43 protein-coding genes and 1 pseudogene are annotated in these 47,627 nt (G+C 70.0%); 21 read left to right on the top strand and 23 right to left on the bottom strand.

Features of this window, described 5'->3' with window-relative positions; all coding sequences use genetic code 11:
* Positions 1-294, bottom strand: a 294-nt coding sequence (locus tag ACIQU6_RS36080) for an SDR family NAD(P)-dependent oxidoreductase (RefSeq protein WP_403485957.1), incomplete at its 3' end; no start/stop codon positions are given.
* Positions 295-497: 203 nt separating this feature from the next.
* On the opposite strand from ACIQU6_RS36080, the gene ACIQU6_RS36075 reads away from it, so the two are divergent.
* Positions 498-815: an ArsR/SmtB family transcription factor gene (locus ACIQU6_RS36075; RefSeq protein WP_403485956.1), complete on the top strand. Its 318-nt coding sequence runs from the start codon at positions 498-500 to the stop codon at positions 813-815.
* Positions 816-1,215: 400 nt separating this feature from the next.
* A complete protein-coding gene (locus tag ACIQU6_RS36070) occupies positions 1,216-1,974 on the top strand; it encodes a hypothetical protein (protein WP_403485955.1) in 759 nt (252 codons plus the stop codon).
* Between the two features lie 98 nt (positions 1,975-2,072).
* Here ACIQU6_RS36070 and ACIQU6_RS36065 read toward each other — a convergent pair whose 3' ends face one another.
* The 5 genes from ACIQU6_RS36065 to ACIQU6_RS36045 form a co-directional block, all read right to left on the bottom strand.
* Entirely contained in the window at positions 2,073-2,822 is a 750-nt protein-coding gene (locus ACIQU6_RS36065; RefSeq protein WP_403485954.1) for an alpha-ketoglutarate-dependent dioxygenase AlkB family protein, read from the bottom strand.
* Between the two features lie 452 nt (positions 2,823-3,274).
* Positions 3,275-3,832, bottom strand: coding sequence for a methylated-DNA--[protein]-cysteine S-methyltransferase (locus ACIQU6_RS36060; protein ID WP_403485953.1), 558 nt, complete (start codon positions 3,830-3,832; stop codon positions 3,275-3,277).
* Between the two features lie 363 nt (positions 3,833-4,195).
* A complete protein-coding gene (locus ACIQU6_RS36055; RefSeq protein ID WP_403485952.1) occupies positions 4,196-4,381 on the bottom strand; it encodes a hypothetical protein in 186 nt (61 codons plus the stop codon).
* Positions 4,382-5,069: 688 nt separating this feature from the next.
* A complete protein-coding gene (locus tag ACIQU6_RS36050) occupies positions 5,070-5,552 on the bottom strand; it encodes a nuclear transport factor 2 family protein (RefSeq protein ID WP_403485951.1) in 483 nt (160 codons plus the stop codon).
* A 100-nt stretch (positions 5,553-5,652) separates the two neighbouring features.
* Complete coding sequence (locus tag ACIQU6_RS36045; RefSeq protein WP_403485950.1) at positions 5,653-6,996, bottom strand: serine hydrolase domain-containing protein; 1,344 nt, start codon at positions 6,994-6,996, stop codon at positions 5,653-5,655.
* A gap of 410 nt (positions 6,997-7,406) precedes the next feature.
* On the opposite strand from ACIQU6_RS36045, the gene ACIQU6_RS36040 reads away from it, so the two are divergent.
* Positions 7,407-7,637 (top strand): DUF6296 family protein, encoded by a 231-nt coding sequence (locus ACIQU6_RS36040; protein WP_274910760.1) that lies wholly within the window; start codon positions 7,407-7,409, stop codon positions 7,635-7,637.
* Between the two features lie 120 nt (positions 7,638-7,757).
* Here ACIQU6_RS36040 and ACIQU6_RS36035 read toward each other — a convergent pair whose 3' ends face one another.
* The 3 genes from ACIQU6_RS36035 to ACIQU6_RS36025 form a co-directional block, all read right to left on the bottom strand.
* Positions 7,758-8,009: a hypothetical protein gene (locus ACIQU6_RS36035; RefSeq protein ID WP_403485949.1), complete on the bottom strand. Its 252-nt coding sequence runs from the start codon at positions 8,007-8,009 to the stop codon at positions 7,758-7,760.
* Positions 8,010-8,115: 106 nt separating this feature from the next.
* A complete protein-coding gene (locus ACIQU6_RS36030; protein ID WP_403485948.1) occupies positions 8,116-8,811 on the bottom strand; it encodes an aspartate/glutamate racemase family protein in 696 nt (231 codons plus the stop codon).
* Between the two features lie 106 nt (positions 8,812-8,917).
* Positions 8,918-10,105 carry a cytochrome P450 gene (locus ACIQU6_RS36025; RefSeq protein WP_403485947.1) on the bottom strand — a complete coding sequence of 396 codons (1,188 nt, stop codon included), beginning with the start codon at positions 10,103-10,105 and terminating at the stop codon, positions 8,918-8,920.
* A 562-nt stretch (positions 10,106-10,667) separates the two neighbouring features.
* On the opposite strand from ACIQU6_RS36025, the gene ACIQU6_RS36020 reads away from it, so the two are divergent.
* The gene (locus ACIQU6_RS36020; RefSeq protein ID WP_403485946.1) at positions 10,668-11,393 is read left to right on the top strand and encodes a Mut7-C RNAse domain-containing protein; all 726 of its coding nucleotides are present in this window, start codon (positions 10,668-10,670) and stop codon (positions 11,391-11,393) included.
* 895 nt (positions 11,394-12,288) lie between these two features.
* Here ACIQU6_RS36020 and ACIQU6_RS36015 read toward each other — a convergent pair.
* Complete coding sequence (locus ACIQU6_RS36015) at positions 12,289-13,020, bottom strand: hypothetical protein (protein ID WP_403485945.1); 732 nt, start codon at positions 13,018-13,020, stop codon at positions 12,289-12,291.
* 311 nt (positions 13,021-13,331) lie between these two features.
* On the opposite strand from ACIQU6_RS36015, the gene ACIQU6_RS36010 reads away from it, so the two are divergent.
* The 6 genes and pseudogenes from ACIQU6_RS36010 (at position 13,332) to ACIQU6_RS35985 (ending at position 20,326) form a co-directional block, all read left to right on the top strand.
* Complete coding sequence (locus ACIQU6_RS36010) at positions 13,332-14,030, top strand: class F sortase (protein ID WP_403485944.1); 699 nt, start codon at positions 13,332-13,334, stop codon at positions 14,028-14,030.
* Positions 14,031-14,318: 288 nt separating this feature from the next.
* Positions 14,319-14,654, top strand: a pseudogene (locus ACIQU6_RS36005) (MFS transporter); the annotation flags it as partial.
* A 230-nt stretch (positions 14,655-14,884) separates the two neighbouring features.
* The gene (gene hemC, locus ACIQU6_RS36000) at positions 14,885-15,820 is read left to right on the top strand and encodes a hydroxymethylbilane synthase (protein ID WP_403485943.1); all 936 of its coding nucleotides are present in this window, start codon (positions 14,885-14,887) and stop codon (positions 15,818-15,820) included.
* A gap of 40 nt (positions 15,821-15,860) precedes the next feature.
* Complete coding sequence (locus ACIQU6_RS35995; protein ID WP_403485942.1) at positions 15,861-16,871, top strand: agmatine/peptidylarginine deiminase; 1,011 nt, start codon at positions 15,861-15,863, stop codon at positions 16,869-16,871.
* Between the two features lie 348 nt (positions 16,872-17,219).
* Positions 17,220-17,774: a MarR family winged helix-turn-helix transcriptional regulator gene (locus tag ACIQU6_RS35990; protein ID WP_403485941.1), complete on the top strand. Its 555-nt coding sequence runs from the start codon at positions 17,220-17,222 to the stop codon at positions 17,772-17,774.
* Positions 17,771-20,326, top strand: a complete 2,556-nt coding sequence (locus tag ACIQU6_RS35985; protein ID WP_403485940.1) for an MFS transporter — start codon at positions 17,771-17,773, stop codon at positions 20,324-20,326. Before ACIQU6_RS35990 ends, ACIQU6_RS35985 begins: the two co-directional genes overlap by 4 nt.
* Positions 20,327-20,405: 79 nt before the next feature.
* Here the strand turns inward: ACIQU6_RS35985 and gntA are convergent, their stop codons facing one another.
* Positions 20,406-21,131, bottom strand: a complete 726-nt coding sequence (gene gntA, locus ACIQU6_RS35980; RefSeq protein WP_403485939.1) for a guanitoxin biosynthesis heme-dependent pre-guanitoxin N-hydroxylase GntA — start codon at positions 21,129-21,131, stop codon at positions 20,406-20,408.
* A 301-nt stretch (positions 21,132-21,432) separates the two neighbouring features.
* On the opposite strand from gntA, the gene lpdA reads away from it, so the two are divergent.
* Positions 21,433-22,833, top strand: coding sequence for a dihydrolipoyl dehydrogenase (gene lpdA, locus ACIQU6_RS35975; RefSeq protein WP_403485938.1), 1,401 nt, complete (start codon positions 21,433-21,435; stop codon positions 22,831-22,833).
* A gap of 431 nt (positions 22,834-23,264) precedes the next feature.
* Here the strand turns inward: lpdA and ACIQU6_RS35970 are convergent, their stop codons facing one another.
* The 4 genes from ACIQU6_RS35970 to ACIQU6_RS35955 all read right to left on the bottom strand — a co-directional run bounded on the left by ACIQU6_RS35970 (position 23,265) and on the right by ACIQU6_RS35955 (position 28,665).
* Entirely contained in the window at positions 23,265-23,729 is a 465-nt protein-coding gene (locus ACIQU6_RS35970) for a hypothetical protein (protein WP_403485937.1), read from the bottom strand.
* Positions 23,730-24,917: 1,188 nt separating this feature from the next.
* Positions 24,918-26,579 (bottom strand): GMC oxidoreductase, encoded by a 1,662-nt coding sequence (locus ACIQU6_RS35965; RefSeq protein ID WP_403485936.1) that lies wholly within the window; start codon positions 26,577-26,579, stop codon positions 24,918-24,920.
* 450 nt (positions 26,580-27,029) lie between these two features.
* Positions 27,030-27,683, bottom strand: a complete 654-nt coding sequence (locus tag ACIQU6_RS35960) for a response regulator (RefSeq protein ID WP_403485935.1) — start codon at positions 27,681-27,683, stop codon at positions 27,030-27,032.
* A complete protein-coding gene (locus tag ACIQU6_RS35955; RefSeq protein WP_403485934.1) occupies positions 27,658-28,665 on the bottom strand; it encodes a sensor histidine kinase in 1,008 nt (335 codons plus the stop codon). Before ACIQU6_RS35955 ends, ACIQU6_RS35960 begins: the two co-directional genes overlap by 26 nt.
* Positions 28,666-29,427: 762 nt before the next feature.
* Here ACIQU6_RS35955 and ACIQU6_RS35950 point away from each other — a divergent pair.
* From ACIQU6_RS35950 to ACIQU6_RS35940, 3 genes are all read left to right on the top strand, one after another.
* The gene (locus tag ACIQU6_RS35950) at positions 29,428-29,895 is read left to right on the top strand and encodes an ATP-binding protein (RefSeq protein WP_403485933.1); all 468 of its coding nucleotides are present in this window, start codon (positions 29,428-29,430) and stop codon (positions 29,893-29,895) included.
* 562 nt (positions 29,896-30,457) lie between these two features.
* Positions 30,458-32,014, top strand: a complete 1,557-nt coding sequence (locus tag ACIQU6_RS35945; RefSeq protein WP_403485932.1) for an alanine/glycine:cation symporter family protein — start codon at positions 30,458-30,460, stop codon at positions 32,012-32,014.
* 110 nt (positions 32,015-32,124) lie between these two features.
* On the top strand, positions 32,125-32,781 hold the full coding sequence (locus ACIQU6_RS35940; RefSeq protein ID WP_403485931.1) for a response regulator transcription factor: 657 nt from the start codon (positions 32,125-32,127) through the stop codon (positions 32,779-32,781).
* Between the two features lie 92 nt (positions 32,782-32,873).
* Here ACIQU6_RS35940 and ACIQU6_RS35935 read toward each other — a convergent pair whose 3' ends face one another.
* From ACIQU6_RS35935 to ACIQU6_RS35925, 3 genes are read right to left on the bottom strand one after another with little or no spacing between them, the layout of a single operon-like run.
* On the bottom strand, positions 32,874-33,368 hold the full coding sequence (locus tag ACIQU6_RS35935) for a hypothetical protein (protein WP_403485930.1): 495 nt from the start codon (positions 33,366-33,368) through the stop codon (positions 32,874-32,876).
* Positions 33,365-34,894 (bottom strand): ATP-binding protein, encoded by a 1,530-nt coding sequence (locus ACIQU6_RS35930; RefSeq protein ID WP_403485929.1) that lies wholly within the window; start codon positions 34,892-34,894, stop codon positions 33,365-33,367. The genes ACIQU6_RS35935 and ACIQU6_RS35930 overlap by 4 nt, the downstream gene beginning before the upstream one ends.
* A gap of 7 nt (positions 34,895-34,901) precedes the next feature.
* Positions 34,902-35,588, bottom strand: a complete 687-nt coding sequence (locus ACIQU6_RS35925; RefSeq protein ID WP_403485928.1) for a response regulator — start codon at positions 35,586-35,588, stop codon at positions 34,902-34,904.
* 133 nt (positions 35,589-35,721) lie between these two features.
* Between ACIQU6_RS35925 and ACIQU6_RS35920 the strand changes: the two genes are divergently transcribed.
* The 4 genes from ACIQU6_RS35920 to ACIQU6_RS35905 are packed head-to-tail and all read left to right on the top strand — an operon-like array spanning position 35,722 to position 39,411.
* Positions 35,722-36,354 carry a hypothetical protein gene (locus ACIQU6_RS35920; protein ID WP_403485927.1) on the top strand — a complete coding sequence of 211 codons (633 nt, stop codon included), beginning with the start codon at positions 35,722-35,724 and terminating at the stop codon, positions 36,352-36,354.
* Complete coding sequence (locus tag ACIQU6_RS35915; protein ID WP_403485926.1) at positions 36,351-37,469, top strand: peptidoglycan-binding protein; 1,119 nt, start codon at positions 36,351-36,353, stop codon at positions 37,467-37,469. The genes ACIQU6_RS35920 and ACIQU6_RS35915 overlap by 4 nt, the downstream gene beginning before the upstream one ends.
* On the top strand, positions 37,466-38,218 hold the full coding sequence (locus ACIQU6_RS35910) for an ABC transporter ATP-binding protein (RefSeq protein WP_403485925.1): 753 nt from the start codon (positions 37,466-37,468) through the stop codon (positions 38,216-38,218). Before ACIQU6_RS35915 ends, ACIQU6_RS35910 begins: the two co-directional genes overlap by 4 nt.
* The gene (locus tag ACIQU6_RS35905; RefSeq protein WP_403485924.1) at positions 38,215-39,411 is read left to right on the top strand and encodes an ABC transporter permease; all 1,197 of its coding nucleotides are present in this window, start codon (positions 38,215-38,217) and stop codon (positions 39,409-39,411) included. The genes ACIQU6_RS35910 and ACIQU6_RS35905 overlap by 4 nt, the downstream gene beginning before the upstream one ends.
* Before the next feature lie 142 nt (positions 39,412-39,553).
* Here ACIQU6_RS35905 and ACIQU6_RS35900 read toward each other — a convergent pair whose 3' ends face one another.
* From ACIQU6_RS35900 to ACIQU6_RS35890, 3 genes are all read right to left on the bottom strand, one after another.
* Positions 39,554-40,588, bottom strand: coding sequence for a D-alanyl-D-alanine carboxypeptidase family protein (locus ACIQU6_RS35900; RefSeq protein ID WP_403485923.1), 1,035 nt, complete (start codon positions 40,586-40,588; stop codon positions 39,554-39,556).
* Positions 40,589-40,808: 220 nt separating this feature from the next.
* Positions 40,809-41,369 carry a DinB family protein gene (locus tag ACIQU6_RS35895; RefSeq protein WP_403485922.1) on the bottom strand — a complete coding sequence of 187 codons (561 nt, stop codon included), beginning with the start codon at positions 41,367-41,369 and terminating at the stop codon, positions 40,809-40,811.
* Positions 41,370-41,442: 73 nt separating this feature from the next.
* On the bottom strand, positions 41,443-42,096 hold the full coding sequence (locus tag ACIQU6_RS35890) for a TetR/AcrR family transcriptional regulator C-terminal domain-containing protein (RefSeq protein ID WP_403485921.1): 654 nt from the start codon (positions 42,094-42,096) through the stop codon (positions 41,443-41,445).
* Positions 42,097-42,228: 132 nt separating this feature from the next.
* Here ACIQU6_RS35890 and ACIQU6_RS35885 point away from each other — a divergent pair, with 132 nt between their 5' ends.
* Together ACIQU6_RS35885 and ACIQU6_RS35880 are read left to right on the top strand one after the other, a co-directional pair.
* Positions 42,229-43,221 (top strand): PDR/VanB family oxidoreductase, encoded by a 993-nt coding sequence (locus ACIQU6_RS35885; RefSeq protein WP_403485920.1) that lies wholly within the window; start codon positions 42,229-42,231, stop codon positions 43,219-43,221.
* A 40-nt stretch (positions 43,222-43,261) separates the two neighbouring features.
* Positions 43,262-43,972, top strand: a complete 711-nt coding sequence (locus ACIQU6_RS35880) for an MSMEG_1061 family FMN-dependent PPOX-type flavoprotein (protein ID WP_403485919.1) — start codon at positions 43,262-43,264, stop codon at positions 43,970-43,972.
* A gap of 52 nt (positions 43,973-44,024) precedes the next feature.
* Here ACIQU6_RS35880 and ACIQU6_RS35875 read toward each other — a convergent pair whose 3' ends face one another.
* A complete protein-coding gene (locus ACIQU6_RS35875; RefSeq protein WP_403485918.1) occupies positions 44,025-45,494 on the bottom strand; it encodes a S8 family serine peptidase in 1,470 nt (489 codons plus the stop codon).
* Positions 45,495-45,643: 149 nt separating this feature from the next.
* On the opposite strand from ACIQU6_RS35875, the gene ACIQU6_RS35870 reads away from it, so the two are divergent.
* The gene (locus tag ACIQU6_RS35870; protein ID WP_403485917.1) at positions 45,644-46,420 is read left to right on the top strand and encodes a class I SAM-dependent methyltransferase; all 777 of its coding nucleotides are present in this window, start codon (positions 45,644-45,646) and stop codon (positions 46,418-46,420) included.
* 46 nt (positions 46,421-46,466) lie between these two features.
* On the opposite strand, the gene ACIQU6_RS35865 is transcribed toward ACIQU6_RS35870, so the two are convergent.
* On the bottom strand, positions 46,467-47,477 hold the full coding sequence (locus ACIQU6_RS35865) for a trypsin-like serine peptidase (RefSeq protein ID WP_403485916.1): 1,011 nt from the start codon (positions 47,475-47,477) through the stop codon (positions 46,467-46,469).
* Positions 47,478-47,627 lie beyond the last annotated feature (150 nt).

Here is a 47,627-nt window from a genome sequence, read left to right as displayed (position 1 = left end):
GGCCAGGAAGGTGGCCGGGTGTTCGTTGTCGCCGCCTCCGCCGAGGTTATTGACCAGGAGGTCGATCCCGCCGAGTTCCGCCTGGGCGCGCTCGACGAACAGGGCAGGACCGTCGGCAGTGGCGAGGTCGGCGGCCAGCGCGATCGCGCCGCTGTCCTTCAGCTCCGCGGTGACAGTGCGTGCGCCGGCCACGACCCTCACGCCTTCGGCGATGAGGGTCCTGGCGATGGCCAGGCCGATGCCGCGGCTTGCGCCCGTGACCACGGCGGTCGTTCCGGTCAGCTGGAGATCCATGAAGGGGGTCCGTTCGGTAGAGCGGGGACGGAGGTCGTCGGTGCATACAGAACCCTCCGTACGACAATTCGAACGTACGGGAGATCTCATACATTTGGAAGCCGTGCAACCTCTCCGGAGCGGCTGAATGCGCCCAGCGGGCTCGCGTTTCCCCAGGTCGGAGCCCGTTCGGATCTGTATGAAATTTCCCGTACGATCGCGTCATGGTCAGCTATCACCCCGACCTCGGCCAGATCCCGGTCGAAGACGTCCTGGCAGCCCTGGGCAACCCGGTACGGCTGTTCATCGTGCGCGAACTCGCCTCTTCCGCCCGGCCGCGCACCTGCGGCAGCCTGCCAGTGACCGTCACCAAAGCCACCGCCACCCACCACTGGCGCGTGCTCCGCGAATCAGGAATCACCCGCGAGCGCCGGGAAGGACGCACCAAGGTCGTGGAACTGCGCCGCCACGAACTCGACGAACGCTTCCCCGGCCTGCTCGACGCAGCCCTGACTGCTACCGCACCCTCCCTCCGCACCTGACCACCACTGGGCGCCAGGCAAAGAGCACGGAACGCGTACCGATCCACAAGTATTGACAATTCCTCCAATAATTGTCGGGTCAAGTGGTGGGCGGGGGAGTACCTCGACAACGGACAGAAGAAGTACGAGTCCAAGAGCGGTTTCACTGATGAAGAAGTCGCGTACAACTACGGGCTCGACCGCGAGCACGAGGTGCGGCACGGAACTGCGATTAGGCAACGTGACAGCAGGACGCTCATGAAGGATTACTGCTGGGACTCGTTCGATGCTCAGGAGTTGCGTCCCATGACGCTGACTTCTTGATGCCATCGTCAAGTACAAGCTGCGTAAGGATTCACCGGTCATTCGGCAGAAGCGCCGCGGCAAGTACACGAAGAAGCCGCGTGAAAAGAAGCGGCCGATGGAGATGAAGGTCCTGCATCAACTGGCGAGGAACGCCTACACGGTGTGGGGCTACACCGGATGGACGTACATCTGGACCGCGGCGTTCACGGCCATGCGCCCTGCGGAGATGTACGGGCTGCAACGGTGCTACGTGTCGCCAAACTGGCCCGCCTCCGAGCCGGACATGGATCTGCGGGTCGAGTCGCTGGAGCGTTACGAGAACGTTGCGGTGCTCCGGGTGCAATACCAGCATCAGTGGGTCGACGGGAAGAAGGTTCTGACGGAGCCGAAGTACGAAAGCCAGCGCACGCTGGTCATCCCGCCGTTCCTCCGTGCGATGCACATCGAGCTGCTCGCGTCCCATGCTTCGCCTTGGTTCTTCCCTGCGAAGAACGGAGGGGACCTGCTCGGTGTGCAGTTCCAACGGGACTACTGGCATCCGATCCGTGACGGGGCTCCGGCGCGGACGAGTCGGAGGCATAAGCGGCGTCCGGAGATCTTCGGGGTGAAGGAGATGGCGGGCAAGCGGATTTATCTCCTGCGGCACGGCCACAAGGAGTGGCTCGACGAGGACGGGCACAGTGAGATCGCCTCGGAGTCGCGGATGGGCCACGAGGTAGCTGGAGTGAAGGGTCTCTACAGCAATGTGACCCCAGGGATGGAGTTGCGGATCGTGGAGACTCTGCAGGAACGGTGGGACAGGTTCTGGCAGTCGGGCCCGTGGTGGGCGCCTCCAGTTCCCACTCCTCTCCCAGTTGATCAACAGGTCGCATAGTTCCCGCAGGTCAGGGGTCCTAGCGAGCGCCAAGCGTCTTGATGCTGCGGCACATGTGTCCAGTGTGCGCTTTGTGGCCGGCCTGTGGGTAGGCAGGATCAGGTGAGGCCGGTGACCCGCATGGTGATGTTGAGGCGGCCGGCGGTGATGCCGGTAGCGGGGTCGCCGGTCCCCGGATACACCTTGGGTACGCCGTGGTACACGAACCGCGACGGCCCGCCGAAGACGAAGAGATCTCCCGACACCAACTCGATGTCGGTGTAGGGCTTGGTCCGGGTCTCCGTATTGCCGAACCGGAAGACGCAGGTGTCACCGATGCTGAGGGAGACCACCGGCGCGCCGGAGCGCTCTTCCTTGTCCTGGTGCATGCCCAACTTGGCCGCGCTGTCATAGAAGTTGATCAGCGCGGTGTCCGGGGTGTACTCGTCGCCGGCCGCGGCGTCCTGATACGCGTCGACCAGTGCCCGCCGGCCCAACGCGACCATCCAGTCCGGGAATTCGGCTACCCGGGCACCGTTCACGTCGTCGGCGCTGCGGCTGTACGCATACGGTTGCCAGTGCCATCCGATGCACACGGTTTGCACGGACATCACGCCACCCCGCGGGAGTCTGGTGTGCCGGATGGGTACCGGGCCGCGCGCCCAGTCGCGGCAGGCGGTGACCAGCGCACGCTGTTCCGCGACCGAGAGCCAACCGGGGACGTGCACCGCCCCGGGAGCCAACTCCCGGCGGGCGCGCTCTTCCGACCCGGTCGGTGTCTCGGGCCGACGGAGTCCCCCGGGACTGCTCGGTCCACCGGGCCCGCGGAGCTGCCCGACATCCTCGAAGCCGGGGAGTGGGGTGGTCATGACCGTGGTGACCTGCCTTGACGTGGGTGGGGAGGTGGAGGGGTGGCCCGGAGGCGGTCTGGCGGGAGACGGGCCGCTCATCTGCCCGCTTCCAGGTGTCCGCGTGTTTCAGGTGTCGGCGTGTGTTCGTGGTCCGTACCTTCAGCGTGCCACGGGGCGGATGGGGCGGATGCCGTGGGGCGGAGGGGGGCCGCTGGTGAGGCGGTGCCCGCGGGCCGCGAGCACCGTCCGCACCGGTTCGTGATCATCCGATGACGTGGCGCGCCTATGGCTCATATGCCGCATATGACTCATGGGGCGCGACGGCTCCCGTTCGACGGCCGATGGCGGGTGGTCGAGGGCCGGGCGCGCGGCAGTTCGCTCGACGGCCCGGTATGGCTCCGCGGGCGCATGCGGTGACGGGCGCGCTTCGAGCGCCCGCGCGTGGCGCCCGGATCGTGGCCGGACGGCGGTCAGATGAGGGTGGGCTGGAGGGCGCCTTCGTGGGTGAGCAGCGCGGTCTTGCGCTCCACACCGGCCGCGTAACCCCGCATGGTGCCGTCGGCGCCGACCACCCGGTGGCAGGGGCGTACGAGCAGCAGCGGATTCGCCCCGATCGCGGCCCCCAGGGCGCGCACTTCGGCGCGTGACACGTCGAGGGCCTCGGCGAGACGGCCATAGGTGGTCGTGGTCCCGTACGGAATGTCGTCCAGGGCCCGCCAGACGCGCTCCTGGAAATCCGTACCGGTGGTGCGGAACTCCAGCCCGAACTTGGTCAGTCGCCCGTCGAAGTAGGCCCGGAGCTGCCGGATGACCTCGGCGAACGGGGCGGCGTCGCGCTGCCAGTGCGATGCGACGGTGGGGGCCGTGCGCTGCTCGGGCATGGAGAGCGAGGTGAGGGCGATACCGCCGGGCGCGGTGGGGGAGCCGATGCCGACCAGCAGCAGCTCGCCGACAGGGCTGTCGAGGGTCGTGTAGGAGGTCGTGGTGGGGGTGGTGGAAGTGCTGACGGTGGTGTCGTGAGTGTTCATGGCGCGTCCTTGAGCGTGCTGTTACCTGGGCTTTCTTTGAGTCTGCCGGTTTCCCGGCGCGAAGACTGGCGGAAATCGGACGTGGCGATTCGGGGGGAGAGGAGGAGGACGTCGCGCGGGGGACGGCTGCCTTCCGTGGGGCGTGCATGGCGCAGTAGCGAGGGCGGTGGGCGGCAGAAAGCCCGGCGGCCGCTGTGTGGAGTGCGGGAGGCATGCGCCGAGATGAGCCGGAAGCCAGATGTCCGAGTGGCTACGGCATACGGATAGCTTCGGCTACGGCGATGAGGACGGCCCTGGCGCGGCCCGCCGGAGAGGGTGGCGCCAGGGCCTTCGCACGTGCCTCGTATCCGAGTGGGCGTACGGCTAGGCGGCCTCGACGACCTCCGCGCGCACCGCTAGCGTCCAGATCTCCAGCAGCACCGCATACTCCGCCATGTCCTGCGCCGTCCAGGCCAGACCGTGCCGGGCGCGCACAAAACGCCGGATCGAGTCATTGGCCTCGGACGCAGGAACGGGCGTAGCCGTATGGGCGGAAGGAGTTGGGGACATGTGAGACATGCTAGGGGCAGCCACTGACAACGCATTCCCGCGCGGTTCAGACATGAGGCCCCCGAGCCCGCTCCATTGATCGCCCTGACTCCACCTCAACTCGCTGACCAGTAAAGACCGTCAGCACCTCACCCTCCCCTCGCTGCCTGCATGTGTCCATTCCCACACGCTCCGCGCTCGCCCCACCCTGTCCGTCGGCCCGCGAACCGTCAACAGGGCGTCATGCGATCCGGCCTACGGAAGACCGCTGCCTCTCCGCCCGGTGACAACGGACCCGCGGGGCAGGGCGGATGAGAGGCCCCGCGGCGGCCAGCGGACGCGTGAGTCGTTCTCGGCTGGATTTCTCGTGCCCAGCGACAACGCCGGCGGTCGTGGTGCGTTCCCCGGATCGGGTGGTGTTTGCGGGGCGTGTGCGGAGCGGGGCTGATGGCTGTGCAGGGCGATCCGGGAGTGGGCGGAGGGGCGTTGGCGGTTGCTGTGGGACCGGATCAGGGGGCGTGCGGGCGCGCCGGTGTGGTGTCTCCGTGGGCAAGGGGCGCGCGGTGGCATGACGGTGCGGCGGCGAGGCGGTGTCAGTGGTCGCCCGTACGGTAGCCCCGTAACCATCCGAGCTGCTGGCGCTTCTCGGACCCGCCCCGCTCCCGCTGGCAATGCCCGGGAGCGGGGCTCTTCGCCGTCTCCTGTCAGCTCAGCTTCCGCTCGGGGGCGGGAGACGTCGGGTGTCGGCCCCGAAGGCCAGATGTGTGGTCCGGGTGGCGAGGAGCCATATGCCGTCGACCTTGCGGAAGCTGTCCTCGTAGTGGCCCACGTTGGTGGGGAGTTGGGGAGGGACCATACCGTCGACGAAGCCGTCCACCCGGTACGTGGTGAGGTAGGAGGTGGCGGTCGCTGTCGTGGGGGTGGTGACGGAGACCAGGATGTTTGTCATCAGGCGGCGGGACAGTCGGTCGCTGGGGCGGGAGCCGAAGTACCTGCGCAGCGCCTCGCGGCCGGCGACACGGCGTTGGGCATGGGGCCATTCCCAGACGCCGTCGTCCGTGAACAGTTCGGCGACGGAGCCCGGGTCGCCGAGGTCGAGACGGTGGACGAAGTCGATGGTCAGACGTTCACAGGAGCGCTCGGCGAGCAGCCGATCGATCGGATCGATCGATTCGTTCGATTCATCAGGCATGGGCAGTCCTCTGTGGGGTCCGCTATGGGAAGTCCTGAGGTGGGCGCAGCGCGGTGGACGAGCGCTTGTGGAGCTGATGGGTGAGCTGTTGACGGGCGGGTTACCGGCTCTGCTGGCGCGGTACGGAGCCCAGTTGGGCGGCCAGGGACGACGGAGTGAGGGAGCGGTGGTCGGTGCGGGAGCCGGCTCCGGTGCCGCATACCGCCTGGGCGAGATGGTCGTTCATGGCGGTGTCGATGGGGCTGGGTATCGGCTGACCGGTGCCGTCGAGCTTCTGGTAGCGGGTGAGGTTGAAGCCGAGGGAGACCTGGCGGCGGCCGTCCGTGCTGTGAAGGGACCAGGTCATGGCGCCCAGCACCAGACCGTTGTGACCCCAGAGCTCTCCGCAGGAGGGCGAGGTCATCCGGAGCAGGCCGAGGCCGTACCGTGCGGTGGAGCCCTCGATCGGCACGGTCGTCTTCATCTGGTGCAACTCCGCCGGGGCGAGCAACTCGCCGCCCAGGAGGGCGCGGTAGAAGCGGTTGAGGTCGGGCATCGTCGAGACGAGGGAGCCGGCCGTCGAGGCCCAGGACATGTTGTAGACGCTGAAGTCACGCGGCGGATTGAAGCCTCCGTAGGCGGCCTCGTACATCTTCGCGTGCGGCCCGGAGAGGGTGGGGGACTGGGGGAAGTGGGTGTGCCGCAGGCCGGCTTTGCGGATGACGTGCTCGGTGATGTAGGTCTCCGGAGATTGGCCGGTGACCTTCCGCAGCAGGAGGCCGGCGAGGACGTAGTTGGTGTTGGAGTAGTGGTGGGCCTCGCCGGGCTTGCCCAAGGGCGGTGTCGCGAAGCCGAGGCGGGCCAACTCCTCTGGAGAGAAGGTGTGGAAGCGGTTGCCTTCCAGACTGTCCGCGGTCGTGAAGATCTTCCCGGAGTAATCGCCAATACCGCTGGTGTGGTTGAGCAGCATCCGGACGGTGATGGCGCGGCCGCGCTCACCAGTTGTGAGGTCGGGCAGATAACGGTCGATGGGTGCGTCGAGGGCGATGTGGCCCTTGCCGACCTCCTGGAGCACGGCGACCGCGGTGAAGGTCTTGGTGATGCTGCCGATGCGGTGCTCCATCTGCGGAGTGGTGGGGCGCCCGGTACTGACGTCGGCGACCCCGGCCGCGCCGTGCCAGTCATCGGAGCCGTCCCGCACGGCCGAGTACGCGCCGTACATCCCGGCGTCGTGGAACGCCTGGAGGGATCTCTGCAGGGCGAGCCGGTCGAGTGTGGCGTGCGCGACAGGGCGCGCCGCCGTTGACTGTGCGGCCAGGCTGGCTGCGTTGGTGGTCGGCGGCGGGGCGGAGGAGGTGACGGTGGAGGCGGAGGCGGCAGTGGGAACGGTGAGGAGGCAAAGGGTGATGGTTGTCGCGGTGAGGGCCAGGCGGGAACGCCAGAGGGCGCGACGGTCAATTGCCATGGAATCTCCTGGAGTTGAGACGAGGCTGAGGGTTGCTCAGATATGAGTGCGGGTGGGGGGCAAGTTCATCAGCAGGTGTTCATCGGCGTAGGTCATCCATCGGTCTTCGTCGGCGTTTCGTTGTATTGATTGTCGCGGTGGGACAGGCGCGAGACATCAACCCACGGGTCTACCTTGATCGCGAATCTCGACGGTAGAAGTCGGAGCGTGGCGTGACGTGGCGGCGAGACTGCGGACATTTGATTGAATTGTTAACGAGGCGGTCATGGTGCGGGCACTGACGGTGGCGAGGCGTGGCGGGCCGACTTGGGCGACGATGGAAGGGCCGGCGTTGCGGTGTCGTGCGGCAGCGGCGGGGCGGCACGGCGAGCGCGGCGGTAGGACCCGCAGAGCAGTATCGGGAGGCCCCGATGGATTACCCGGAACGCTATGAGCTGGTATTTCAGGCCCCCGCGGTCGAGGACGACGTCGTGATCGTCCGGCGTACCGACCAGGCGGGAGCGGGCGGGTATCCGATCTACGAAGACGAATCGGGGATCGTACGCGCGGAGATCAGCGATCGGGGTGAGGTCCGCATGCTGGCCAGTGGAGGACACCAGGCACCCCGGACGCCCATGCTGGCGCGGGCGCTGAGCCTGTAGCGGATGCCGAGCCCATGGAGGCTGGAGCGGCGGCGCTGTGTGCCGGCGGGAAGTGTCACGCGTCGCCGATGAGGCCGACGAGGAGCCGCTCGGGCGTCACAAGAGTCATCCAGCCGGACGTCACACGCTGCGCAGGTGGCGGCGACGGGGCGGTGGCGGCTGGCGCGCGGGCTCGGTGCCTGGGTCACGGGCGGTTCGGGTGGAGGCCGCTTCCGGCACGGGCCCGGGGTCAGGGATGGCCCGTAGGGCGGGGTTGGTCGTGGCCTCGACATCGGCGGTGTCTCCGCGCAGAACGGCGAGGGCGCGTTCGAGGGACTCTCCGGTGACCTGTATCCGGATGCGTGCTAAGCGTTCCAACTCGGTATGAGACACCACGTCAGCGTACCTGTCTTCGCGTCAACCCCCGGCCGGCCGGAACGAACTGAACGCTCCCACAGGGCAGACGAGTTGGCGGAAGATTCCGTAGGGGCAAGAGCGATCACGAGGCGGACAGCGCCCGGGTCAACGCCGCCTCGGCGTGCAGTCGGGTCGTCGGGAAAACGGGTACCGGACTGTCCTGCGGGCGGATGAGGAGTTCGATCTCGGTGCAACCGAGGACGATGCCCTCGGCCCCGGCGGCGATCAGGTCGTCGATGACGGCGACGAAGGCGTCCCGGGACTCCTCCCTGACGGTGCCCAGGCACAACTCCTCGTAGATCACGCGGTGGACGGTCTCGCGTCCGACGGCCTCCGGGACCAGCACCTCAAGGCCGTGGCCCGCCAGGCGACCTCGGTAGAAGTCCTGCTCCATGGTGAACGCGGTGCCCAGCAACCCGACGCGGCGAAGTCCCTTGCCGCGCACGGCTTCCGCGGTGGTGTCGGCGAGGTGCAGCAGGGGGACGCCGACGGCCGAGGACACCTGGTCGGCGACCTTGTGCATGGTGTTGGTACAGATCAGCAGCAACTCGGCCCCCGCCGCCTCCAGAGCCTTGGCGGCCCCGGCCAGGACGGCGCCGGCCTCGTCCCATCTCCCCTCGACCTGGAGGCGTTCGATCTCCGCGAAGTCCACTGAATAGAGCACGCACTTGGCGGAGTGCAGCCCACCCAGCCGCTCCCGCGTCAGCTCGTTGAGCAGGCGGTAGTACTCAGCCGAGGACTCCCAACTCATGCCGCCGATCAGCCCGATGGTCTTCATGAAGACACTGTCGCACACGGCAGTGACAGCGCCCGCGCCGACCGGTCGACGGACCGGCCGGCGGTGTGTTGTGCCGTGGGGTGACGCCGACTCGCCGCGGGGCAGGTCATGCCTCCCAGAGGATCGGGAGGTGGTGCATTCCGCGCATGAGGAGGCCGGGGCGCCAGGTCGGGGTGGCCGCGGTGGTGTCCAGGGCGAGGCCCGGGCAGCGGTCCAGGAGGGAGCGCAGGGCGATCCGGCCTTCCAGACGGGCCAACGGTGCGCCGAGACAGAAGTGGATGCCGTGGCCGAAGGCGACGTGACCGCGCGGGTCGCGGGTGAGGTCGAAGTCGTCGGCGGCGTCGAACCGTTCGGGATCCCGGGAGGCCGAGGCGAGCGAGACCAGAACGGGGGAGCCGGTGGGAATCACGGTGCCGCCGACCTCCACCGGTTCGGCCGCGAAACGCCAAGTGGCGGTCTCCACCGGGCCGTCGTAGCGCAGCATCTCCTCCACGGCGTTGTCGAGCAGGCCGTCGTCGGCCCGTAGGGCAGCCAGTTGGGCGGGGTGCTCCAGTAGGGCCCGGATCCCGTTGGAGATCAGGTTGACCGTGGTCTCGTGGCCGGCGACGAGCAGCAGGAACGCCGTGCCGATCAGCTCTGCGTGGGAGAGCCGGTCGCCGTCCTCGTCGCTGGTCCGGATCAGGGCGCTGAGCAACCCGTCTACGGGCTCGTGGCGTTGGCGCTCGATCAGGGCGGTGAGGTACTCGGACATCGCCATGACGGCGTTCTGCACCGCTTCCTGGCCGGTCGGCGAGACGATCTCGTGCGACCAGGCGCGGAAGGCGTCGCGGTCCATGGACGGCACGCCCAGCAGCTCGCAGATGACGGTCATCGGAAGCGGGAAGGCCAGCGCCTCGATGAGGTCGGCGCGGCGGTCCGGCGCGGCCAGCATGGCGTCGAGGAGCTCGTCGGTGATGTGCCGCACACGGGGGCGGAGCGCCTCGACACGGCGGGACGTGAACTCCTTCGCCACCAGCTTCCGCAGCCGGGTGTGGTGCGGCGGGTCCGCGTCCAGCATGTTGGTGAACAGGGGAGCGTCGTCGCCGACCACGCGTTGCAGGTTGGCGCGGCTCCAGTCCTTGCCCAGGCGCGGATCGGCGAGCGCGGAGCGGACCGCCTCATGGCCGACGACCAGCCATGCTTCCTGGCCGTGCGGTGTACGCACCCGGTGAACGGGTCCCTGGGCGCGCAGCTTGGCGTAGTACGGATACGGGTCGGCGACGAAGTCCTCGCCGTAGGCGGCCAGATCGAGCAACGGGAGCGTCTCGGGAGGTTGCGCCGGGCCGGTGGACGGGGGACGCGACGAGGCGGATATCTCGGGGTCCTGGGGTCCTGGAGAGGTCCGAGGGATCTGTGTGGCCTGCGGGGATTGCGGATTTTCCGGCATCTGCCGTCCCGCCTCTCTCGACTCGCGACATGTTTCGACGTTCCACAGACTCGGCACCGCGCCGCGCCTTGGGGCCGGCTGCACACTGCTCACCGTACGCAGACCGGGCGCGCGCATCGTCGTTCCAGCGGAGGAGCCGCGGGGAGTGACGTCCTCCATCCGTAGTGCAGTGGGGTACTCGGGCTGGTGGACATCCCGTAGTCCGGGGGCGGCGGTCGTGACCGCTGAGGAGCCGCCCAGGGGTGAGCGCGTCGATCACCCGGGGACGGGCGAAACCTGCCCCCGCGCGGCCCGCGATCCGCTCACCACACCGCTACGTTCCGTGCGCAGCACGCACGCCCCGCGCACGCCCGGGTGGGGCCACCCGCCGACCCCCGCCACCCAAGAATCCGCTGGCTGTCACCGCCCGCCCGATGCCATGCTGTGCGACGTGAACGGTCCCGAGATCGACCTCATTCTCGCCCCTGAACTGCACCTCTTCGTCGGCGCGGAGCGCAGTGCCGGCCGCACGCCCCTGGTGACCGACGGCGCCTCGACGCTGGGCCATGTCGTCGAGTCGCTCGGCGTCCCGCTCACCGAGGTCGGACGACTGGTCGTGGACGGCGTCGAGGCGCCCGTCTCCCACGTTCCGCAGCAGGGCGAACGCATCGAGGTCCACGCGGTCGAGCGGCCGCAGCGCCTTCCCGGCGCGCCGCTGCGGTTCCTCCTCGACGTGCACCTCGGCACCCTGGCCCGCCGGCTGCGGCTGCTGGGCGTCGACGCGGCCTACACCAACGAGGACCCGGGCGACGCGGCGCTGGCCACACTCTCCGCGAAGGAACGGCGGGTGCTGCTCTCCCGGGACCGCGGGCTGCTCCAGCGGCGCGAGCTCTGGGCCGGGGCGTACATCTACAGCGACCGTCCGGACGACCAACTCCGCGACGTGCTCGGCCGGTTCGCCCCCACCCTGGATCCCTGGACGCGCTGCACCGCCTGCAACGGCCGCCTGTCCGCCGCCGACAAGGACTCCGTCCAGCAGCAACTGCAACACGGCACGCAGCGCACCTACGACGTCTTCGCGCAGTGCACCTCGTGCGGCCGGGTCTACTGGCGCGGGGCCCATCACGCCCGCCTGGAGGCGATCGTCCAGGAGGCGCTGCGGGCCGGCACCGGCTGAACGGCGCGCCGGCACTCCACCTGAGACCGAGGCGTCTCACCCGCCTCTCGCACCCGGCTCCGGCGAGCGCGCCCCGCAGCTCCGGCCAGGCATTGCTCACCAGGATCGGCCCTGACCTGGCCGCGCAGCGCCCGTAGCCCGGACATCAGTGCGGCGTCCCAACGTCGACAGGCGGCCGGTTCCCGCCGGACTCCGGCGAGCGGGGCGCGCCCGGCTCCCGGCCACTGCCGGACGATGCCCCACCGGGCTTCTGCCTGGTCCGGGTGGTCGGTACCTGCTCGTCGTAGCCGTCAAACCGGGCTGACAGGAAGGCGCGTTGGGAATGCCTCAGCCAGCCGCTCCACTCGGCGTCGGCTGCCGTCACATGGTCCGGTGAGAGCCTCCGCCGACGTCGATGAGGACCGTGGGCGGTCCCGAACCTTCGATGGTCATCTGCTGCCCCCTGCCCCCCGCTGTGTTCCTGCTCGCCCACCCCATCCCGGACTCTGCCGACGCAGACCGTCAATTGACGTCACGTCATGGGGATGCGTCAGGCAGTCGGGAGTGGCTGTCTGTCCTTCGAGCACTGCCAGGCACACCGGCCTCCGGTCACCGACCGTTTCCGATTCCCACGGCGCCGTGCCTGGGACATGCCTTGGCGCGGGCGCGTGGTGACCTCGTACTGGTTCCCGATGCCCCGTCAGCCTGCGGGTGCGCGCGAGCGGGTCCGGCGCGTGCCGAAGTCGCCCTCATCGGCCCCCTTTAGCCGGTCCCTAGCCCACCTTGATGACGACACGCCGGAGCTGCGCGCCGTCCAACGGGTGAATACCTCGCCCCCGGCCACCCGAAGAGCCGACGTTGTCCCCCGAATGCGACGTTCTCCGGTGGTGCCGAGTCGGATTCGGACTGACGGTGATCACGTCGCTACTGCGATCCCGATGTGCAGACGAAGTGTCAGCCTTCGCAGTCGCGCCGAAAGGAACATGTCTCCATGCGCACTGCCCGCACACTGTTCGCTTCCGCCGCCATCACGGCGGCACTCACCATCTCCGCCCCCGCTGCGAGTGCCATGGGCCTGGTCGAGGACTTCGCCTCGGGCAGCGCCACCTCGGTCAGCGGCAACGACCACGACAACGACCACGGCAGAGGCGGCCGTGACAACGGCCGTGGCGGCCGCGACAACGGCCGCGGTGACCGTGACAACGGTCGTGGCGGCCGTGACAACGGCCGTGGTGGCCGTGACCGTGACCGTGGCGACCGTGACCGTGACCACGGCCGCGGTGACCGTGATGACTATGGCCGTGGCGACCGCGACGACAACGGCCGCGGTGACCGCGACCACGGTTGGGGCCACCACCGCCGGCCGCACGGCGGCGTGCACACCGGTGGCGGTGCCCTGGCCATGCGTGTGATCGGCGACTGGGGCGACGAGCACGGTCGTGGTGACCGTGACAACGGCCGCGGTGACCGTGACCGTGACCATGGCCGTGGCGACCGTGACCGTGACAATGGCCGCGGTGACCGTGACGACCACGGTCGTGGCGACCGCGACGACAACGGCCGCGGCGACCGCGACCACGGCGGCGACCGCGACCACGGTCGTGGCGGCCACGACCACTGGGGCCGCCGTCCGCACGGTGGCGTCCACACCGGTGGCGGCGGGATGGCGATGTCCGGCAGCGGTCTGGCCGCCGGCTCCGTCCTGATGCTCGGTGGTCTGGGCGCCGGTGCCTACATGCTGCGTCGCCGCAACACGTCGGGCACCGCGGCCTGATAGAAGGCTGCCCCTCCGGAGGTCGATGTGCAGTCGCGGCCACCGTCCTCGTCGGACGGTGGCCGCGGCGATTGCGGGTCCGCCGCACCGGCACCGCGCGTCCCACGACGACCCGCGTGCCGTGCGACGGCGCCGCACGTGTCCTCCCCGCACCTCGCTCCGCCCGTTTCTCGAAAGGGCCCCTCATGACCGCCCAGCAGTCGCCCCAGCCGAATCCGAACCCCGACCCACCAGAGGAGGCTGCCGCCCCCCGCACCGCGGGACGCGGCCTGATCTGGGCCGCGGGAGCGTTTCTGCTGGGTTCCTTCCTCGTCTACAACTCCCTGGACGACTCGGCGGACGCCACGCCGCAGTCCCGTCCCGCGGTCGCCGCCTCCGCCCACCACCGGGCCGTCGCGCCCCACTCCGACCTGGCACTGTCCCGCTCCGCCCCGAAGCGGTTGACGATCCCGGAGCTCGGCGTGGACGCGCCCTTCACCCACCTCACCCTCGGCCCCACCGGGCAGCTCAATCCGCCCCCGGCCAATGACAAGAACCTCGTCGGTTGGTACCAGGACGGTGCCGCCCCGGGGGAGCGCGGCGCCGCGATCGTCGCCGGGCACGTGGACACCAAGACCGGCCCGGCTGTGTTCCTGCAATTGGAGATCCTCAAGCCCGGGGCCACCGTCGAGATCACTCGGGAAGACGGGATCGTCGCCACGTTCAAGATCGACTCCGTGGAGACCTTCAGCAAGGCGAACTTCCCCAACGACCGGGTCTACGCCGACACCCCGGACGCCCAGCTCCGCCTGATCACCTGTGGTGGCTCCTACGACCACAAGGCCAAGGACTACATGTCCAACGTGGTGGCCTTCGCCCACCTCGCCTCGTCGAAGCGCGCCTAGGACGACGCGCGCCCGGTCCGCGTGCGGGCCGGTTGCCGGAGCCCGGGCCGGCCGACCGCCGGCCCGGGCTCCCGGCTGCCGGGCACTCCGGAAAGGGCCGCGCGGAGCGCGGCGTTCGACACGCGGTCCGGCGGGGCTGCCCGTGCCGCGGTACGCACGGAGAAAGAACGCCGCATATGAGGGCCGGAATTCAGCTCCGGGACGGGGTGAGATGAGCGCCGAACGCGGCAGAGCAACCGGCCGTCGCCCGGTCCCGAGGAAGTCCGGTGGCGGCAGCGCCGACACCGACTCCTCCCGACCCGGCTGCGGTACGGCGCGCTGTCCATCGCCTTCAACATCTCGGTGTCGCTGTTCGGCGGCACCACGCCGCTGTTCGCCTCCGGGCTGGTGCAGTTGACCAAGAACCAGATGGTTCCCGCGGACTACCTGATGGTCGCCGGCGTGGTCGGCTTCGTCTCGACGCTCTTCCTGCACGAGACGGCGGGCAAGCCGCTGCGCGGCTCCGGCCCGATGGTGGAGACCAAGGAACAGGCCCGGAAGCTGGTCGCCCACAGTCGCACGGAGGCCGGGCGGCGGGCCCGCGACATCTGGATCCGGTTGCGGCACCCCTGGGCCAGGCACTGATCGCGCCACCCCGTCGGAGGCGCTGATGCCTGGAGTGGTGGGGCGGTCGAAGGCGGTTGCTGGTGCGTCCCAACAGGCGTGTGGTGCGGGAGAGTTGGGTGGCGTGGGCGAATTTTGGCGGGTGGGGCGCCGGCCGTCCGTCCGGATAGCGGTGCGGGGGTGAGGTGACGCACTCGAACTCCGACGCGCTGTCGGTAACTGTCCGTATTTGACGGTCTATCATCGGCGCCATGTCCGCCCCAGAACTGATCCGCATCGTTTCCCGAGACTCGCCGATGGCCCTGGCCCAGGTGGAGCGCGTCCGCGCCGAACTGGCCGCGCTGCATCCCGGCATCACCACGGAGGTCGTCCCCGTCAAGACGACCGGAGACCGGTGGATGGGGGCGCTTTCCCAGGTGGAGGGCAAGGGGGCGTTCACCAAGGAGGTCGACGCCGCCCTCCTGGCCGGTGCGGCCGACCTCGCGGTGCACTGCGTCAAGGACATCCCCGGCGACCGTCCGCTGCCGGCCGGGACGACGTTCGCCGCCTTCCTCAAGCGCGACGACGTCCGCGACGCGCTGATCCACCCCGGCGGCCGTACCCTCGACGAACTGCCCGCGGGCACCCGCATCGGCACGTCCTCGGTGCGCCGGATCGCCCAACTCGCCGCCTCGTACCCGCACTTGGAGTGCGTCCCGATGCGCGGCAACGCCAACCGCCGCATGGAGAAGCTGGCCGCCGGCGACGCCGACGCCCTGCTGCTGGCGGTCTCCGGTCTGGAACGGATCGGCCGCACCGACGCGATCACCGAGATCCTGCCGGTGGACCTGATGTGCCCGCCGATCGGCGCGGGCGTGCTGGCCCTCCAGTGTCGCGAGGACGACACGGCGACCATCGACGCGGTGAGCGGCCTCGGCGACCCGGCGACGTACCGGGAGACGATGGCGGAGCGGATGCTGCTGCACGTCCTCCAGGGGCACTGCAACAGCCCGATCGCCGGGTTCGCCACCACCGATCGGCGCGGCGAGCTCTCGCTGCGGGCCAGCGTCTTCACGCCGGACGGCAAGACCGTGCTGAACGCGCACGAGTGGGCCGGTCCGCTGACCCCTGAGACACTGGGGACGTCCGTTGCCGTGGCGCTGCTGCGCCAGGGCGCCCGCGAGTTGATCGACAGCATCGCGCACTGAATCCCGTCGACCGCCCGCACACGAGCAGGGAGCCCGGTTCATGCGTCCTCGGATGCCCGCCGAATGGGCCGAGCACGAGCTGTGCCTGATGGCCTGGCCGAGCCGGGAATCCCTGTGGGGAGCGGCGTTCGGGGCCGCTCGGCGGGAGTACGCCGAGGTGGCCCGCGCGGTCTCCGCGTTCGAGCCGGTGCTGATGGTGGCCGCGCCGGGGCAGGGCGCCCAGGCCCGTGCGCAGTGCGGCGCGGGCATGGAGATCGTCGAACTGCCCCTGGACGACTCCTGGATGCGGGACTCGGGCCCGATCTTCGCGTTCACCGAGGACGGGCGCCGGGTCGGCGTGGACTTCCGCTTCAACGCCTGGGGCGGCAAGCACCGTCCCTGGGATGACGACGACCGGCTGGCCGCGCGGCTGTTGGACCGGCTGCACATCGACCGGGTGCACTCCGAGATGGTGTTGGAGGGCGGGGCGATCACCGTCGACGGCGCGGGCACGCTGATCACCACCGAGCAGTGTCTGTTGCATCCCAACCGCAACCCCGGCATGGCGCGGGCGGACATGGAGGCCGAGCTCGGCCGGCGGCTGGGGATCGACAAGGTGATCTGGCTGCCGTACGGCGGGCTGGAGGACGTTGAGACCGACGGTCATGTGGACGGGGTCTGCGCCTTCGTGGCGCCCGGGAAGGTCGTCGCCTTCGTGCCGGATGACGAGCGGCACCCCGATCACGCCCGGATGCGGGCCAACCGCGCCGTCCTGGAGGCGGCCACCGACGCCCGGGGCCGGGAGCTGGAGATCGTCGAACTGCCGCAGACCGCGTACGGCACGGTCGACGGCGCGGAGGTCGAGGTCGGGTACCTCAACTTCTACCTCGCCAACGGTGGGGCGGTGGTGCCGGTCGGCGGCGGCGACCGGGACGAGGAGGCGCTCGCGGTGCTCGCCGCCGCGCTGCCCGGCCGCCGGGTGGTGGGTGTGCCGGCCCCGACGCTCGCCTTCGGTGGCGGCGGGGTGCACTGCATCACCCAGCAGCTTCCCGGGGCGCCCCGCCCCGGTTAGCCGCGGGCCCGCTCAGGACTGCGGGCGCTTGCCGTGATTGGCCGCGTGGTTGCGGCGCGCCTTCTTCTTGCGGCGACGCTTCGACGACATGACTTCTCCCTTCCGGTCGGGGTCGGTCGAGTGTTGCCGGCATATGTACCACCTTGGCGGGACTTTCCTCCGGGAAAGCCGGGGGCCGTGTCGGAGGCCCTCGGTTGACGCCCCTGAGCCCGGGCCGTGACAGGTCGACCCTTGGTCAGCGGCACCTGCTTCCACCCGCTATGCTTGCTGGATACAAGCAATGTATCCAGTGGACCGGCTGGATCGCGCTTTCACGCATGCGCCCATTGAGTGCGAAGGATCACGACGATGAGCAACGGCACGGTCCATGCCTCCGACGGAGCGGGGGTCCCGGAGATCACCGCCGCGTCGAGTCTGGACGAGGTAGCCGCGGGGCTCGGGACCGAGATGGTCCGCTTCACCCGCCTGATCGCGGCCTGGAAGCAACGGGTCAAGCACGACGCCGGCGCCGCCGACCGGGTGCTGCTGGCCAGGCTGGTGTGCGGCGGCGACCAACGGGCGACCGACCTCGCCGCCGACGCCTTCCTGGACCTGTCCACCGTCAGCAGGCAGGTGCGCTCGCTGGTCGAGCGCGGTCTGGTCGCCCGTCGCCCGGACCCGGAGGACCGGCGCGGTTCGCTGCTGACCGCCACCGAGGCGGGCCGGGCCCGCTTCGAGGACTACCGGCGTCAACGGGACGCCGAGTTGGCCGGGATCCTTGAGCCCTGGTCGCCGCAGGACCGGGCCGACCTGATCCGGCTGATGAGCCGGCTCAACCACGACCTGGCAGAACGTCAACACTCACGACCGTGCTCAGGGGGAGACCAGGGCACCGCCGTGGAGCAGGGAGAGATACGTAGATGAGCACAGCCACCTCTCCGCCGGGGGCGCAAGCCAAGGCGATACCGGGGGCGGGGGCGCTCAGCCACCGCCAGATCCTCACCATCCTCAGCGGTCTGATGCTGGGGATGTTCCTTGCCGCGCTCGACCAGACCATCGTCAGCACGTCCATCAGGACCATCGCCGACGACCTGCACGGCCTGAGCCAGCAAGCCTGGGCGACCACCGCCTACCTGATCACCTCGACGATCGCCACCCCCCTGTACGGCAAGCTGTCCGACCTGCACGGTCGCAAGCCGTACTACCTGACGGCGATCAGCATCTTCGTCATCGGCTCGGTGCTCTGCACCTTCTCCACCTCGATGACCGAACTCGCAGCGTTCCGCGCCATCCAGGGCCTCGGCGCCGGTGGCCTGATGTCGCTGGCACTGGCGATCATCGGTGACATCGTCCCGCCCCGGGAGCGCGCCCGGTACCAGGGCTACATGCTCGGTACGTTCGCCACCTCCAGCGTCGCCGGTCCGCTGATCGGCGGCGCGCTGGCCGGCCAGGCCCACCTGCTCGGCATCACCGGCTGGCGTTGGGTCTTCCTGGTCAACGTGCCGATCGGCATCATCGCGCTGTTCGTGGTGGCCAAGGTCCTCAACATCCCGCACACCCGGCGCAACCACCGCATCGACTGGTGGGGCGCGCTGACCATCAGCCTCGGCGTCGTCCCGCTGCTGCTCGTCGCCGAGCAGGGGCGGGAGTGGGGCTGGACCTCGTCCAACTCCGTTGCCTGTTACGTCATCGGCGTCGTCGGCATCATCGCCTGGATCTTCGTCGAGCGGCGGATGGGCGACGACGCGCTGATCCCGATGCGGCTGTTCCGCAACGGCACCTTCAGCAAGACCAGCCTGCTGTCCGTGCTGATCGGTATGGGCATGTTCGGCGGGATGCTGATGATCCCGCAGTACCTCCAGATCGTGAAGGGCGCCAGCCCCACCAAGTCCGGCCTGGAAATGCTGCCGTTGATGGCGGGCATGATGATCGCCTCGATCGTCTCCGGCCAGATCACCGCCAAGACCGGCCGCTACAAGATCTTCCCGATCATCGGCACCGCGCTGATGGTCGGCGCGATGCTGCTCTTCCACTTCCGCGTCCAGTGGGACACCCCGCTGTGGGAAACCATGGTCTACATGCTGGTCTTCGGCCTCGGCCTGGGCGGCTGCATGCAGACCCTGGTGCTGGCCGTGCAGAACGCGGTGCCGCCGAAGGACATGGGCGTGGCGACCGCCTCGTCCACCTTCTTCCGGCAGATGGGCGCCACCGCCGGTACCGCGATCTTCCTGTCGGTGCTGTTCAGCACCGTCGGCGACAAGATCGGCGACGCGTTCAAGAAGGCCGCCTCCACCCTGCGTTTCCAGGAAGCGCTCAAGGACCCCTCGGTGCTGCAGGACCCGGCCAACAAGCCGGTGCTCGACATGCTCAAGCACCCCGTCAACGGCGGCTCCTCGGGCGTCCTGAGCGACTCCTCGTTCATCCAGCACCTCGACCCGCGACTGGCCGAGCCGTTCAAGCGCGGCTTCGCCGACTCGATGCACACCGTCTTCCTGATGGGCGCGATCGTCGTCGCGGTCGCCTTCGTGCTGATGTGGTTCATCAAGGAGGTGCCGCTGCGGCAGATCTCCGGCCTCCAGGCGCGGGCCCAGGCCGAGGCCGAGGCCAACGGCGAGGTCCCGGCGGCGGAAGCCGCCGCGCCCGCCCAGGAGGAGGCGGCCCCGGCCGCCGCGGCCGTCGAGAGCGTCCCGGACCCCGGGCCGACCGGGTCCGGACCGGCCATCCACGGCACGGTGCGGGACAGCGACGGACGACCGGTGCCGCAGGCCGCGGTCACCCTGATCAGTGTCGGCGGCCGCCAGCTCGGCCGCGCCACCACCGACGCCGACGGCGGCTACGCGCTGCCGACCACCGGCCCCGGCACCTACGTCCTGATCGGCTCCGCCGGCGCCCGCAAGCCGCAGGCGCTGACGGTCGTGGTGGGCGCCGAGCCGGCCCTCTTCGACCTCACGCTGAGCGGCGCGGCCGGACTCTCCGGCGAGGTCCGCGAGGAGAAGAACGACGACCCGGTACCCGGTGCGCTGGTCGTGGCCACCGACGTGCGCGGCGAGGTCGTGGCCTCCGGCGTGGTCGGCCAGGACGGCGGCTTCGCGTTCAACGAGCTGACGCCCGGCAGCTACACGCTGGCCGTCAGCGCGGAGCGCCACCGCCCGTCGGCCCTCCAGGTGGAGGTCGCCGCCGGCGACCGCAACTGGTACGAGATCCGGCTGACGTTGGGCGCCCAGGTGCGCGGCACCGTCCGCACCGCACAGGGCGGCGCGGTCAACGACGCCCGGGTCACCCTGCTGGACCCCACGGGCAACGTCGTGGGCAGCGCCACCAGCGGCCAGGACGGTGAGTACGTCTTCACCGACCTCGACAGCGGCGAGTACACGCTGATCGCCAGCGGCTACCCGCCGGCCGCCGCCCCGCTGCGGCTGGACGCCTCCGGGCAGACCGAGTGCGACATCGAGCTCAGCCACGACACGGTGAACTGACACCCACCGCGAACGGCACGAGCCAGGGCCCGGCGACCTCGGTCGCCGGGCCCTGGCTCGTGCCGGGAACTCCCCGGCGCTATCCCTGCCGCCGGATCAGCTCGCCGTCCACGCCATCGGCACCGGAGGCTGCGGCCTCCTCGTGCCGGGAGGCGAACGGGCACGACCACGCCCGCTCCGTGTACCGACCCGAGAAGTGCCGGGCGGGCTGCTCGTACTCGTACGTCACGAAACTCGGGTTCACGGAACCGTTGTTGTGCACCTCGCGCCGCCGGATCGCGTCCTGCATCGAGTAGAACTTCTCGCCGAGCAGCACGAACTGCGTCAGGGAGTTGAACGCGACGGCCGGCACCGGGAAGCGCCGACTGGCCCGGGACGCGCCGGGGTGCATCCCGACCAGGAAGAACGACATCCCACCCACATGGAATCCGAACTCGGGCCGGGTGGGGTCGGAGGTGTAGCCGGTCTCGGTGCCGTGGTCGCGGCTGTCGAGGTCGTGGATGTGCTGCAGGTGCCGCCACAGCGTCTGCTCGTAGCCGAGTTCGTCGAGGTCGCCGGGGCCGTCGAAGGTCGCCACGAAGGTGCGGAAGCCCTGGGACGACAGTCGCGGCCGGACCTTGGCGGCGTACGCCAGCACGTCGCGGTGGTTCTGCTCGGCGGACCGCGGCTCGCCCAGCTCCCCGTAGTGGCGGTGGGTGAGGGTGTCGCGTTTGAGGGCGGCCCGCGCGCCCAGGCAACTGAACTCGCGGCTCTGTATGAAGCGTTCGAGGGCGGCGCGGTGCGCCGCGGTATGGGATTCGGTCATGATGGGCCTTGTGGGGTGTGTGGGACGGGAGAAGGATTAAGGGGTAATCCGGGAAGATCGCGACTGTCGCGACCGACAGTGCGGTGCATCGATCACCACAGCAAGGGCCTAACCGGACAAAATCTCCCCGCGGCGGGCTGTGCGAGGCGCCGCTCCCGGGGACGTACCGACGCCCCCGCCTGGACCGTGACGCGCTGCGACCCCGTCCGCCCCCGCCTAGGCTGCCGAACATGGACGAGCGTAGCGAGCGCAGCCCGGCCGGACGCACGCCCGGCACGGGCACCGGAAGCGGGATCCCGACATGAACACACAGTTCGACGTGGTGGTCCTGGGTGCCGGACCCGGAGGGTACGTCGCCGCCATCCGAGCCGCCCAGCTCGGCCTGCGCACCGCGATCGTCGAGGCCAGGTACTGGGGCGGTGTCTGTCTCAACATCGGCTGTGTGCCGTCGAAGGCGCTGCTCCGCAACGCCGAGATCGCCCATATCGTCAGCCGCGAGGCGAAGACCTTCGGCATGCGGATCGACGGGCAGGTCACCTTCGACTACCGGGAGGCGTTCCTGCGCAGTCGCCGGGTGGCCGAGGGCCGCGCCAAGGGCGTGCACTTCCTGATGAAGAAGAACGGGATCGAGCAGTTCGAGGGCGTCGGTGCCTTCATCGACCCGCACACCCTCCACGTCACGCTCGGCGACGGCCGGACCGAGACCCTCACCTTCGGCCATGCGATCATCGCCACCGGCTCGGTCACCCGCCTGCTGCCCGGCACGGCGCTGAGCCGCCGGGTGGTGACGTACGAGGAGCAGATCCTCTCCGACGAACTGCCGGGCAGCATCGTGATCGCCGGGGCGGGCGCCATCGGCGTCGAGTTCGCCTACGTCCTCCACAACTACGGCGTCGAGGTCACCCTCGTGGAGTTCCTCGACCGCGTCGTACCGCTGGAGGACGAGGAGGTGTCCGCCGAACTCGCCCGCCGCTACCGCAAGTTGGGCATCAACGTGCTGCCCTCCACCCGGGTCGAGGGCATCGACGACTCCGGGGAGAAGGTGCGCGTCACGGTCACCACCGGCGGTCAGCGGCAGACCCTGGAGACCGACCAGGTCCTCCAGGCCATCGGCTTCCAACCACGCACCACCGGCTACGGGTTGGAGAACACCGGTGTCCGGCTGACCGAGCGCGGCGCCGTCGACATCGACGGCCGCTGCCGGACGAACGTGCCGCACATCTTCGCCATCGGCGACGTCACCGCCAAGCTGATGTTGGCGCACGCCGCCGAGGCGATGGGCGTCGTCGCCGCCGAAACCATCGGCGGCACCGAGACGATGGAACTGGACTACCTGATGATCCCGCGGGTGACGTTCTGTCAGCCGCAGATCGCCAGCTTCGGCTGGACCGAGGCCCAGGCCCGCGAGCAGGGCTTCGACGTACGGGTGGCCAAGTTCCCGTTCACCGCCAACGCCAAGGCCCACGGCATCGGGGAAACCGCCGGCTTCGTCAAGCTCATCAGCGACGCCCGCTACGGGGAGATCATTGGCGCTCACCTCATCGGCCCCGAAGTCACCGAACTCCTCCCGGAGTTGACGCTGGCTCAGAAGTGGGACCTGACGGTCCATGAGGTGGCCCGCAACGTGCACGGCCACCCCACCCTCGGCGAGGCCGTCCAGGAGGCGGTGCACGGTCTCGCGGGGCACATGATCAACATGTGACCGGGGCGCACCTCCGACAAGCACTCTGGCCAGCGCACAGCTGACTTGGGAGGAGTGCGGACGCGGCCTCTGGGATTTTCTGGGACATCGGGGCGAGCCGTGTCGAGTGCGGGGCCGCCCCGGGCCCTCTGTGAGCGTGCCTGTTCCTCAAGGCGGAGTGCGTCATCGAGGGGCTGTAGGCCGGAGACGTTGTTGCGTGGTATTCCAGAGCCGCCAGCGGCGAGGTGCTGAACCGGAGAGACCAGTCGTCTTCCAAATCCAGGTCGAAGGCACTGGCGATCAAGACGGGATGCGGCAGTTCGGTGTGCTGCCAGACGTTCCACTTCTCGCGATCGGCGCAGCCATGGTCGATGTTCTTCTCATGAGTCCTAACTGACTCAACGTCAACTCTCTTGCGTCTCGGGGCAACCTCAAGGCCGGGCCCGTCTACCTCATTGGACATGCACCTGGATGGAGGAACAGGTTTCCACAAAACCGTTCTGGTTGGAGACCTCCATCCGGACGGGGAGGGTGTTCCCCTTGAGGATGTCGTTCGGGGTGAGCGTGAACGTGACGGTGATCGGCACACCGGGTTGTGCCGATGAGTTGGGGAGTTCCTGATCGATGATTGTGATCGGAAAGCCCAGGTACGTGGCTGTGACGCGGAGGTGCAGGTACTGTGCCGCGGCGCTGGGGATCATGCCGATCTCGACGGTGTAGGGCGTGCCAGGGTTCAGGTCAGCCACTGGTCCTTCGGCGTTGGAGACCATGACGTCCCGGACAGTCCCTGTGCCTCCACAGCGGGTGAAGTCCACCCGTCCCGCGTTGGCGGCCGGTGCGAGGATAAGACTCGTCACTGCCAGCGTCATGGTCATGGCAGCGGTGACGAGTGAGCGACGAATATGCGGTCTTGCCATGGTTCTCTCCTTCGGCTGCGGAGCGGGAACCTAGGTCGGGGGGCCGGTGCCGAGGCTGAGGAGACGGGACCGCATGTGTACCTCCCTCCGGCTTGTGGGGTGAGGGCGTGACGTCAACGCGCGGCTTCGCACTGCTCGGATTGTCCATCTGTGGACGCATTCTGACCAGATGGTCGAAAGAGGCGCATGAGTGTCCGGGGCAGGCGCATAACACCGGACTCGCGCCCCCGCGCCAGAACCACAGCAACCCGCCGGGCCTCACTGGTCGCTTTGCGCAGTTGCTCAGTCAACCGCTCCGCCTCGGCATGCCCACTGGCTCCGGCGGTCGGCCCTGCTCTGACTCGCCCAAAGAAGCCCCCTCTCCATGGTGCGCCAGCGAGGGGCACCATGGGGTGTCCGGGAGATCGAGAGTCGCAGACCAGGCGGCTGTCCATCCCCAAGCCGCCGGCCTGCCAAGCTCCGCGCGCTGAACTGTTTTCTGCGCAAAGCACTGACTTCAGCTGCGCAGAAAAGAGTTCAGCGCCGAGGTCGGAGCCGTGCGCGCTGAACTCTTTCCCCCCGCCCGACAGGCCAGCGTGGGCGATTCACCGTGGGCGGCTGACATCAGCCATGTAGGCGTGGATGCCCCGCCGTTGGATCCTCTCGCCAGGGAGACTCTGGGAACCCTTCGGAGGCGGCGACAGCTTGCGCTTCTTCCGCGACCAGGAGCACCGCCACGAACGGGTGACGCCGCCCACGACGACAGCGCGGGTCCGGCAACCTGACCAGCCGCTCCGCCAGCGGTAGCCCCGAACACCCCTTCAACGGGACGGACTTGACCAAGCAAACAGTGGAAGACTCCCGGCACGTCGGGGCTCCGGTTCAGCAGAACGACTTGGCGCTCGCCTGCTTCAACCGGAGCCCCGTTGCTCATGGAACGGCCCGGCCGGACATCGTCACAACGTCGTGATCAGCACATCCACTTGATCACCCGGACTTTGGAACGGCCCTGGCCGTCGGGCGGAGTGCATGGATTCCCTTTCAGCGAAGACACATGGGGTTCGGCGCGCGAGCCCCGCGCGGATCGGCTGGCCGCACCCCCCTTTGATCTCACGCGAGCGACCGGAAGATCCGTAGACCCGGGCGGGGCAAGAAGGAGGGTGCGGCCCTCGGTGTCCGCAGCCGACCGGTGCGGTGGACCGCCGCAGGCTAGGACGCGGTCCTGACGTCCTCCGCGATGATCCGCTCGACGTTCCGCTCGGCCAGCGCCGTGATGGTCACGAACGGGTTGACCCCGATCGACCCCGGGATGAGCGCGCCGTCCGTGACGTAGAGGTTGCGGTAACCCGCGACCCGGCCGTACCCGTCGGTGGCCTTGCCCAGCACGCAGCCGCCGAGCGGGTGGTAGCAGAAGTCGTCGGAGAAGTTCTTGAGTTGCGGCCCGAACAGGTCGTAGCGGTACATCGTCGTGTTGGCCTTGTTGATCCGGTCGAACAGCGACCTCGCGGCCTCGACCGCGGGCGCGTTCTGGGCCCGGGTCCAACGCAGCACCGCGCGGTCGGTGGCCTTGTCGTAGACGAAGGTGCCGCGCTCGGGGTTCTTGGTGATCGCCAGGTAGAGGCTGACCCAGGTCTCCACACCGGCCGGCATCGGCGCGATCTCCGCGAAGACCGGGGCGGCCGGGTTGTCCCAGTCGTCGATCCCCAGGGCGGGGATCGACGACTGGTGGGCACCTGTGGGGTTCCAGATGTGGTTGGCCCGCCCGGTCATGATGTTGCCGTTGGGGCCCCACCCCTCCCCGACCTCCGAGTTGAGGCGGGGCAGCGCGCCGGTCTCCCGGGCCCGCACCAGCAGTTCGGTCGAACCCAGGCTGCCGGCGGCCAGGAACAGGTGGCGGCAGGCGATCTCCTTGTGGGTGACGACCGTGCCGTTGGCGTCGCTCTGGACCACGGACAGCACGTAACTGCCGTCCGCCTGCTGCCGGATCGCGGTGACCCGGTGCAGGGTCTCGATGGTGACCTTCCCGGTGCCGAGGGCGGCCGCCAGGTAGGTCTTGTCCAAGCTCTGCTTGCCGTGGTTGTTGCCGTAGATGACCTCGCCCGCCAGCGCGGACTTGGGCGCCGCACCGCTCGCCTCGCGCCGCATGTGGTCGAAGTCGTAGACGTTGGGGACGAAGGTGGTCTTCAGGCCCGCCTTGCCGGCCTGTTCGCGCGAGACCCGCGCGAACTGGTACCACTCGGTCTCCTCGAACCACGCGGGATCGATGTGGTTCACCTTGAGCGCGGCGTTGGCGCGCGGGAAGTACCGCTCGTACATCTGCGCCGCGTCCACCTGCGGCAGCACTTCCTCGAAGTACGCGCGCTTCGGCACGACCGCCATGCCGCCGTTGACCAGCGAGCCGCCGCCGACGCCGCGCCCCACGTACACCGACATCTCGTCGAAGTGCACCCTGTCCAGCACGCCCGCGTACGGGTCGATGTTCCGGTTGATCACGTCCAGCCACAGGAACGAACCGAGCGGGGCCTCGGTGCGTGACTTGAACCAGCTCGAACGGCGGTCCGGCGTGAGCATGCCGCAGAAGACGTTGCCGTCCTCGGCCGGCTTGTTCCACAGCTGGCCCATTTCGAGCATGAGCGTGGGAATCCCGGCCTCGCCGAGCCGCAGCGCGGACACCGCGGCGCCGTACCCGGTACCGATCACCACGGCCGGCACGAACGAGCCGCTGTCGGCGCGCGGAGCCCGCTGTTCGGCGGCGGTGGCACGCGGGGCGGCGGAAATCGTGGTCATTCCGGCGACGGCGGCGCCGCTGAGGGCTGCCAGTCCGAGCAGCCGGCGCCGTGACAGATGCTGGTTCTGCTGGTTCTCGAACACGTTGAGGGTACCTGGCCTTCGACGAAGGAATTTTCCCCGCAGGGCTGATCCGCGGGGGCCGTCCCGATGGGAACCGCGGGCCGACCGGCAGCCCGGGCCGCCGCGCCTCCATCCTGGGCGCCAAAGACTGTGGGAAATGCCAGAAGTACGAGGGCCGTTGGCCGACTACAATGCGGCGCCCGAGCCCCGACCGTCCAGGCACTGGGGACGGTGTGGGCCGACTCGCGCGGCAACGCCGCAGGGGGATAGGGGCGTCAGGGGGCTGTGGCATTCCACCGTGCGAGGTGAGGGCGTTGCGAGACCACTTGACCAGGAGGTGAGTGCCTGGACTGCGCCGGTGTCGAGCGGCGCCGAGGGCGAGCCAACCACCTTGCTGAGCAGGGTACTTGTCGCCGTCGGCGGCGGTTGTCGTCTCGGCGCGACCGTCGGACGGTCGGGTCTGCGTGGGTGCTACGGGGAGGCGGCTTCGGCGTTGCGGGCGAGGAGCGCTGCCTGGACGCGGTTGCTGAGTTCGAGTTTGGCGAGCACCCGGCTGACGTGCATCTTGACGGTGGCCTCGCTGGCGGACAGCGAGCGCGCGATGTCCGCGTTGGACAGACCCTGTCCGACGAGGTGGAGGACTTCTCGCTCGCGCGCCGTGAGTGATTCCAGTTGGGCCCGCTCCCGTGCGGTCAGTGCCTGGTGTTGCTGGAGCAGGGTGTCGATGACTTGCCGGGTCACGGAGGGCGAGAGCACGCCGTGACCTTCGGCCACGTCGTGAACGGCGCGGATGATCTCGGTCGGTGGGGTGTCCTTGAGCAGGAAGCCGGCCGCTCCGGCGCGCAGCGCCTCGGTCACGTAATCGTCGAGCTGGAAGGTCGTGAGGATCACCACGGCCGGCGGCGTGGCCATCGCCCGCAGGGTGCGGGTGGCGACGATGCCGTCCCCGCGCGGCATCCGGATGTCCATGAGGACCACGTCGCAGGCATGGGCGCGCGCCTGCTCGATCGCCGCGTGGCCGTCGGCGGCCTCGGCAACGACGTCGATACCGGGGTCGGCCTCCAAGATGGTGCGCAGCCCATGACGTACGAGGGATTCGTCATCGACGATGATCACTTTGATCACGGGACGACTCCTGAAGGGTGGGCGTTGCTGCCTGCGAGGGGTGCGCAGCGCGGTGCGGAATGGTGGCGTCGACGCGGAAGGCGCCGTCGGCCTGCGTGGTCGCCTCGAAGGTGCCACCCAGAATGCGGAGCCGCTCTGCCAGGCCCACCAGGCCGTATCCGGCCGAGGGCAGGTCTTCGGCGGGGCTTGCCGTGGGCGGCCCGTTGGCGATCACGATGCGCACGGCGTCGTGACTGTCGTGCACCTCGACGGTCACGTGGGCGCCGGGCGCGTGCTTGAGCGCGTTGGTGAGCGCTTCTTGTACGACGCGGTAGACGGTGACCTGGGTGGCCGCGGGCAGGGCGTCCACGGCTCCCTGTAGCCGCAGGGTGATGTCCATGCCGAGACGGCGGCAGTCGGCGACGAGCGTGTGCAGGTCGGAGGTGGTCGGGGTGGGTTCCAGAGGGGCCTTCTCCTGGCTCTGGTGTCCGGTGAGGACGCCGAGGATGTCGCGTAGTTCGACGAGTGCCTGGGTGCCGGCCCGGCGGATGCGTTCCGTCTCCTGACGGACCCAGTCAGCTCCGCGGTCGGCGCTGACCTGCAGGGCTCCGGCTATGAGAACGACGTGGCTGACGCGGTGGGCGACCACGTCGTGCAGTTCCCTCGCGATCCGGGTGCGTTCCTGTTCACGGGCATGCTCCGCAAGGAGGGCCTGCTGGCGCTCCTGGGTCGCGGCCTGTTCGCGCATCGTGGCGATGAGTTGTTGCCGGGTGGCGACGTACAGGCCCATCAGCAGGGGAGTGGCCACGAAGGGCACCCCGTGGACCAGGTCCAGGCCCAGGCCGCCGATCTCGGAGGCGGCCGTCTGTGAGGCCAGGGCGAGGAGACCCAGCGCGACCAGGCGCAGCCGGGATCGGTAGAGGCCCCCGAGGGTGTAGACCATGACCACGACGGCGCCGGGCGCGTAGCAGAACACGTGCGCAATGAGTACGACACCCGTCACCAAGCGTGGGAATCGGTACCGCCAGAGAACGAGCAGTCCGACCGATCCCGCAGCGACCGCCGCCCAGTGGGGCTTTCCGGTCAGCAGACCGCTTCCCGGGTGGACCAGGGAGTCCCCGACGCCGTACGCGGCCGCAGCCAAGGCCACTGCGATATCCACCGCGGACGGATGCCACCGGCTCCGATGTCGCGTTTCGGTGCGCGGAGATACGGACGAATTCATTACAAAAAGGATACGTACGGTGGGTGGCGGTGCGGCAGCCCCGCTTGGGGCGTGAAGAGCGGAGGCTCCACTGCCTGGCACGGTTCGCCGGAGGGCGTCGCCTGCCTCAGCCTCAGGCCCGTCCCGGCGGGAGCGGGGTGGGGCCGGGGGCGGCGGCGCGGCCGTCGGGCCGCTGCCGGTATCGGTTGCGGGAGGCTCATGCCTGTCGATCGGTGGGCCTGGCTCGTTGAACTCTCCTTTCTCTTATGCCGGTTGCGGTTGCGGCACGCAGGTGACCCAACGGATCACGCCCCGCTGCGGGCCTACTTTCGTCGGTCTGTGCTCCATCCGAAAAGGTGTCGCTTCTGCCCCGCGGCGCGTGGTGCCGTAGTCCTACAAGGCTCGCCATCGGCGACAGGAGAACGGTGGATGAGCCGCGGCCCCAGTCACGGCGTCGACGATGTGGGCAGGGCGTAGCACTCCCCGCTCACGCGCCACCTAGGCGGACCTCGGCGGAGACCAGGGCCGGTTGAGGTCAGGGTTCGAAGGAGTCGGATTGCCATGATGCCTCTCAAGATCTCGCCGCGGCACCCCTGTGCTGTCACATGGTCCCGACACGCGCTTGGCGTCAGCCCCGCCAGGACTGCCCGGGGCCTCGCCCGCCAATGGCTCACCCACCACGGGTGCAGCGCCGATCTCATCGAGGCGGTCGAGCTGGTGGTCGCCGAGCTGGTCGCCAACGCCGTGAAGCACTGCAGCTACACCACCGGGCTGAGCCTGCACATCGTTCACCCCACGGACCACGCCGAAGGAGCCTTGCGCATCGCCGTGCACGACCCCGGCCCCGGGGAGGGCCTCCGCGCCGTGGCGAGTGCGGAGACGGAGTGCGGTCTGCGCGAGTGCGGCAGGGGACTGGCGATCGTCGCCGCCCTCAGCCAGGCATGGGGCGTGGTCCGGCACGAGGCCCAACACAAGCAGGTGTGGTGCGAGTTGACGATCCCTCGGTGCCGGAGTCTCGTCGCCGCCTGATCGTCCCCGGCGGTAGCCGCCGCGGTCGAACGGTGGCAGCGGCCTCTGGTGTGGGAACGGCGGACAGGCGCGGCAGACGGTCGGCGCACGCTCGGACGGGCGCCGGGCGGACGCGGAGGGCGAAGCCGGATATAAGGATTCCTTTACTTCCCTGTAAACGGGCAACTGCTTATCTGTGCACTCATAACGGGCCTGATCGCCAAGCGGGACACCGTTGGCTGGGCCCGGCCACTCCCCGCTGAGGATGCGGCCAGGCACGCGGCGCCTGTGTCGCGACACCAGGTCTCCTTCGCAGCTACGTCGCCTTTCCCCAGGACGGCGCCGAGCGGCATTGGCGGGGCGCTGCCTCAGCGCCTTGAACCATCCGATGAAGACAAGGACAGAGCCAGATGTCAGACCACCAGCGGGCAGTCGGGCGTGCACCATCGCCCCCGAGCCGCGTGGACGCCGATCGCATTCGGGCAGTCCCGCCGCACCTGCACAACTGCGGGGCGGCGTACCCGCCCAGAGGTTTCGCCGCCCCGGCGCGGTACGTGAGCGTCCTGACTAGAGGGGTGCGCTGATGTCGTTTCTGGACACCCTCACCGCGCGCGTCGATGACGTCGTCAACGGCGTCTTCAACCCCCTTTCCAGTCACCTCTCTGGTTTCGTTTTCGCTGAAGTCAGCATCTTCGGGCTGACATTTCCTTGGATCGTCGCTTGGTTGGTCGTCGCCGGTGCGGTGTTCACCATCTGGTTCAAAGGCGTGCAGGTACGTCGGGTCGGCCTGGCCGTCGATCTGGTGCGGGGGAAGCACAGCAAGAGCGGTGACCCGGGCGAAGTCACCCATTTCCAGGCGCTGACGGCGGCCGTCTCCGGCACGGTCGGTTTGGGCAACATCGCCGGCGTCGCCGTCGCGGTGACCATCGGCGGTCCCGGTGCGACCTTCTGGATGATCCTCTGCGGTCTGCTGGGGATGGCCACGAAGTTCGTGGAGTGCACCCTCGGCGTCAAGTACCGCGAGGTCCATGCCGACGGCACCGTTTCCGGTGGCCCGATGCATTACCTGCGCAAAGGGCTGGCCGAGCGGGGCATGGCACGCCTGGGCAAGGTGCTGGCCGTCCTGGCATCCGTGGCCCTGATTTTCGTCGGCCTGTTTGCCGGGAACCTGTTCCAGACCAACCAGAGCTTCGCCCAGCTGAAGTCGGTCACCGGGGGCGACGACGGCCTGCTGGGTACCTCGACCGGTGCCCTGACCTTCGGCATCCTGCTCGCGGCGCTGACCGGCCTGGTCCTGCTGGGTGGCATCCGCTCGGTCACCAAGGTCACCAGTCGCCTGGTCCCCATCATGGCCGGCCTCTACTGCGTCGCGTGCATCTTCGTCATCCTGGTCAACTTCACCGCCCTGCCCAGTGCCATTGGCACCATCATCAGCGGAGCGTTCGCTCCGGAAGGCGTGGCCGGCGGCGTCATCGGCGCGCTGATCATCGGTTTCCAGCGAGCCGCGTTCTCCAACGAGGCCGGTGTGGGCTCCGCCCCCATTGCCCACTCGGCCGTCAAGACCCGTCATCCCGTCACCGAGGGGCTGGTCGCCCTCCTGGAGCCGTTCATCGACACCGTCGTGGTGTGCACCATGACGGCGCTGGCCATCGTCATTGCCAGCACGCCCAGTTGGGACAAGGCGCGCGCAGCCGCGGCCGAAACCGGAGCGGCCCCTGAAGGCGTGACCCTCACCTCGGACGCCTTCGCGACCGTCCTGCCGTGGTTCCCCTACCTCCTGACCATCGCGGTGCTCCTGTTCGCCTTCTCCACGATCATCACGTGGGGCTACTACGGCCTGAAGGCGTGGACGTACCTCTTCGGGCGCAGCAGCATGAGCGAGAAGATCTACAAGGCGCTGTACACCCTGTTCGTCGCCCTCGGTTCGCTGCTCTCTCTCGCGTCCCTGATCGACATGGCCGACGCGGTGCTGTTCCTTCTCGCGGTCATCAACATCATCGGCCTCTACTTGCTGGCACCCGTCGTGAAGAAGGAACTCGCCTCGTTCCTCGCCCTGGTTCGCGCCGGTTCGCTGAAGCAGGAGCCGACGTCACCCCCAGCCCCGCCGAACCACAGCCCGACCGCCCACGAAACGCCTTGACCGCACGTCGCTGAAGCGGTCCCTCACGTAGGTATGGGTGACCCTGCCCCTCGGGCACGGGCACCCATACCTGTCCGTCCACATCAGAAGTTGTGGCCGCAAGGAAAGTCATGAGAATTCTGTTCGCCCAAAGTGATCGTGTCGTGGCCCGAGCAATCGGTATGGGACTGCGACGGCTTGCCATCAACGTCGACGTCGCCGACTGCGGTGACGAGGTCGAGCGATTTTTGAGTAGATTCACCGACTACGACGTCATCGTCCTTGACCACGAACTCGCCCCCTCCGGCGGGCATGATCTGTGCCGTCGCCTTGCCGAACGCAAGGAGCGTCCCCGGATCCTGTTGCTGACCGCAGATCAGGTGGAAGCCAAAGTCCGCGGGCTGCAGTTGGGTGCGGATGACTGCCTCACCAGACCCTTCGCCTTTCCTGAACTCGTCGCCCGCGTACGGGCTCTCGGCCGCCATCGCCGGACCGGGGCACCGCTCGTCCTGCGGCACGCGGGAATCATGCTGGATCCCGCGCGCCGCGAGGTACGTGTCCACGAGCAACCGGTCGCACTCACCCCCAAGGAGTTCGCCGTGTTGCAACTGCTCATGGAAGCAAAGGGTCAACCGGTCCTGCACGAGGACCTCCTGGCCAAGGTATGGGACACCAACATGGACTCACGCACCAATGCCGTCCGCGCCACCGTGAGCAGACTGCGGCGCAAACTCGGCGACCGTGGCGCCATATGCACGGACAACGGAAAGGGATACTGCCTCGCTTAGCGTGCGTGTCCGGCCTCCGCCGCCGCTGGCGGTTCGCTCGGCACAGCGCAAGCCCAGCCCCCGCCGCTCGACACCGAGCCGGGGAACCTCCCTCAGTGCTGGCGGAACTGCCAGCACTGGTACGGCCCGGCGCGGCCGGCCTTGCTGACGATGGTCACCGGGACCGTGTCCGAGGGGGTGCCGTGGAGGAGGGCCTCAGCCCGGGCGAGGGTGCAGACCAGTTGGCCCGTTGCCGGGTCCTCGGGGGAGGCGCCCAGATACTCCGGGGCGTTGATGGTGACGGCACCGTGGCTGGACGTGGCGGTGAATCTCGTTCCCGTGGGGACGAGGTTGGCCAGCCCGTCAGCGCGTTCCTGCGCGGTGGGGCCGGCGGCCAACAGCTTGAAGGCGCCGTTGAGTTCCTTGAGGGTGATGCCGGGCCGGGAGACCGCGTGCGGCCCGTTGTCGGAGGCGAAGTAGATCCGCATGCCCTGAGGGATGCCGGAGGGGGCGGTGCCGCCGTCCAGGACGCCGGTGGGGCGAATGCCGCAGCCTGCGGCGAGGAGGGCGAGGGCGCAGCAGAGCAGGGCGGTGCGGGGGCGGGTCATGAGGGGGATTCCGTGCGGAGGGGGAGGCGGAGGGTGAAGAGCGCGCCGGTGTCGGGTGTCGGGGGTGCGAGTTCGATGGTGCCGCCGTGCAGGCGGGCGTTTTCCAGGGCGATGGCCATGCCCAGGCCGCTGCCTTCGGAGCGGGTGCGGGCGCTGTCGGCCTTGTAGAAGCGGTCGAAGACATGGCGGGCGGCCTCGGAGGTCAGTCCTGGTCCGTGGTCGGCGACCGCGATGGTGAGCTGGCCGTCCGCGGCCCGCACGGTGAGCGTCACCGGCGGTGCGCCGTGGCGGAGGGCGTTGCCGACGAGGTTGGCGACGATGACGTCGAGGCGGCGGCGGTCGAGCCGGGCCCGTATGCCTGGCGGGAGTTCGGTCTCGACGAGGTGGGCCCAGCCGCGGGTGGTGAGCGTGGCGCGCACCGTTTCGGCGACGTCGACATCGTGGGCATGGAGGGCCGCGGCCCGGGCGTCGAAGCGGGAGATCTCGATGAGGTCGTCGACGAGTCGGGCGAGTTTGGCGGTTTCGGCGCTGACGGTGCGGGCCGCGTGTGCGGTGTCGGGGGTGAGCTGGTCGGCGTCCTCTTCCAGGACGCTGGAGACCATGGTCATGGCGGCGAGTGGCGTGCGTAGCTCGTGGGACACGTCGGCGACGAAGCGGCGGGCGAGGGCTTCCTGGTCGCGCAGTTCGCCGACGGTGTGCTCCAGCGCGCCGGCCGTTTCGTTGAAGGTGTGGGCGAGTTCGGCCAGTTCGTCGTGGCCCTTCTCCTCAACCCGGGTGCTCAGCTCGCCGGCGGCGAGCCTGCGGGTGGCGCCTGCCAGTTTGCGCACCGGCCGCAGCACCGTACGGGCGGCGAGCAGCGCCAGGACAGCGGCCAGCAGCACCACCGGCAGCAGGCCGGTGGTCACGCTGCGCACCAGCGCGGCGGTGTCGCGCTTCTCCTCCGCCAGGGAGACCACCGCGAAGACCTCGATGCCGGACGGCTGCGCCGAATCGCCGCCGGGGGCCGGTGGTTCCAGACCGACCGGGGCGCCGAGGACCAGCCAGGGCTGCCCCTCGCGCTCCACCCGCTGGAGGGAGACCCGGGGGTGGGCGCGTACGGCGGCGCGCAGCGCGGGAGTTATCCGGGTCCGGTCGGCGGACGGGTCGGAGGCGGCGGTGAAGTCGCGGTACTGGACAACGACGAGCGAGTCGTGCAGGCCGGCGGAGACCTCCGTGGCGAAGTGCGCCATGGAGCGCAGATCGGTGGGGACGTCGAGCTCGCCGGCCAGGTGCTCGACGCGGTTGCGGAAGTCTTCGACGGCGGCGTTCTGAGCCCGCTTGAGGACCGCGTCACGCGATTCCCGGTACGCCAGTGCCGTGGCCGTGACCGCGCTGAGCAAGGCAGCCACGACGACGGTGAGCAGGAGCCGGCCGCGGAGCCCGCCCGGCCGTGGCAACCTCGCGCGGGCCCGGGCGCCGTGCCGTGCGACCGTCGCCGCGGCGGGCTGCGCGCTGCCCCCGTCCGTGGTGCTCGTCGTGGTCTTCACCGCGGGCTCACACCGGCCCGAAGCGGTAGCCGAAGCCGCGTACCGTCTGGATGTAGCGCGGTGTGGCGGCGATGTCCTCCAGTTTGGCGCGCAAGCGCCCCACCGCGGCGTCCACCAGCCGGGAGTCGCCCAGGAAGTCGTGCTCCCAGACGACTTCGAGGAGCTGCTCGCGGCTGAAGACCCGGCCGGGGGAGGCGGACAGCTGGAGCAGCAGCCGCAGTTCGGTGGGCGGGAGCGGTATGGCCGTGCCGTGTTTGGTGACGGTCAGGCCGGCCCGGTCGATGACGAGCCCGGCGAAGTCGTCGACGTCGGTGGGGGTGGGCGGGCCGGCCCGCCGCAGCGCCGCCCGGATGCGGGCCTCAAGTACCCGACCGGTGATCGGTTTGACCACGTAGTCGTCGGCGCCCGCCTCCAGTCCGCTGACCACGTCCAGATCGTCGCCGCGGGAGGTGAGCATGATGATCGGCATCTGGCTCCGGCCGCGGATGCGGCGGCAGACCTCGAAGCCGTCGATGCCCGGCAACATCAGATCGACCACCGCGATCTCGATGCCGCCGCCGCGCGGACGGGACAGCAGCGCCAGGCCGGCCTCGCCGGTGGCGGCGCCCTCGACTTCATGGCCATGGCGGCGCAGCACCAGCTCCATTCCTTCTCGTACGGAAGTGTCGTCCTCGATCAGCAGCACATGCGGCATGGTGCCGATTATGGGCGAGGGTTTACGCAGCTCAGGAGTTATCCACAGGCTGAGACGCGGAGCCGGGGCCATTGTTACGTGCCCATCATGTGGCCATGCACAGCCCACCACGTGACGCCCTGAGATTGGCGGCATGCCCCAGCAGACCTCTTCCTCTTCCCGCACCGTGCGCCTGGCACTGCTGATCGCCCTACCGGCGCTCGCGTTGACCACGGCCTGCGGTGCTGCCACTCCGCCTGACGACGGGATCGCCTCCGTGGGCAGCCCGCCCGGCTCGGGTGAGGCCAAGGACGGATCCGCCGCCTCCCCCAGTGGCCAAGCCCCGGGCAAGAGCGCCTTCTACGACGCGCAGATGACCTACGTGAAGTGCATGCGCAAGAACGTCGACAAGGACTTCCCCGATCCCAAACTGAGCGGCTATCTCGACTGGACCAAGATCGACGAACTCCAGCGCAAGCCGGGCAACGAGGCCATCGCCAAGGGCGGCAACAACGGCGTCTGCACGCAGCACATGCTCGACGCCGCGAAGTTGGAGCCGCGCCGCGACACCCAGAGGGAATACGAGTCGATGCTCGCGCACGCCAAGTGCATGCGCGCCCACGGCGTATCGAAGTTCACCAACCCGCAGTTGCAGGACGGCAATGTCGTCCCCGGCGGTGACCCCAACCCCGCCGCACCGGAGATCGGCCGAGACTCGCCCACCTACAAACAGGCCCGCCAGGCATGCAACGACAAGCTCCTCGACGGACTGGACGGCATGCAGTGAGCACAGCACCACTCAAGCGCCATCGGGGCATCGTCGCGCTGGCGGCGGCGACCACCACGACCGCGGTGGTCGCCGGCGTCATGCTCCTCACCAACACCGGCGAGGACGCCCCGGCTGACGGCCGGCAGCCCCAGGCACTGCCCGCCACCACCCAGATCACCCGCACCGACCTCGTCCAGAGCAAGACCGTCGACGGACGCCTGGACTACGCGCAGCGCCGGGCGGTGAAGTCCCCCGTCGCGGGCACGATCACCAAGGCCGCCGAGTCCGGCAAGACCCTCTCGTGCGGACAGCGCCTGTACGAGCGCGACGCCCGCCCGGTGGTTCTCCTGTACGGCTCGACACCGATGTTCCGCGCGATGAAGGTCGGCGACCACGGCCCGGACGTCCTCCAGTTGGAACGCAACCTCCGCGATCTGGGCTTCGGCTCCCACCTGTCCGCGGACGCCCGCTACGACGAGGCGACCAAGGCAGCGGTCAAGGCGTGGCAGAAGTCCCTGGGCATCACCGACGCCAACGGCGAGATCGGCAAGGGAGACGTCGTCTTCCAGCCCGGCCCCGTGCGCGTGGTCGCCGCCGAGGCCGTCCTCGCCGACGCCGTCGGCCCGGACACGACGGTCCTGACCGTCGCCTCCACCCGGCCGGTCGTGCGGGCTTCGCTGGACAAGACCGACCGCGCGCTGGCCGCACGCGGCACCAGGGTGGAGATCGCCCTGCCCAGCGGGGGCACGGTGCGGGGCAAGGTCAGCGGCACTGCCGCCCCTGGTGGGTCCGCGTCCGCCGAGCAAGGGGCGGCGGCCGGCTCCGGCGCCGCACCCTCGCAGGACGGCGCTACCGACGTCGAGATCACCCTCGATGGCGGCGCCAAGCTCCGGTCGAAGGACCAACAGGGCACGCTGAGCGTGAAGTTCGTCAGCGAAAGCCGCAGGAACGTGCTGACCGTTCCGGTCGAGGCGGTCGTCGCACTGCGCGAAGGCGGCTACGGACTTCAGGTGGTCCAGGGCACCGGGACGCACATGGTGCGCATCCAGACCGGGCTGACGGCCGACGGTCGCATCGAGGTCAGCGGCACGGGCCTGACCGAGGGCACGAAGGTCGGGACAGCCGAGCAATGACCCCAGCACCCACCGACTCCGGCAGGCCCGCGGACGTGATCGAACTCCGCGCCGCCACCAGGACCTACCCCGGCGCGGTCCACGCGCTCAAAGGCGTCGACCTGACCGTGGCGCAGGGCGAACTGGTCGCCATCGTCGGCCCGTCCGGCTCCGGGAAATCCACCCTGCTCAACCTGCTGGGCACCCTCGACCGCCCCACATCGGGCGAGGTCAGGGTGGCCGGCTACGACATCGGCCGACTCTCGGACGCACAGCTCTCCGCGCTGCGCGCCCGGCACATCGGCTTCGTCTTCCAACACTTCCAACTCGCCCCCGGCCGCAGCGCCCAGGACAACGTCGCCGACGGCCTGCTCTACGCCGGGGCCGGGCTGCGCGAGCGTCGCGCCCGGGCCCGCACCGCCCTGGAAGAGGTCGGGCTCGGCCACCGCACCGACCACCTCGCCCACCAACTCTCGGGCGGCGAGAAGCAGCGGGTGGCCATCGCCCGCGCGCTGGTCGGCGGACCCGACCTGCTCCTCGCGGACGAGCCGACCGGCGCGCTGGACACCGCCTCGGGCGCGTTGGTCATGAGCCTCATCCGCGCACTGCACGCGGCCGGCACCACCGTCTGCGTCATCACCCACGACAACGACATCGCCGACTCGCTGCCCCGCCGCATTCGCTTCCGCGACGGCGAGATCATCGACGACACCGGAAGCCCCAACCCGACCGGCCCCCGGGCGGAGCACACCCAGGAGGCGCCCCGATGAACGGCCCCGCACTGCGGCCGGCCCGGCTCCGTCCGGCCGACGTCCTGCGCACCGGCGCGAGCGGCCTGCGCGCCCGCCGCACCCGGGTCGTCCTGTCCGCCCTCGGCATCGCCCTTGGCATCGCCACCATGGTCGCCGTCGTCGGGCTGTCCACCTCCAGCCGTGCCGACCTGCTCGACCGTCTGGACCGGCTCGGCACCAACCTGCTCACCGCCGAAGCCGGCAAGAACGAGCTCGGCCAGGACGTCCAACTCCCCAAGAGCGCGGTGGCGATGGTCGAGCGGATCGGCCCGGTCCAGCACGCCACCGCCACCGGCGCGGTCAACGCCCGGGTGCGCCGCAGCGATGTCGTACCCGAGGAACTGGCCTCGGGCGTCACGGTCCAGGCCGCCCGCCCCGACCTCCTCGACGCGCTGGGCGCCCGCACCAGCCAGGGCAGTTGGCTCGACCCCGCCAGCGAGCGGCTCCCCACCGTCGTACTGGGATCCGTGGCCGCCGACCGCCTCGGCATCACCGCACCCGGCGCCAAGATCCTCCTCAACGACCGCTGGTACGTCGTCACCGGCATCCTCGCGCCCATCGACCTCGTACCGACCCTGGACCGCACCGCCCTGGTCGGATTCCCCTCCGCCGAGCGCTATCTGGGCTTCGACGGCCACCCCACCACCGTCTTCGAACGCTCCACGGACGCCTCGGTGGAGGCGGTCCAACAGGTCCTGGCTCGAACGGTCAACCCCGGCAACGAGGGCTCGGTGAAGGTCTCCCGTCCCTCCGACGCCCTCGCGGCCAAGGCCGCCACCGACAAGGGCCTGACGGCACTGATGCTGGGCCTCGGAGCGGTGGCGCTGTTGGTCGGCGGGGTGGGCGTGGCCAACACCATGGTCATCTCGGTGCTGGAACGCCGGGCGGAGATCGGGCTGCGCCGTGCCCTCGGTGCGACGAAGGGCGCGATTCGCCTCCAGTTCCTCACCGAGTCCCTGCTGTTGTCGGCGCTCGGGGGCACGGCGGGTGCCGCGCTGGGGGCCGTCGCCACGCTCGCCTTCGCCCGTGCGCAAGGGTGGACGGCCGTGGTGCCGCCCTGGTCACTGGCGGGCGGCCTGGGCGCCACCCTCGTCATCGGTGTCGCCGCGGGTCTGTATCCGGCCGTACGGGCCTCCCGACTGCACCCCACTGTCGCGCTCAACGCGAGCTGACTCCCCCGAGCCCGGAGGAGGAGGGGCACCGTGGTGGTCCGTGCCCAGGACCGCGGCGAGTGGGAACCCGGACCCCGGGGGCGGCTGAGGGTGCCGCACGCCGTGCGTGCGGCACCTGTTCAGCGTTGGGGGTGGTGCCTGCTCAGTGGGCGAAGCCCCAGTCGAGCATCTTGGTGGCGTCGTCGAAGCGGCCCTGGTCGTCCTTGAGGATCACGCCGATCAGGGTGCGGTTGTCCCGCTTGGCGGCGAAGACGAGGCAGTAGCCGTCCTCCGGGCCGCTGCCGGTCTTGACGCCCAGGGCACCGTCGTAGGTGCTCAGCAACTGGTTGGTGTTGTTCCAGGTGTAGTACCGGGTGTGGCCGTTGGCCGCCGGGGCCTCGGTCTTGAACTGCTTGGTCTTCACGATGTCGGCGAACACCGGCTGCAGCATCGCGCGCTGGCCCAGCTTGGCCAAGTCGCGGGCGGTGCTGTGGTTGTTGCCGTGCGAGAAGCCGTCGACGCCGTCGAAGTGCGTGCCGGTCATGCCGAGTTGCTGCGCCTCGGCGTTCATCTGGTCCACGAAGTCGGCGATCCGGGCGTCCTCGGTGTCCCCGCGGCCGAAGTTGTCGGCGAGGGCCCGCGCGGCGTCCGCACCGGACGGGAGCAGCATGGCGTGCAGCAACTGCCGGACGGTCAGCCTGTCGCCGGTCTGGAGGTCGGCGGTGCTGGCGCCGACCTTCTGGACGTAGTCCCGGTACTCCTGCTTCACCGTGATCTGCCGGTCCAGCCACTCCGGGTGCTTGAGCACCACCACGGCGGTCATGATCTTGGTGGTGCTGGCCATCGGCACGCTCTCGTCCGCCTTGGCCCCGGCCCACAACTGCCGTTCCTGGCTACCGTCGCGCGCGTCCAGCAGGAAGGCGTGGTCGGTGTGGATCTGGGGAGCGGCCTGGTCCTGGGCGGCGTGCTGCCCGGCCTGGGAAGACCGGAGGTGAGGCGACGCATCCTGGTCCCGGTCGGCCGTTGCGGTGGTCTTGTTGCTCTGCTGGCCGTTCTCGTCCGCGGAGTGCGTGGCGCCGGGGGTGGCTGCCTCGGCCAGACCACCGGCGGTGATCGGCAGGGCGGCACCGACGAGTGCCACCATCGCGATCCGGACTCCGGTGCGGTGTATTCGGTTGGGGCGGGCGTGGGAACCCATGGGGCGTTCCTCCTGCCGGCGAAGGGACGCCGGCGCGTAGTGCGAATTCAGTTCACAGTGAACCTACTTGGGTGATGACAGTGACTGTCAAGCCGGCTGTGTCATGGTCAGGCAACAGTGCCCGCCCTTGTGGACGTGTTGTGGAGGTGACTGGTTTTTCCCGTGAGCTCACTCGCGCACGGCGCCCGTCCGGCTCCCCGGTGTTACGGGCCCACCCGTGTCACTGACCCACCCGCCCGTCGATGCACTCGCGCAGGAGATCGGCGTGCCCGCAGTGCCGGGCGTACTCGTCGATCCGGTGCACCAGCAGCTCCCGAACGGCGATTCCGTCCTTCCCCAAACGCGTGCCCAGATCCGGGTGTTGGGCCAGTTCGGCGTCGGTCGCGGCCTGCTCGCGCGCCAGGTCGTCGTACGCGGCGTCGACCACGGCCTGCTCGGCGACGGCTCCGTCGAAGTCCGCTTCCCGCTCGCCGTACAGCTTCGGCAGCGGCTCACCGTCGCTGATCCAGTCGCGCCAGTCCCGCTCCACCCTGGCGAGGTGTCGGACCAGGCCGAGCAGCGACATCGTCGACGGCGGAACCGAACGCCGGGCCAGTTGCTCCGCGTTGAGGCCCTCGCACTTCATCCGCAGGGTCAGGCGGTAGTTGGTCAGGACGTCCTGTAGCGTCGCGAGCTCGCCGTCCGGACTCGGACCTTCGTTGTTGCGGGGGTCGTCGTCCGGATCGGCCCACATGTCGGTGTAGCGGGTTGCCTTGCTCCATCGCGCGAGTTGGTCGGTCATGCGGGCATATTCGTCCGTGACGGTCCGAAAACGCCACCGAGTTATCGCGGTTGCCGCCGCCACGGGCCGCGCCTCATGTCGCGTGTTGGTGCGTCAGCTGCTCCCGGAGGCCGGCCGTGATCGTGCGGAGGCCGAAGGCGAACCTGGTGTCGAAGTCGAGCAGGGCCGGCAGCGGGCTGCGGGCCAGGTGGGGGTAATCGTCGTCGCAGAGCGAGGCTTTGATGTCGTCCAGGTCGACATCGGTGCGCCCCTGTTGCTCCAGCGCTTCGCCCAGGACGTAGGAGAAGACCGTGGTGATGGCACACATCGCCGCGTCGACGGTGAAGCCCGCGTCCTGCACGGCGGCCAGCAGGGAGTCGGCGATCGCCAGGGTGGGGTGACGGGTGGTGTAGGCACCGCCGACGATGCGGGCGCCGTCCCGTTGGGCGAGGAGGGCCGCCCGCAGGCGCTCGGCCACCGCGGTCACGCGGGCCTCCCAGTCGGCCTGGGGGAGCGGGCCGAGCGCGGCGGCCAGTACGGCGTCGGCCATCGCGTCGACCAGGGCGTCCTTGTCGTGGAACAGCCGGTACAGGGTGGGCGGTTGGGTCCCCAGGGCATCGGACAGGCGGCGCATGGTCAGCGACTCCAGGCCGCCGTGGTTGACCAGGGCCAGCGCGGTGTCCACCACGGTGTCCGGCCGGAGCGATCCCCTGCGCGCACCCGCGCGACTGCTTTCCCGCATTGACATGTTAACGATGTTATCAGTAGCTTCATTTAACGCTGTTAACGTCGTTATCTGTTGCTGATTCTCTTTGTGGTGCGGTCCGGTGCGGTGGGGGCAGCCCGGCGCGACGACAAGGAGTGCGGAGAAGGAGGAGAGATGGCAACCAGGACCGCGCCGGTCGCCGCGGGGGCGTCGGCTTCGGAGGCCGGGCCGCAGGAAATCCCGGTGCTCGTACGGCAGTTACGTTGGGAGGCCGCGGGAGTGGTTTCGGTGGTGTTGGCCCGGCCGGGCGGCGGGGCGCTGCCCGCTTGGTCGCCCGGGGCCCATGTGGAGCTGGTGCTGCCCACGGGCATCGTCCGGCAGTACTCGCTCTGTGGCGCGCCCGACGACCCGTCCAGTTACCGCGTGGCGGTGCGGCGGGATCCCGCGAGTCGCGGCGGATCGGAGTACGTCCACTCCTTCCTGCGGCCCGGCCAGTCGTTGCGGATCCGCGGTCCCCGCAACCACTTCCGCTTCGAGCCGGCCGACTCCTACCTCTTCCTCGCCGGCGGCATCGGCATCACCCCGATCCTGCCGATGGTCCGTCAGGCGGCCGCCTCGGGCGCCCGGTGGCGGCTCGCCTACGGCGGACGGTCCGCCGCCGCCATGGCCTTCCGCGACGAACTCGCGCCCCACACCGACGCCGTACGCCTCTACCCCGGGGACGAATCCGGGCGCATGCCCCTGGACGCGCTGCTGGAGAAGGCCCCTGCGGGTACCGCCGTCTACGCCTGCGGCCCGGAACCGCTGCTGGCGGACGTCGCCAACGGGGCCGCGCATCTGCCCCAGGGGACCGTGCACATGGAGCGCTTCCGGCCGCGGGAGCGGAAGCCGGCGCGCAACAGCGCGGTGGAGGTGGTCTGCGCCCGTTCCGGCCGCACCGTGGACGTGCCGGCGGAGCGGAGCGTCCTGGACGCGCTCGCCGACGCGGGCCTGCCGGTGGCCGGCTCATGCCGTCAGGGGGTCTGCGGCACCTGCGAGACCCGGGTGCTCGACGGCGTTCCCGACCACCGCGACGACATCCTCTCGGAGGAGGAGCGGGAGCGGGGCGACCGGATGTACCTCTGCGTCTCCCGGGCGCGCACTCCCCGGCTGGTCCTCGATGTCTGAGCGCACGGCCACCGGCCGTTCACCCGTAGAGGAGCGCACCATGGCCCCGGTCGCCGCCGCTGACGTGTGGGACGCCCGCGGACCCGCGCCCGAACGCACCGCCGCCGACGCCTACCAGGCCATCGACATGGCCCGCGTCCGGGAGGTCATCGGCCATCCCGAGCCCTTCGTCGCGGAGAAGAAGGAGCCGTGCCTCGGCGCGTTCATGCGCCGCTTCATCGCGCACAGCACCTTCTGCTGCCTGGCCACCGCCGACGACAGCGGGGGCGTGGACGCCAGCCCCAAGGGCGATCCGCCGGGCGCGGTACGGGTGTTGGACCCCTGGACCCTGGCTGTACCCGACCGCCCGGGCAACCGCACCGCCGACACCTTCGAGAACATCACCCGCAACCCGGCCGTGGGCATGGTCTTCTTCGTCCCCGGCGTACGGGAGACGGTACGGGTCAACGGGGACGCCTTCCTCACCGACGACCCCGGCCTGTTGGAGCGGCTGGGTGCCGAGGGCAGACCCGCCGTGCTCGCCACGATCGTGCGGGTGCGCGAGGCGTTCTTCCAGTGCGGCAAGGCCGTGATCCGCGGCGGGCTCTGGGAGGGCGACCGCCGGGGCCTGGCCGACGCACTCACCCTCGGCAACAACTTCTACGCCCAGGTCACCGCGCAGATGGCGGAGAAGATGGCCGCCAACCTCGGCAGTGGGATCGGCAACCTCGGCGCGATCGCCGAGGACCACTACCGCAACGACCTCTACTGACGCGCCCTCTCCGCCCGACGTGCTGCTACCGGTGCACCGCCCGCGCGCCGCCTCAGCCGGTTCCGGCCAGTCTCGGTACGAAGACGGAGGCGTCGACCGTGCCGAGACCGGAGGCCAGGTCGTAGCCCCGTGTGGCGGTGAAGCCGTCGGGGCCGTTGTTCCCCTTGGTGATGTCGATGATCCCGCCGTGCGGATCGCGGGCGAGGCCGTACAGCGCCGCGTGGACGTCGCCGAGTCGATGGCCGGCCTGCTGGTTGGCGAGCGCGACCAGCGCCCCGAACATGGGGGCGGCCTCGCTGGTGCCGCCCACCGGGAGCCAGCCCGCGCCCGTGGGGAGGAAGCCCTCGTAGACGAGGGTGCCGCCGGTGGACGAGCCGTCCATGGAGATGTCGGGGACGCCGCGGTGCCCACCCACCACGTGCGCCACCGGGTCCTGGTAGCCGGGGCGGGCGAAGGTCTGGGAAGGGCCGCCGCCGGTGGCGCCGGAGCGGTCGTTCCAGACGGTGTCCGGGGCGGTGCGCCGGCCCTCGTCGTCGAGGTGCAGGCGGGAGCCGCCCACGGCGAGCACGCTGGGGTCGGCGGCCGGCCAGGGAACGGATCTGACGCGCCGGCCGCCCGGCCCGATGGGTGGGGCGGCGCCGAGGTCACCGGTACTGGCGGTCAGGGTGGTGCCACCCGCCACGACCTGGGCCAGCGCGCTGCTGAACCCGGCCAGGTCGCGGGCGGGCGCGTGGCTGTTCCCGGCGGCGGCGTACTCCTCGATGCCGAAGCTGATCGAGATCACGTCGGGGCGGTGCCTGAGGAGGCTCTGCGCGATGCCGTCGAGCATCAGCGCCGCACCGACCTTCGCGGACTGCCTGACTTCCTGCGGGGACTCCGCGTCGGGCAGCGCTCCGGAGGCGTCGGAAGTGGGGGAGGGAGAGTTGAACGCGCGCTCGGGCAGGCCGATCTGGGTGACGACGATCTTCGCCTCCGGCGCCAGCATGTGCACGATCTGGGTGTCGAGGGTGGCCTCCATGGCAGGGCCCACCATCTGCCTGTTCTTCGGATCGAACGGTGCGATGTGTCCGATCGGGGCGTACCGGTCGACGGTCAGCTCCGGCACGGGCAGTTTCATGGCCCGGCTGAACGTCGCCAGGTCCTGCTTCAGGGTGTTGGGCACGACCTCCTCGTAGACCACGACGGTCCGGCCCTTGCCGGTGATCCCGGCGGAGTTGAGCTTGTCGACGCCGTACGCCCTGCGCACCGAGTCCGCGGGGTAGCAGGGGAAGCCGAGCCGCCGGCGGCACTCGGCCTGCGACGGGAGGTGCTTGAAGGGCCGGAGCATGGCCGGCGGCGAGGCGGAAGCCGACGTGGCGGCCTGTGCCGCCGACGACGACCCCGTCCGCTCCGTTCCGGGAGCGGCGCGGCCCGCGCAGCCCGGGACGGTGACGAGCAGGGCCGCGGCCGAGACCGTGGCGAGGCCACGACGCAGACCGGGACGCGGACAATGACGCAGGGTCAGCAAGCTGGGGAAGGTCACCCTCCGATCATGACCACGGCCCGGGTGTGGCGCCCCTCGCACTGGTCCGTCGGATGGTCGCGGGCCGGGGGACGGCGTCGCCGGGGCCCGCCGGCCAGGCGACCCCCGCGCCCGCGGCCCGGCGATCGGGCGGGCGTACGCTGGCGGATATGACGGGAACTCACGATGACTCGGTTCGCGAGCAGTTCCGCATCCAGGCGTCGACCTTCACCGATGAGGGCTTCGCCGCACGGGGGTTGGACTGGATCCTCGAACGGCTCGCGCCCGCGGCCGACGAACAGGTACTGGACGTGGCCGCCGGCGCCGCTCACCTGGGCCGCGCGCTGGCACCCCGGGTACACCACGTCAGCGCCCTCGACCTGACTCCGGAGATGCTCCGGCAGGGGCAGCGGCTCGCCGACGCCGCCGGCCTGCGCAACATCACCTTCGCCCTCGGCAACGCGGTCGAACTTCCCTATCCGGACGGGCAGTTCGACCTCGTCGTATGCCGACTGGCGCTGCACCAAGTCGCCGATCCGGCGGCGATGGTGCGCGAGATGGTCCGGGTCACCCGGCCCGGCGGCCGGATCGGACTCGTCGACATGATCGCCGATGAGGATCCGACGCTGGCCGAGGAGACCAACCGGCTCGAATGTCTGCGCGATCCAAGTCATCACCGGACCCTGTCGCTCACCGAACTGCGCACCCTGTTGGAAGCCGCCGGCGCCGCGGTGGCCTCGACCGCCATCCGGGACCACGCTCTCGACCTGACGGACTGGTTGGCGCGCAGCAAGACCCCGGAACCGGTGGGCGCCCGGATCCGGGCCCGGCTCGAAGAGGAACTCGCCGGCGGCGCACCGACCGGCCTGCGCCCGGCCCGCCACGACGACGGCTCCCTCACCTTCACCCATCCCTGGGCGGCCGTGACGGGCACCCCGCGCGGCTGACGCGGGGACGCGCGCCGACGCGCCCTGCGCCCTGCGGGTACGGCTGTCAGCGCAGGCTCTGGGCCCGGTCGTAGAGCGGCTTGGTGAGGGCGGTGGTGAACTGCGGCCCGACCAGGTACCGCGTGCAGCTGGGCCCGCCGCCGTCGGGACACTCCGCGCCGCTGGAGGTCAGGTGTCCGGCATGCGTGTTGACGCCGATCACGGTGCCGCGTCCGGTGGTGGGGGAGAAGTCCGCCAGGCGCGGGCCGCCACTGGCTCCCCCGCCCATGACGCAGGGCAGTCCCCACTGCCCTGCGGGCTCGGGGCGATCCTTCGACCCCGGGTACTGCAGGGGAGTCCCGTGGCAGTAGGCCAGCGCCCGACCCGTGTACTCCGGCAGGCCCTCGCGGGCGCTGTCCGACGCAGCGCGGGGGTAGCCGAACTGGTAGGCCGGGCGGTCGCCGGACACGTCGAAGGCGATGCCTTGGGCCGCGCCGACGGCCTCCTCCAGGGACTGACCGCGCGCGTTCCGGCCGACGACGCCGAACGCCTGGTCATGGGCGTCGAACCGGGCGTCGATCTGGTCGTTCTTCAACCAGGTCGCGTTGAGCACCGCCCAGCGGACCACGAAGGTGCCCAACGGGGCCCGGCCGTCGCGGTAGCCCGGGACGAACAGGGCATTGGCCTGCCACTGGTTGTGTTCGCCGATGAGGTCGGTGTTGTTGAGGCAGTGCGCGGCGGTCACCACCGTGCCGCCGTTCCGGCCGTGGACCAGCGTCGCGGTGCAACTCGCGTCCTGCCCGTGGTCGGTGAAGAACAGCCGCCCCATGGTGGTCGTCGGGGCGCCGCCCTCCTTCCACGGGGCTCCGTCCGCGGCACCGTAGGGAGGCTTGTTCGACAGTGGGGTGGACAGGGCGGCGATGCGTTCGGGCGTCCAGTAGGCGCGCACCCGCGACTCGTCCTGCGCCGTGGACGCCATCGCGTGGACGGCGACCGCGCCTTCCGCCGGGGCATCGGCGGTGCCCGGGACCGGGGCCGCCGCGGCCGACGATGTGAGCACGCCGGTCAGCACGGCCACGACGGCCGAGGCGACCGCCGCCCGACGGCTTGCGTGCGTACCGGTGCCCGGATGTGTAACGGGCTGCCCCGCGATTGATGTTGGGGCGTGTTGGCCTGGGAGTTCGGCTGGTGGGTGATTCAGCAGGCCGTCGCGCGGACGAGCACGAGG

It is taken from the genome of Streptomyces sp. NPDC090442, from assembly GCF_044769405.1.
GTDB lineage: Bacteria > Actinomycetota > Actinomycetes > Streptomycetales > Streptomycetaceae > Streptomyces.
The sequence above is the reverse complement of the archived record's forward strand: the minus strand, read 5'-3'. Positions and strand labels throughout refer to the sequence as shown.

What these genes read in the sequence shown, in the direction of transcription:
- ACIQU6_RS36075 (WP_403485956.1), top strand. Translation starts at nt 498, where the DNA reads ATGGTCAGCTATCACCCCGACCTCGGCCAGATCCCGGTCGAAGACGTC.
- ACIQU6_RS36070 (WP_403485955.1), top strand. Translation starts at nt 1,216, where the DNA reads ATGGAGATGAAGGTCCTGCATCAACTGGCGAGGAACGCCTACACGGTG.
- ACIQU6_RS36065 (WP_403485954.1), bottom strand. Translation starts at nt 2,822, where the DNA reads ATGACCACCCCACTCCCCGGCTTCGAGGATGTCGGGCAGCTCCGCGGG.
- ACIQU6_RS36060 (WP_403485953.1), bottom strand. Translation starts at nt 3,832, where the DNA reads ATGAACACTCACGACACCACCGTCAGCACTTCCACCACCCCCACCACG.
- ACIQU6_RS36055 (WP_403485952.1), bottom strand. Translation starts at nt 4,381, where the DNA reads ATGTCCCCAACTCCTTCCGCCCATACGGCTACGCCCGTTCCTGCGTCC.
- ACIQU6_RS36050 (WP_403485951.1), bottom strand. Translation starts at nt 5,552, where the DNA reads ATGCCTGATGAATCGAACGAATCGATCGATCCGATCGATCGGCTGCTC.
- ACIQU6_RS36045 (WP_403485950.1), bottom strand. Translation starts at nt 6,996, where the DNA reads ATGGCAATTGACCGTCGCGCCCTCTGGCGTTCCCGCCTGGCCCTCACC.
- ACIQU6_RS36040 (WP_274910760.1), top strand. Translation starts at nt 7,407, where the DNA reads ATGGATTACCCGGAACGCTATGAGCTGGTATTTCAGGCCCCCGCGGTC.
- ACIQU6_RS36030 (WP_403485948.1), bottom strand. Translation starts at nt 8,811, where the DNA reads ATGAAGACCATCGGGCTGATCGGCGGCATGAGTTGGGAGTCCTCGGCT.
- ACIQU6_RS36010 (WP_403485944.1), top strand. Translation starts at nt 13,332, where the DNA reads ATGACCGCCCAGCAGTCGCCCCAGCCGAATCCGAACCCCGACCCACCA.
- hemC (WP_403485943.1), top strand. Translation starts at nt 14,885, where the DNA reads ATGTCCGCCCCAGAACTGATCCGCATCGTTTCCCGAGACTCGCCGATG.
- ACIQU6_RS35995 (WP_403485942.1), top strand. Translation starts at nt 15,861, where the DNA reads ATGCGTCCTCGGATGCCCGCCGAATGGGCCGAGCACGAGCTGTGCCTG.
- ACIQU6_RS35990 (WP_403485941.1), top strand. Translation starts at nt 17,220, where the DNA reads ATGAGCAACGGCACGGTCCATGCCTCCGACGGAGCGGGGGTCCCGGAG.
- ACIQU6_RS35985 (WP_403485940.1), top strand. Translation starts at nt 17,771, where the DNA reads ATGAGCACAGCCACCTCTCCGCCGGGGGCGCAAGCCAAGGCGATACCG.
- gntA (WP_403485939.1), bottom strand. Translation starts at nt 21,131, where the DNA reads ATGACCGAATCCCATACCGCGGCGCACCGCGCCGCCCTCGAACGCTTC.
- lpdA (WP_403485938.1), top strand. Translation starts at nt 21,433, where the DNA reads ATGAACACACAGTTCGACGTGGTGGTCCTGGGTGCCGGACCCGGAGGG.
- ACIQU6_RS35970 (WP_403485937.1), bottom strand. Translation starts at nt 23,729, where the DNA reads ATGGCAAGACCGCATATTCGTCGCTCACTCGTCACCGCTGCCATGACC.
- ACIQU6_RS35950 (WP_403485933.1), top strand. Translation starts at nt 29,428, where the DNA reads ATGATGCCTCTCAAGATCTCGCCGCGGCACCCCTGTGCTGTCACATGG.
- ACIQU6_RS35945 (WP_403485932.1), top strand. Translation starts at nt 30,458, where the DNA reads ATGTCGTTTCTGGACACCCTCACCGCGCGCGTCGATGACGTCGTCAAC.
- ACIQU6_RS35940 (WP_403485931.1), top strand. Translation starts at nt 32,125, where the DNA reads ATGAGAATTCTGTTCGCCCAAAGTGATCGTGTCGTGGCCCGAGCAATC.
- ACIQU6_RS35935 (WP_403485930.1), bottom strand. Translation starts at nt 33,368, where the DNA reads ATGACCCGCCCCCGCACCGCCCTGCTCTGCTGCGCCCTCGCCCTCCTC.
- ACIQU6_RS35925 (WP_403485928.1), bottom strand. Translation starts at nt 35,588, where the DNA reads ATGCCGCATGTGCTGCTGATCGAGGACGACACTTCCGTACGAGAAGGA.
- ACIQU6_RS35920 (WP_403485927.1), top strand. Translation starts at nt 35,722, where the DNA reads ATGCCCCAGCAGACCTCTTCCTCTTCCCGCACCGTGCGCCTGGCACTG.
- ACIQU6_RS35910 (WP_403485925.1), top strand. Translation starts at nt 37,466, where the DNA reads ATGACCCCAGCACCCACCGACTCCGGCAGGCCCGCGGACGTGATCGAA.
- ACIQU6_RS35905 (WP_403485924.1), top strand. Translation starts at nt 38,215, where the DNA reads ATGAACGGCCCCGCACTGCGGCCGGCCCGGCTCCGTCCGGCCGACGTC.
- ACIQU6_RS35900 (WP_403485923.1), bottom strand. Translation starts at nt 40,588, where the DNA reads ATGGGTTCCCACGCCCGCCCCAACCGAATACACCGCACCGGAGTCCGG.
- ACIQU6_RS35895 (WP_403485922.1), bottom strand. Translation starts at nt 41,369, where the DNA reads ATGACCGACCAACTCGCGCGATGGAGCAAGGCAACCCGCTACACCGAC.
- ACIQU6_RS35890 (WP_403485921.1), bottom strand. Translation starts at nt 42,096, where the DNA reads ATGTCAATGCGGGAAAGCAGTCGCGCGGGTGCGCGCAGGGGATCGCTC.
- ACIQU6_RS35885 (WP_403485920.1), top strand. Translation starts at nt 42,229, where the DNA reads ATGGCAACCAGGACCGCGCCGGTCGCCGCGGGGGCGTCGGCTTCGGAG.
- ACIQU6_RS35880 (WP_403485919.1), top strand. Translation starts at nt 43,262, where the DNA reads ATGGCCCCGGTCGCCGCCGCTGACGTGTGGGACGCCCGCGGACCCGCG.
- ACIQU6_RS35870 (WP_403485917.1), top strand. Translation starts at nt 45,644, where the DNA reads ATGACGGGAACTCACGATGACTCGGTTCGCGAGCAGTTCCGCATCCAG.